Source organism: Neobacillus sp. FW104-15D2 (genome assembly GCF_058790155.1).
Map to the genome: position 1 here is coordinate 1 of NZ_JBYTCJ010000020.1, position 55,723 is coordinate 55,723.

Annotated in this window: 65 protein-coding genes and 1 riboswitch (1 of these 66 cut by a window edge); of the genes, 49 read left to right on the forward strand and 16 right to left on the reverse strand. The window is 40.3% G+C overall.

Translation table 11 applies throughout. From position 1 onward, the window contains the following. Window positions 1-479: 479 nt before the first annotated feature. The gene (proC, locus tag AC3WR0_RS15820; protein WP_492553219.1) at window positions 480-1,325 is read right to left on the reverse strand and encodes a pyrroline-5-carboxylate reductase; all 846 of its coding nucleotides are present in this window, start codon (window positions 1,323-1,325) and stop codon (window positions 480-482) included. A gap of 491 nt (window positions 1,326-1,816) precedes the next feature. On the opposite strand from proC, the gene AC3WR0_RS15825 reads away from it, so the two are divergent. Further along, a complete protein-coding gene (locus tag AC3WR0_RS15825; protein ID WP_492553220.1) occupies window positions 1,817-2,776 on the forward strand; it encodes an MBL fold metallo-hydrolase in 960 nt (319 codons plus the stop codon). 10 nt (window positions 2,777-2,786) lie between these two features. After that, complete coding sequence (locus AC3WR0_RS15830) at window positions 2,787-3,581, forward strand: SDR family NAD(P)-dependent oxidoreductase (RefSeq protein WP_492553221.1); 795 nt, start codon at window positions 2,787-2,789, stop codon at window positions 3,579-3,581. A 27-nt stretch (window positions 3,582-3,608) separates the two neighbouring features. Here the strand turns inward: AC3WR0_RS15830 and AC3WR0_RS15835 are convergent, their stop codons facing one another. Beyond that, complete coding sequence (locus AC3WR0_RS15835; protein WP_492553222.1) at window positions 3,609-4,046, reverse strand: NUDIX hydrolase; 438 nt, start codon at window positions 4,044-4,046, stop codon at window positions 3,609-3,611. Window positions 4,047-4,154: 108 nt separating this feature from the next. Between AC3WR0_RS15835 and AC3WR0_RS15840 the strand changes: the two genes are divergently transcribed. Then, complete coding sequence (locus AC3WR0_RS15840) at window positions 4,155-5,375, forward strand: MFS transporter (RefSeq protein WP_492553223.1); 1,221 nt, start codon at window positions 4,155-4,157, stop codon at window positions 5,373-5,375. A gap of 247 nt (window positions 5,376-5,622) precedes the next feature. Here the strand turns inward: AC3WR0_RS15840 and AC3WR0_RS15845 are convergent, their stop codons facing one another. Continuing rightward, on the reverse strand, window positions 5,623-5,817 hold the full coding sequence (locus AC3WR0_RS15845; protein ID WP_492553224.1) for a YqzH family protein: 195 nt from the start codon (window positions 5,815-5,817) through the stop codon (window positions 5,623-5,625). A gap of 357 nt (window positions 5,818-6,174) precedes the next feature. On the opposite strand from AC3WR0_RS15845, the gene AC3WR0_RS15850 reads away from it, so the two are divergent. Continuing rightward, window positions 6,175-7,434, forward strand: a complete 1,260-nt coding sequence (locus tag AC3WR0_RS15850; protein ID WP_027323728.1) for a Y-family DNA polymerase — start codon at window positions 6,175-6,177, stop codon at window positions 7,432-7,434. A 21-nt stretch (window positions 7,435-7,455) separates the two neighbouring features. After that, window positions 7,456-7,788 carry a YolD-like family protein gene (locus tag AC3WR0_RS15855; protein WP_492553225.1) on the forward strand — a complete coding sequence of 111 codons (333 nt, stop codon included), beginning with the start codon at window positions 7,456-7,458 and terminating at the stop codon, window positions 7,786-7,788. A gap of 79 nt (window positions 7,789-7,867) precedes the next feature. Here AC3WR0_RS15855 and AC3WR0_RS15860 read toward each other — a convergent pair whose 3' ends face one another. Next, window positions 7,868-8,077 (reverse strand): CDGSH iron-sulfur domain-containing protein, encoded by a 210-nt coding sequence (locus AC3WR0_RS15860; RefSeq protein WP_027323730.1) that lies wholly within the window; start codon window positions 8,075-8,077, stop codon window positions 7,868-7,870. Window positions 8,078-8,202: 125 nt separating this feature from the next. Here AC3WR0_RS15860 and AC3WR0_RS15865 point away from each other — a divergent pair, with 125 nt between their 5' ends. Next, complete coding sequence (locus AC3WR0_RS15865; RefSeq protein WP_492553226.1) at window positions 8,203-8,529, forward strand: iron-sulfur cluster biosynthesis family protein; 327 nt, start codon at window positions 8,203-8,205, stop codon at window positions 8,527-8,529. Window positions 8,530-8,651: 122 nt separating this feature from the next. Here AC3WR0_RS15865 and AC3WR0_RS15870 read toward each other — a convergent pair whose 3' ends face one another. The 3 genes from AC3WR0_RS15870 to AC3WR0_RS15880 form a co-directional block, all read right to left on the reverse strand. Next, window positions 8,652-9,584, reverse strand: coding sequence for an alpha/beta hydrolase (locus AC3WR0_RS15870; protein ID WP_492553227.1), 933 nt, complete (start codon window positions 9,582-9,584; stop codon window positions 8,652-8,654). 187 nt (window positions 9,585-9,771) lie between these two features. Continuing rightward, entirely contained in the window at window positions 9,772-9,900 is a 129-nt protein-coding gene (locus tag AC3WR0_RS15875) for a hypothetical protein (protein ID WP_275940671.1), read from the reverse strand. A gap of 68 nt (window positions 9,901-9,968) precedes the next feature. Beyond that, window positions 9,969-10,874: a hydroxymethylglutaryl-CoA lyase gene (locus AC3WR0_RS15880; protein WP_492553228.1), complete on the reverse strand. Its 906-nt coding sequence runs from the start codon at window positions 10,872-10,874 to the stop codon at window positions 9,969-9,971. A gap of 144 nt (window positions 10,875-11,018) precedes the next feature. On the opposite strand from AC3WR0_RS15880, the gene AC3WR0_RS15885 reads away from it, so the two are divergent. Genes AC3WR0_RS15885 through AC3WR0_RS15895 form a run of 3 tightly spaced genes read left to right on the forward strand, consistent with a single transcriptional unit; the run spans window position 11,019 to window position 13,607 of the window. Further along, a complete protein-coding gene (locus AC3WR0_RS15885; protein WP_492553229.1) occupies window positions 11,019-12,206 on the forward strand; it encodes an acetyl-CoA C-acetyltransferase in 1,188 nt (395 codons plus the stop codon). Between the two features lie 23 nt (window positions 12,207-12,229). Continuing rightward, window positions 12,230-12,919 (forward strand): CoA transferase subunit A, encoded by a 690-nt coding sequence (locus AC3WR0_RS15890; protein WP_492553230.1) that lies wholly within the window; start codon window positions 12,230-12,232, stop codon window positions 12,917-12,919. A 31-nt stretch (window positions 12,920-12,950) separates the two neighbouring features. Beyond that, window positions 12,951-13,607, forward strand: coding sequence for a CoA transferase subunit B (locus AC3WR0_RS15895; RefSeq protein ID WP_027323736.1), 657 nt, complete (start codon window positions 12,951-12,953; stop codon window positions 13,605-13,607). A 374-nt stretch (window positions 13,608-13,981) separates the two neighbouring features. On the opposite strand, the gene AC3WR0_RS15900 is transcribed toward AC3WR0_RS15895, so the two are convergent. Beyond that, window positions 13,982-14,086 (reverse strand): YjcZ family sporulation protein, encoded by a 105-nt coding sequence (locus AC3WR0_RS15900; protein ID WP_035444020.1) that lies wholly within the window; start codon window positions 14,084-14,086, stop codon window positions 13,982-13,984. 239 nt (window positions 14,087-14,325) lie between these two features. Between AC3WR0_RS15900 and AC3WR0_RS15905 the strand changes: the two genes are divergently transcribed. Both AC3WR0_RS15905 and AC3WR0_RS15910 read left to right on the forward strand, forming a co-directional pair. Then, window positions 14,326-14,574 (forward strand): YqkE family protein, encoded by a 249-nt coding sequence (locus AC3WR0_RS15905; protein WP_492553231.1) that lies wholly within the window; start codon window positions 14,326-14,328, stop codon window positions 14,572-14,574. Then, window positions 14,575-15,099, forward strand: a complete 525-nt coding sequence (locus tag AC3WR0_RS15910) for a GrpB family protein (protein WP_492553232.1) — start codon at window positions 14,575-14,577, stop codon at window positions 15,097-15,099. 37 nt (window positions 15,100-15,136) lie between these two features. Here the strand turns inward: AC3WR0_RS15910 and AC3WR0_RS15915 are convergent, their stop codons facing one another. Next, a complete protein-coding gene (locus AC3WR0_RS15915) occupies window positions 15,137-16,045 on the reverse strand; it encodes an aldo/keto reductase (protein WP_492553233.1) in 909 nt (302 codons plus the stop codon). Between the two features lie 68 nt (window positions 16,046-16,113). Further along, entirely contained in the window at window positions 16,114-16,242 is a 129-nt protein-coding gene (mciZ, locus tag AC3WR0_RS15920) for a Z-ring formation inhibitor MciZ (protein ID WP_492553234.1), read from the reverse strand. A gap of 72 nt (window positions 16,243-16,314) precedes the next feature. On the opposite strand from mciZ, the gene AC3WR0_RS15925 reads away from it, so the two are divergent. Together AC3WR0_RS15925 and AC3WR0_RS15930 are read left to right on the forward strand one after the other, a co-directional pair. Continuing rightward, entirely contained in the window at window positions 16,315-16,869 is a 555-nt protein-coding gene (locus AC3WR0_RS15925; protein WP_492553235.1) for an NUDIX hydrolase, read from the forward strand. Then, window positions 16,866-18,035 carry an endonuclease Q family protein gene (locus AC3WR0_RS15930; protein ID WP_492553236.1) on the forward strand — a complete coding sequence of 390 codons (1,170 nt, stop codon included), beginning with the start codon at window positions 16,866-16,868 and terminating at the stop codon, window positions 18,033-18,035. Before AC3WR0_RS15925 ends, AC3WR0_RS15930 begins: the two co-directional genes overlap by 4 nt. A 321-nt stretch (window positions 18,036-18,356) precedes the next feature. Here the strand turns inward: AC3WR0_RS15930 and AC3WR0_RS15935 are convergent, their stop codons facing one another. After that, a complete protein-coding gene (locus AC3WR0_RS15935; RefSeq protein ID WP_492553313.1) occupies window positions 18,357-18,800 on the reverse strand; it encodes a GNAT family N-acetyltransferase in 444 nt (147 codons plus the stop codon). 219 nt (window positions 18,801-19,019) lie between these two features. Between AC3WR0_RS15935 and spoIIM the strand changes: the two genes are divergently transcribed. The 16 genes from spoIIM (at window position 19,020) to lysA (ending at window position 33,650) form a co-directional block, all read left to right on the forward strand. Beyond that, a complete protein-coding gene (gene spoIIM / locus AC3WR0_RS15940; protein ID WP_492553237.1) occupies window positions 19,020-19,664 on the forward strand; it encodes a stage II sporulation protein M in 645 nt (214 codons plus the stop codon). Between the two features lie 108 nt (window positions 19,665-19,772). Further along, a complete protein-coding gene (gene fur, locus AC3WR0_RS15945) occupies window positions 19,773-20,273 on the forward strand; it encodes a ferric iron uptake transcriptional regulator (protein ID WP_492553238.1) in 501 nt (166 codons plus the stop codon). 490 nt (window positions 20,274-20,763) lie between these two features. After that, window positions 20,764-20,991 (forward strand): YqzK family protein, encoded by a 228-nt coding sequence (locus AC3WR0_RS15950; protein WP_027323745.1) that lies wholly within the window; start codon window positions 20,764-20,766, stop codon window positions 20,989-20,991. A 7-nt stretch (window positions 20,992-20,998) separates the two neighbouring features. Next, window positions 20,999-21,892, forward strand: coding sequence for a site-specific tyrosine recombinase XerD (gene xerD, locus AC3WR0_RS15955; RefSeq protein ID WP_492553239.1), 894 nt, complete (start codon window positions 20,999-21,001; stop codon window positions 21,890-21,892). 246 nt (window positions 21,893-22,138) lie between these two features. Next, window positions 22,139-23,320: a phosphopentomutase gene (gene deoB, locus AC3WR0_RS15960; protein WP_492553240.1), complete on the forward strand. Its 1,182-nt coding sequence runs from the start codon at window positions 22,139-22,141 to the stop codon at window positions 23,318-23,320. 137 nt (window positions 23,321-23,457) lie between these two features. Continuing rightward, on the forward strand, window positions 23,458-24,279 hold the full coding sequence (locus AC3WR0_RS15965; protein WP_492553241.1) for a purine-nucleoside phosphorylase: 822 nt from the start codon (window positions 23,458-23,460) through the stop codon (window positions 24,277-24,279). Window positions 24,280-24,308: 29 nt separating this feature from the next. After that, entirely contained in the window at window positions 24,309-25,613 is a 1,305-nt protein-coding gene (locus AC3WR0_RS15970) for a pyrimidine-nucleoside phosphorylase (protein ID WP_492553242.1), read from the forward strand. A 121-nt stretch (window positions 25,614-25,734) separates the two neighbouring features. Beyond that, window positions 25,735-26,901: a D-alanyl-D-alanine carboxypeptidase family protein gene (locus AC3WR0_RS15975; protein WP_492553243.1), complete on the forward strand. Its 1,167-nt coding sequence runs from the start codon at window positions 25,735-25,737 to the stop codon at window positions 26,899-26,901. Between the two features lie 259 nt (window positions 26,902-27,160). Beyond that, window positions 27,161-27,511 carry an anti-sigma F factor antagonist gene (spoIIAA, locus tag AC3WR0_RS15980; RefSeq protein ID WP_492553244.1) on the forward strand — a complete coding sequence of 117 codons (351 nt, stop codon included), beginning with the start codon at window positions 27,161-27,163 and terminating at the stop codon, window positions 27,509-27,511. 2 nt (window positions 27,512-27,513) lie between these two features. After that, the gene (gene spoIIAB, locus AC3WR0_RS15985) at window positions 27,514-27,954 is read left to right on the forward strand and encodes an anti-sigma F factor (protein ID WP_166022500.1); all 441 of its coding nucleotides are present in this window, start codon (window positions 27,514-27,516) and stop codon (window positions 27,952-27,954) included. 12 nt (window positions 27,955-27,966) lie between these two features. After that, a complete protein-coding gene (gene sigF / locus AC3WR0_RS15990; protein WP_027323753.1) occupies window positions 27,967-28,725 on the forward strand; it encodes an RNA polymerase sporulation sigma factor SigF in 759 nt (252 codons plus the stop codon). A 407-nt stretch (window positions 28,726-29,132) separates the two neighbouring features. Continuing rightward, window positions 29,133-29,756, forward strand: coding sequence for a stage V sporulation protein AA (locus tag AC3WR0_RS15995; protein ID WP_492553314.1), 624 nt, complete (start codon window positions 29,133-29,135; stop codon window positions 29,754-29,756). Further along, window positions 29,746-30,168, forward strand: a complete 423-nt coding sequence (locus AC3WR0_RS16000; RefSeq protein ID WP_492553315.1) for a stage V sporulation protein AB — start codon at window positions 29,746-29,748, stop codon at window positions 30,166-30,168. Before AC3WR0_RS15995 ends, AC3WR0_RS16000 begins: the two co-directional genes overlap by 11 nt. Window positions 30,169-30,192: 24 nt before the next feature. Then, window positions 30,193-30,762, forward strand: coding sequence for a stage V sporulation protein SpoVABEA (gene spoVAEA / locus AC3WR0_RS16005; RefSeq protein ID WP_492553245.1), 570 nt, complete (start codon window positions 30,193-30,195; stop codon window positions 30,760-30,762). After that, window positions 30,756-32,231 carry a spore germination protein gene (locus AC3WR0_RS16010; RefSeq protein WP_492553246.1) on the forward strand — a complete coding sequence of 492 codons (1,476 nt, stop codon included), beginning with the start codon at window positions 30,756-30,758 and terminating at the stop codon, window positions 32,229-32,231. The genes spoVAEA and AC3WR0_RS16010 overlap by 7 nt, the downstream gene beginning before the upstream one ends. A 126-nt stretch (window positions 32,232-32,357) precedes the next feature. Then, the gene (gene lysA, locus AC3WR0_RS16015) at window positions 32,358-33,650 is read left to right on the forward strand and encodes a diaminopimelate decarboxylase (RefSeq protein WP_492553247.1); all 1,293 of its coding nucleotides are present in this window, start codon (window positions 32,358-32,360) and stop codon (window positions 33,648-33,650) included. Window positions 33,651-33,791: 141 nt separating this feature from the next. Here lysA and AC3WR0_RS16020 read toward each other — a convergent pair whose 3' ends face one another. Beyond that, complete coding sequence (locus tag AC3WR0_RS16020; RefSeq protein WP_492553248.1) at window positions 33,792-34,655, reverse strand: DUF1002 domain-containing protein; 864 nt, start codon at window positions 34,653-34,655, stop codon at window positions 33,792-33,794. A gap of 485 nt (window positions 34,656-35,140) precedes the next feature. On the opposite strand from AC3WR0_RS16020, the gene AC3WR0_RS16025 reads away from it, so the two are divergent. Then, a complete protein-coding gene (locus tag AC3WR0_RS16025; RefSeq protein WP_492553249.1) occupies window positions 35,141-35,518 on the forward strand; it encodes a GNAT family N-acetyltransferase in 378 nt (125 codons plus the stop codon). Window positions 35,519-35,547: 29 nt separating this feature from the next. Here AC3WR0_RS16025 and AC3WR0_RS16030 read toward each other — a convergent pair whose 3' ends face one another. Continuing rightward, window positions 35,548-36,060: a DUF309 domain-containing protein gene (locus AC3WR0_RS16030; protein ID WP_492553250.1), complete on the reverse strand. Its 513-nt coding sequence runs from the start codon at window positions 36,058-36,060 to the stop codon at window positions 35,548-35,550. A gap of 277 nt (window positions 36,061-36,337) precedes the next feature. Then, window positions 36,338-36,433 (reverse strand): YjcZ family sporulation protein, encoded by a 96-nt coding sequence (locus AC3WR0_RS16035; protein ID WP_081680198.1) that lies wholly within the window; start codon window positions 36,431-36,433, stop codon window positions 36,338-36,340. Between the two features lie 186 nt (window positions 36,434-36,619). On the opposite strand from AC3WR0_RS16035, the gene AC3WR0_RS16040 reads away from it, so the two are divergent. From AC3WR0_RS16040 to AC3WR0_RS16075, 8 genes are all read left to right on the forward strand, one after another. After that, entirely contained in the window at window positions 36,620-37,411 is a 792-nt protein-coding gene (locus tag AC3WR0_RS16040; protein ID WP_492553251.1) for a segregation/condensation protein A, read from the forward strand. Continuing rightward, entirely contained in the window at window positions 37,398-37,982 is a 585-nt protein-coding gene (scpB, locus tag AC3WR0_RS16045; RefSeq protein ID WP_492553252.1) for an SMC-Scp complex subunit ScpB, read from the forward strand. The genes AC3WR0_RS16040 and scpB overlap by 14 nt, the downstream gene beginning before the upstream one ends. A gap of 98 nt (window positions 37,983-38,080) precedes the next feature. Next, the gene (locus AC3WR0_RS16050) at window positions 38,081-38,506 is read left to right on the forward strand and encodes a hypothetical protein (RefSeq protein ID WP_027323765.1); all 426 of its coding nucleotides are present in this window, start codon (window positions 38,081-38,083) and stop codon (window positions 38,504-38,506) included. Between the two features lie 18 nt (window positions 38,507-38,524). Further along, entirely contained in the window at window positions 38,525-39,013 is a 489-nt protein-coding gene (locus AC3WR0_RS16055; RefSeq protein ID WP_492553253.1) for a YpuI family protein, read from the forward strand. 184 nt (window positions 39,014-39,197) lie between these two features. Beyond that, window positions 39,198-40,088, forward strand: coding sequence for a superoxide dismutase (locus AC3WR0_RS16060; protein ID WP_492553254.1), 891 nt, complete (start codon window positions 39,198-39,200; stop codon window positions 40,086-40,088). 149 nt (window positions 40,089-40,237) lie between these two features. Continuing rightward, a complete protein-coding gene (locus AC3WR0_RS16065) occupies window positions 40,238-41,377 on the forward strand; it encodes a D-alanyl-D-alanine carboxypeptidase family protein (RefSeq protein ID WP_492553255.1) in 1,140 nt (379 codons plus the stop codon). Beyond that, on the forward strand, window positions 41,370-41,957 hold the full coding sequence (locus tag AC3WR0_RS16070) for a nucleoside recognition domain-containing protein (RefSeq protein ID WP_027323769.1): 588 nt from the start codon (window positions 41,370-41,372) through the stop codon (window positions 41,955-41,957). Before AC3WR0_RS16065 ends, AC3WR0_RS16070 begins: the two co-directional genes overlap by 8 nt. 5 nt (window positions 41,958-41,962) lie before the next feature. Beyond that, window positions 41,963-42,493, forward strand: a complete 531-nt coding sequence (locus AC3WR0_RS16075) for a spore maturation protein (protein ID WP_492553256.1) — start codon at window positions 41,963-41,965, stop codon at window positions 42,491-42,493. A 332-nt stretch (window positions 42,494-42,825) separates the two neighbouring features. On the opposite strand, the gene AC3WR0_RS16080 is transcribed toward AC3WR0_RS16075, so the two are convergent. Continuing rightward, window positions 42,826-43,041, reverse strand: a complete 216-nt coding sequence (locus tag AC3WR0_RS16080) for a hypothetical protein (protein ID WP_492553257.1) — start codon at window positions 43,039-43,041, stop codon at window positions 42,826-42,828. Window positions 43,042-43,262: 221 nt separating this feature from the next. Between AC3WR0_RS16080 and AC3WR0_RS16085 the strand changes: the two genes are divergently transcribed. The 10 genes from AC3WR0_RS16085 to AC3WR0_RS16130 all read left to right on the forward strand — a co-directional run bounded on the left by AC3WR0_RS16085 (window position 43,263) and on the right by AC3WR0_RS16130 (window position 54,861). Further along, the gene (locus AC3WR0_RS16085) at window positions 43,263-44,000 is read left to right on the forward strand and encodes a pseudouridine synthase (RefSeq protein WP_492553258.1); all 738 of its coding nucleotides are present in this window, start codon (window positions 43,263-43,265) and stop codon (window positions 43,998-44,000) included. A gap of 83 nt (window positions 44,001-44,083) precedes the next feature. After that, window positions 44,084-44,608 (forward strand): thiol-disulfide oxidoreductase ResA, encoded by a 525-nt coding sequence (gene resA, locus AC3WR0_RS16090; RefSeq protein ID WP_492553259.1) that lies wholly within the window; start codon window positions 44,084-44,086, stop codon window positions 44,606-44,608. Window positions 44,609-44,626: 18 nt separating this feature from the next. Then, on the forward strand, window positions 44,627-46,270 hold the full coding sequence (gene resB, locus AC3WR0_RS16095) for a cytochrome c biogenesis protein ResB (RefSeq protein ID WP_492553260.1): 1,644 nt from the start codon (window positions 44,627-44,629) through the stop codon (window positions 46,268-46,270). Beyond that, window positions 46,271-47,458 (forward strand): c-type cytochrome biogenesis protein CcsB, encoded by a 1,188-nt coding sequence (ccsB, locus tag AC3WR0_RS16100; RefSeq protein ID WP_492553261.1) that lies wholly within the window; start codon window positions 46,271-46,273, stop codon window positions 47,456-47,458. A 188-nt stretch (window positions 47,459-47,646) separates the two neighbouring features. Beyond that, window positions 47,647-48,363, forward strand: coding sequence for a response regulator transcription factor (locus tag AC3WR0_RS16105; protein WP_027323776.1), 717 nt, complete (start codon window positions 47,647-47,649; stop codon window positions 48,361-48,363). Continuing rightward, window positions 48,360-50,123, forward strand: a complete 1,764-nt coding sequence (locus tag AC3WR0_RS16110; RefSeq protein ID WP_492553262.1) for an ATP-binding protein — start codon at window positions 48,360-48,362, stop codon at window positions 50,121-50,123. Before AC3WR0_RS16105 ends, AC3WR0_RS16110 begins: the two co-directional genes overlap by 4 nt. A gap of 772 nt (window positions 50,124-50,895) precedes the next feature. Continuing rightward, the gene (gene sigX, locus AC3WR0_RS16115) at window positions 50,896-51,447 is read left to right on the forward strand and encodes an RNA polymerase sigma factor SigX (RefSeq protein WP_492553263.1); all 552 of its coding nucleotides are present in this window, start codon (window positions 50,896-50,898) and stop codon (window positions 51,445-51,447) included. Next, the gene (locus AC3WR0_RS16120; RefSeq protein ID WP_492553264.1) at window positions 51,422-52,678 is read left to right on the forward strand and encodes an RsiX family anti-sigma factor; all 1,257 of its coding nucleotides are present in this window, start codon (window positions 51,422-51,424) and stop codon (window positions 52,676-52,678) included. Before sigX ends, AC3WR0_RS16120 begins: the two co-directional genes overlap by 26 nt. A gap of 175 nt (window positions 52,679-52,853) precedes the next feature. Beyond that, window positions 52,854-53,777: a peptidoglycan DD-metalloendopeptidase family protein gene (locus AC3WR0_RS16125; RefSeq protein ID WP_492553265.1), complete on the forward strand. Its 924-nt coding sequence runs from the start codon at window positions 52,854-52,856 to the stop codon at window positions 53,775-53,777. Window positions 53,778-53,994: 217 nt separating this feature from the next. Further along, window positions 53,995-54,126, forward strand: a riboswitch (FMN riboswitch). A gap of 165 nt (window positions 54,127-54,291) precedes the next feature. Beyond that, window positions 54,292-54,861: an ECF transporter S component gene (locus AC3WR0_RS16130; RefSeq protein WP_492553266.1), complete on the forward strand. Its 570-nt coding sequence runs from the start codon at window positions 54,292-54,294 to the stop codon at window positions 54,859-54,861. Window positions 54,862-55,053: 192 nt separating this feature from the next. On the opposite strand, the gene AC3WR0_RS16135 is transcribed toward AC3WR0_RS16130, so the two are convergent. Beyond that, window positions 55,054-55,302 (reverse strand): ferredoxin, encoded by a 249-nt coding sequence (locus tag AC3WR0_RS16135; RefSeq protein WP_027323783.1) that lies wholly within the window; start codon window positions 55,300-55,302, stop codon window positions 55,054-55,056. 288 nt (window positions 55,303-55,590) lie between these two features. Between AC3WR0_RS16135 and AC3WR0_RS16140 the strand changes: the two genes are divergently transcribed. After that, window positions 55,591-55,723 carry the 5' portion of a YpbB family protein gene (locus tag AC3WR0_RS16140; protein ID WP_492553267.1) on the forward strand. 923 nt of this gene lie beyond the right edge of the window, so only the first 133 of its 1,056 coding nucleotides appear in the window; its start codon is at window positions 55,591-55,593; its stop codon lies off the right edge, out of view.

The following is a 55,723-nucleotide window of genomic DNA, read 5'->3' on the forward strand; positions in this document are numbered from 1 at the left end:
TTTCCAGGTTTTTGGAAGTTGGCGATAAGTACCCGTTTTTTTTAAAAGCTAAACATTTAAGAACCTAAGCAGTTACATGATACCATAAATTGGTTATAATTAGGAAAAAGTATAGGGGGATTATGGTAATTAGAGGGCCGGGTATCCCAAAGTTGAAATCGTGCATTAATCAGTTGGAATCGTGCATTTAACAGTTAAAATCGTGCATTTACCAGCTGGATTTGTGCATTTAATATTTTTGTAGGGGGTATTTTTCAATTAGGCGCACCGTACAAGCTAGCTATTGATAGATTCAACGGAAAAAATACTTATTTTAAGTAAAATGATAAGAAAAAAAGCTTATTTCTATAAAGAATAGTTGAATTGTTTATTAATTTTTAAGAATATACATAGTGGGGTATCAAAAGACCAAACCAAACTATCACTTTTTTAAGGATAAGGATTTCCCAGACCGCATCCTGAGAAATCCTTTTAATGAATCAGGATGTCTGCCGTTTTGGCTCGACTGCTGAACTTATCGCTTTTCCCATTTTTCTAGACTGGGCAGTTGCTTCTTTGATGCAATTAACTAGCGCTTTATGGACGTCATGGTTTTCAAGAACCTTTATTCCGGCTTCGGTTGTTCCTCCTGGACTAGTAACTTCATGGCGCAGCTGCCGTGAAGGTTTCTCCGACTTTGTCAGCATTTCAGCAGCCCCAAGCAGTGTCTGGACAATCAATTCCTTTGCCAGCTGTCCTTCAAGACCAATCTCCCGTGCACTTTCTTCCATTGCTTCTACCAGATAGTATATATACGCAGGACCGCTTCCGGATAGGCCAGTCACTGCATCAAGCTGAGTTTCCTCAACAAAAGCTGCAAGTCCCACTGTTTCAAATAACTTTCTCGCCATCTCTGCCTGTTTTAAACCAACACGTTCATTACACGCCAGGCCTGTTGCTGATTTTCCGATGGCCGCAGATGTGTTTGGCATGGCTCTTACAACAGAAAGTTTTTTACCAGCCACAGTTTCAATCGTTTGAATCGAGAGGCCAGCCAGGACCGAAATCAGCAATGTTTGCTCTGATAGATAGCTGCTGATGCCTTGAATTCCAGCTTCCGCGTCCTTTGGTTTCATGGCAAGGATAACCGCATCTGCATCCTTAAAAAGATCCGTTAAATCGTAGGTAACCGTGACGCTATATTCTTGGCGGAGGCGTTCGAGCCTTGCTTCGTCACTTCTGTTGGTTACCCAAATGTTTTGCTTTTCCACCAGACCACTGGCAGTAATTCCTGAAATTAGAGCTTCTGCCATTGAGCCAGCACCGAACATCACTAATTTTCGCATCGAATCTTCCTCCTTTTTTACTGCTTTTTTGAAAAAATAAAAAGGCCCATCATCCGCAAAGGACGAAAGGCCTAACTTCCGTGGTACCACCTTCATTCACCAATCCGGGATTAACCCAAAAAGGCTCACTCTGTTCCGTTAACGCCGGATCCGCGTTTAGGTTTTCCTAACTGCTCTTAAGGTAGGTTCAATGGTTAATTGGACGGTGAAGCCTTTCAGCCGCTGAGCTTCACTCTCTTTCGCCGTTTTCCATTTACTGGCCTTAGTCATTGCCATTTTACTGTTTTTATTTAAAGTCTTAAATATTCCAAAGTTTTAATTGTGATTATGCAAGAAATCTAGCATGTCTGTCAAGGGCATTTGAAAAAATAAATATTTTAAATATTTAATAAATTATGTGAAAATAATGACAATTGCTACTAAAATGGGTACACTTAATTCTATAATCGATTTAATTTTATTGGAGAATAGTATTAAGGAGCATGGAAAAAATGACAGAATGGAAAAATGGAATCGCAAAATTAAACATCCCAACACCCTTTGCAGTTGGTGATGTAAATGTTTATGTCGTAAAGGGAGAGCGTCTGACCTTAATTGACGCGGGACCAAAGACAGATGAGGCATGGGAGGCGCTAAATCATCAGTTGAATGAATTGGGACTTAGCACGAATGATATCGAACAAATTGTTCTTACCCATCATCATCCTGATCATGCCGGCTTGCTTGATTATTTCCCGGATAGTCTGCCGGTATATGGTCATTGGCTCAATGAACGCTGGATAATGAGGACCGACGCTTTTTATGCCGAGCACGAGGCTTTTCATCGCAAGCTTTTCAAAGATTTTGGCTTGCCTGAGGAGTTCAGTCCGTTCATCACTCATATAAGGCATACATTAAAGTACACGTGTAACAGATCCCTAACAGGTTTATTGGCGGAAGGGGAATCCATTCCAGGACTTTCTGAATGGACCGTTCTTGAAACGCCCGGCCATGCGCAAAGCCATATTGTACTGTTAAGGGAAAGTGATGGAACGCTGATTGGCGGAGATCTTATCCTGGCCCATATCTCTCCAAATCCCCTTATGGAGCCGCCTATCCCAGGTGAAACAGAAAGGCCGAAACCTCAGCTTCAGCTGAATGCCTCTTTAAAAAAACTTCGGGAGTATTCGATAGAGCTCGTTTATACGGGCCATGGTGAGGAAGTAACAGATCTCCCTGACCTGGTTGAAAAAAGGCTGGAACGCCAGCATGACAGAGCAATGAAGGTGAAGAGCTGGCTTGAGGAAGAAGAAATGACCGTGTTCGAAATTTGCCGCCGTTTATTTCCGTCCGTTTATCGCCGTGAACTTGGGCTGACCCTCTCCGAAACTGTTGCTCAGCTTGACTATTTGGAGTCTATAGGAGAAATTGTTATAGGGGACAGCAGACCTGTTCTCTTTAAAGCTAGATGAGGTGAAAGCTGTGGCAGAACGGTTAAAGGAAAAAAATATCGTGATCACTGGCGCCTCCGGTGGGATAGGTGCCGAAATTGCCAGGCTCTGCGCAGAGCGTGGGGCAAATCTCGCCCTCATGGCCAGAAGCCTTGATAAATTGCAGCTGCTAAAAAAGGAGCTGGAGGCTCGCCATGGGATCAGGGTTTACGTCCATCAGCTCGATGTTGCCCAGACTGATATGATTGAAAATGTTTTTTTAGCTGTGAAAAAAGAGATGGGTACAATTGATATCTTAGTAAATAATGCTGGATTTGGGATTTTTCGTGAAGCGCATGAAGCTGTGGTGGAAGAAATTAAAAATATGTTTAATGTAAATGTAGTTGGATTGATGGCCTGTACGAAAATGGTGCTTCCGGAAATGCGTGAACGCCACAGTGGGCATATTATTAATATAGCTTCGCAGGCGGGCAAAATAGCTACACCAAAATCGAGTGTTTACTCCGCTACCAAGCATGCGGTTCTTGGTTATACAAACAGCCTTAGAATGGAAGTTTCAGACTTTAATGTGTTTGTAACAGCGGTCAATCCAGGTCCCATAGCAACAAACTTTTTTGAGATTGCCGATGAGAAGGGTACATATGTAAAAAATGTTCAGAGGTATATGCTTCAGCCGGAATATGTTGCCCGGAAGGTTGTCGATGCGATGCTTACCCCTACCAGGGAGATTAATCTTCCGCGCTGGATGAACATGGGCAGCATTGTATTTGCTCTTTTTCCGCGCATGTTTGAGCGGATTGGAAAGAGGGCATTCGATAAAAAATAAGAGCCGGGGCAACCCTGCTCTTATTTTTTAGAATTTAAAATTCACTTCGAATGCTTTTTCCACTGCCCAGGCCTGATGTTCGAGGAAAAACAAATCCTTAGCCTCGTTTCGCCTAATCCAGACGAGTTCATGGTCCTCTTCCGTTGGCTTCTGTTGTTCCCCGATTAATTCTGCAAAATAAAAATAGCCGTCACTTACCATATATTCGAACCTTGTCGTTGAATAAAAGTACTTCTTAGCTCTGCCGACAAAGTCCAAAACATTGATTTTAAACCCTATTTCCTCAAGGCATTCTCTTTTTAAGCATTCCTCATAATTTTCATTTTCTTCAATTCCTCCGCCAGGAAGAAAATAACCCGTTGATGTTTTGACTGCTGCCGTTTTACCATTCTCCAAAATGATGGCATAGGCGCCGGGTCTTAGATTGTATGTAACACCCTCGAGCTTTTCACCAAAAATATTCATTATGGACCTCTCTTTTTAATTAAGATGTTGAATCGTTATTTGAAAATATTAAAGGGTTTCTACTGTTAACTATAGAATAATACACGAAAGGGGAGAGGAGGAGAACTTTTGAACGACAGAAAACACCACTTTCTTTTGGTAACAGGGATTGGGGTCTCAAATTTAGGAAGCTGGATTTATTTAGTGGCGATTAATCTATTGGTTGTCAAAATGACTGGTTCTGCTGCTGCAGTGGCGGGTTTGTTTATCATTAGGCCAATTGCAATGCTGTTTACCAATAGCTGGTCCGGAGGTATTATTGACCGTGCTGATAAGCGGAAGCTCATGATAATAATGGACTGTATAAGAGGGGTGCTTGTAGCAGTCATTCCTTTTTTAACATCCGTTTGGGCTGTTTATGCGGTTTTGTTTGCTATTAACCTCGGTACCGCCTTTTTTGGTCCGGCCTCTGCTGCTTACATAACTAAATTGGTGCCTGCTGAAAAAAGGCAAAAGTTCAACTCCTTATTCAGTTTTGCCAATTCAGGCGCTATTTTAATTGGTCCCGGCCTTTCTGGAGTTTTAATCCTTTCTACAAGCATTGATATGGCTATTTATTTAAATGCCTTATCCTTTTTTCTATGTGCATTAGCCATTTACTTCTTGCCTGGCCTTGATTCTGCTCAAAGCCAAAAACAAAAAATGAATTTTTCTCTTCTTGCGGGTGACTGGGTGGAAATTAGCCGATTTGCCAAAGGTGCAGGTTATTTTATGCTCATTTATATCCTATTTCAGGCAGCCGTTCTGTTTGGATTTGCTCTCGATTCACAGGAGGTAACCTTTATTAAAAAAGTAATCAATCTATCAGACAGAAGTTACGGAATACTTTGCAGCATGGCCGGAGTGGGCTACCTTGCAGGCTCGGTTGCATGCACTGCGCTGGCTTCCCGTCTGTCATTAAAATCATATATTGGAATCGGATTATTCTTTAATATGATTGGTTATTTGCTGTTCTATAGTTCTTCCCATTTTGTCTTTGCAGGGGCAGCGTTTATTATTTTAGGATTTTTTGCATCCTTTGCCAATGCCGGGATTGCAACTTTCCTGCAAAATCAGGTACCTGGCAGTCTTATGGGGCGGTTTATGAGTGTCACAAATCTTTTGCAGGGCATTATTCAAATTATCTTCACACTTATTCTTGGTTTCCTGGCAGATATCTTTACTCTCCAGCCAGTCTCCATTATTTTTTCACTTATCGCAGTAATTCTCTCTGTTACTCTTTCCATTTGTATGAATCTCCCCAATAAGAAAAAGCATTTTAGTATTTCTTCTACTGATGTTACTGGATGAAAAAGAACGGCTGCCTCAACCTTAGGCAGCCGTTCTTTTTTGGTGTCGAGCTCCGGTGCCTAGTGTACATCCCACACCTCCCGTCGGTAAGTCAGTATGGAACCTTTCAAAGTGCTCCTGCGTCATAGCTTATTCACAGAAGCTAATGTTCAGCTCGTCGCAAAGCTGCAAGTTGTTTATTCTGAGAAGGATTTTCAGAAAGTTTACTCAGGCAGTTGCTTCACTAACCGGCCCCCCGCTTTTCTTTTCATCCTGTTATAAATTCATACACCGAATCATTTACGATTTCATATAGCTCTGCATCTGGATGCTCGTCTATCACTATTAGAGTTCGTTTGTAAAGTTCTTCATAATCCTCTTGGTTAAGAGGCAATGTTTCTGCCTCGGCATAATATTGTTTAAAGCAATTTTTAATCATTTTTAAAATGAATTTTTTCTCCATTAGGCGCACCTCAATCCTGATTATACCTCTTTTTTCGCCAATATCCACCATGGTAAAGAAGCCTATTTAAGGGAAATAAAGTTTAATTTTTATCTTATTTTATTGTCTAGCTCCAGCGCCCAGCGCCTAGTGTCCATCCCACTTCTCCCTACGATAAGTCAACATCGAATCGCTTTGCACTTCGTGTTTCCTTCATCTCAGTTAAAGTGGGCCCCTGTCCTTACGTCGCTAAACGGGCGCTTCTGCTTTTCTCGGAAAAATTTCCATTGAAACAGAACGCATATTCGCTTAAGATAATGGGTAGAATGATACAGAACGGATGTTCGTTACTTATTTAGCAGGCTGGAGGAAAGGAAAATGGTTGATTACAGCAAATTTCCAAAAAAAAAGATTTTATGTGTGGACATGAAGAGCTTTTACGCAAGCTGTTCCGCTGTTATGGAGGGACTTGATCCTTTAACCTGTTATCTCGCTGTTGTTGGAAACCATGAAAGGCAGGGAAGTGTCGTTTTGGCTGCTTCTCCCCGGATGAAAAAGGAATTTGGAATTAAAACGGGCTCGCGGCTCTTTGAAATCCCAAACGATCCCCGAATTAAAATTGTTGAACCAAAGATGGGAACCTATTTGCGGATTTCAACCGAAATATCCCGCGTTTTTAACCGGTATGTTCCTAAGGAAGCTATTCACACATACAGTGTCGATGAAAGTTTTATCAAGGTGGATGGAGTTCTCCATCTTTGGGGTGATGTGTGGGCTATTGCGAGGAAAATAAAGGATGACATTGAACGTGAATTTCAATTGCCGTGCGCAGTAGGAATAGGGCCAAATATGCTGATGGCTAAGCTGTGCCTTGATCTTGAAGCAAAGAAACATGGCATTGCGGAATGGACATATGAAGATGTTCCGGAAAAGCTGTGGAGTGTTTCCCCGCTTAGGGAAATGTGGGGAATTGGGAGACGTGTTGAAAAAACACTGAACGGAATGGGGATTTTCACTGTCGGCCAGCTGGCACGTTACGATTTGGAAAAATTGGAGAAAAAGTTCGGGATCATGGGCAATCAGCTTTATTACCATGCGTGGGGAATCGACCTTTCCGATATGGGCGCTCCGATTATTGAGGGGCAGATCAGCTTCGGAAAAAGCCAGATTTTATTAAGGGATTACAAAGAAGCCCAGGAGATTCAAAACGTTATCCTCGAAATGTGCGAGGAGGTGGCCCGAAGAACCCGTTCCCATCGTAAAGCCGGGCGCACCGTGAGTTTAGGTATTGGCTATAGCCAGGATGAATTTGGCGGAGGTTTCCTCCGTTCGCGGACGGTAGCTCAGCCAACAAACGTCACCATGGATTTATATCGCATTTGTCTTGAATTATTTCATGAAAATTATTCGGGAAAAACCGTTAGGCAGATTTCCATTTCACTCGGCAATATTATCGATGACAGTGAAATCCAGCTTAGTTTGTTTGATCCGCGCGGGGACCAAAGAAGGGAACTGGGTTACGTGGTGGATAGAATCCGCAACAGATTTGGATCGGGAGCTCTCTTGCGGGCGGTTTCCTATACCTCTGCCGGAACGGCAAAACAGCGGGCACAGCTTGTTGGCGGGCATAAAAGGTAATGCAGAAATGGGGGATACTGGATGATCCGGGACCGAGGAAGAATTAAATGGACATCGATGATGCTTCCTGAGCATGTAAAGATGCTAAGGGAATGGGTAAAAGAAGACTCATATGAACAGCCAAAAGAATTGGATGAACAGCAGCTTGAATTAATGAGCGAAGTACTTGGTGAAGCCATCGAATTTAACCAAACAGTTGCTATTACTCATTATAGAGGCCAAAATTATGAACTTGTGCTCGGAAAAATTCACTATTGGGATGAACTATCGCAGAACCTTCATATAGTCGATAATTTTGGAGAGGTCCATCGGATTCCTATAAAAAATATAGCTGATGCCCGGCTGCATGATTAAGGATATGAGGGACCCGGTCTGGAGATAAATGGAGAAAAGGAAAAGGCAGTTCCCAAGGGAACTGCCTAAACATTTTTAGTTATTCGTCCTCTTTTTGTGCGCGTACTTCTGATTGGAAAACACCTTTGTGGGAACCATCGCAAAATGGCTTGTTTTTAGAAAGGCCGCAGCGGCATAGAGAGAAAGCTGGTTTTGTTTGTATTACATTGCCTTCACCGTCAAGAAGTTCTACTTCTCCAGAAACACGAAGTGAACCATTGTCATTAACCTTAATTTGGACTTTTGACATCTTAGCACCCCTTAATTCTTCATTATCTCTTTTAAATGTTAAAGGGAAGAGGTGGAAAAAGCAAATGAAAATAAAATTTCCCTGCACCGTGTTAAAATACTTATGCAAGGAAAGGGGAAAAACAAATGGAAATAAATATAACTGAGGCGGCATCCCGAAAAATAGAAGAAAAAACAAAAAATCGCGGTTATTTAAAGCTGCTGTATGATATTGAAGGATGTGGCTGTGCTGTGAATGGGGTAGCTGTTCTTTCCCTGGAGAGGGATTTGGATAATGATGAAGTAGAGATTCAAACGAACGGAATTCCTGTTTATATTCAGGAATCAAGAAGTGTCTTTTTTGATGAAAAAATGATCCTGGACTTTTCCGGTGTCTCTAACTGCTTTCAGCTAAAAAGCCCTGGAGAAATCCTGAACGGGCGAATGAGCCTTATTGATCGGACAAAAATTTAAAATAAATTAAAATGAAAAGCAGCTCCCTTTGCTGCTTTTAATTGTTAAGAAAGGAGGTATAGAGCTTTCTAAAAAATGAAAACCCTCCAAGTCGGATCCAGACAAGAAGGGTTCTGTGCTTATTACCTTGTAACAACTGATTGCTTTGATAAAAGCACGTAATTTTCTAAAAACTCATCAATAGCTTTTTCGTAGTCTTCCCGGTTTTCCCTTAAGGATTGAGCATGGGCCCCATTTTCCGGCATGAAAAGCATCTTCGGCCCTTGCTTATGTTCAAAAAGTTCTTCTGTCATGGAAGGCAATATAAAATCGTCCTTTTTGCTGTGGATGAAAAGGACAGGATGTTTAACTTTTTCAATGACAGAGATAGGTGAAACCTCAGATAGCGAGTATTTATCCCTAAATTTAAGGAAGAGGTCGGCAAGCGGAAGGAAAATATCCCCCCGAACCTTGATTTCTTTTTTTAACCTGTATGCCAACTGTTCCTTAAAATCTGAAAATGGACAGTCCGCAATATAAAAATCGGCCCCATCCTCAAGCATTCCGGCATATAAAAGCAGGGTGGCAGCCCCCATAGATTCGCCGTGAATACCAAGGAAAATATCCTGCCCTTTTTCACTTTTCAGCCAGTCCACTACAGCTTTTAAATCAAACTTCTCATAATGGCCGTAGCTTGTTGTTTTTCCACCTGATTCACCATGTCGGCGATGATCATAAATAAGGGCGTTAAAGCCTCTGTTTAAAAAAATATTCATATACTTAATTGAATTAATTTTATTCTCTGTTACTCCATGGGAGATTATAATATACCGGTTGGTGTCATGAGGCTCGATTAATTGTGCCTTAATGGAATATTCGAAGGGGGAGGAAATTAATACATCCCGCTTTGGCAGGGCTTCAAATTGCTCCGGATTAAACCATCCAGTTTCTTTTTCGCGTTCAAGAATGATTTGATCTTTTTTTCGCCGCATGTACATAATCCTGTTTGTAAAATAAATGCCAAAAGAAAACATTACAAACAGTGTGGAAAATATAATACGTAAAGCCCTTCTCAAAAGAATCCCTCCAGAAGAAAACGATAAATTTATGCTTTAAGGCAGCCCAAAAAAGAAAGCGGTATTCTCTAATTTTACCATTTAAATGAATTTAAAACACTCTAAAGCGGAAATGGTTGACAGGACTTGCGCTGCATGAAAAGAGCCGCAGATATCTGCGGCTCAGCCAAATAGAACAGTAGTTTATTTACTCTGCGTTTTCTCCCTTTGTTGGATGAATGGCTTTTTGAAGCTCCTCCGCGGCAATTGTTTTCTTTACAGTATCCGCGTTGGGCTTTCCTTTTTGGCTGTATCCTTTATCTCGTTTTTGGCTCATAACGTATCTCCCTTCAAATGTGGTCATTTAATAAGATGGTTGATTGGGAGCAGGGTTATTCGTCTAATCTAAACAGTTTGGGCATTTAGCTGGTAATAAGCGCTGTCAATGGTTCTGGTAAGATGAGGTCTCACAATATCAATGGCAGAAACAAGCTTTGTTAAATCAACGCCTGTATGGATTCCCATTCTTTCTAATAAATAAACAACATCTTCGGTGGCTGCATTTCCGGCAGCGCCTGGAGCGAAAGGACACCCGCCAAGTCCGCCGGCAGAAGTATCAAAACGGTCTACTCCAGCCTGAAGCGAAGCAAGAATGTTGGCAAGCGCAAGTTTTCTGGTATCATGGAAGTGTGCAGTCATTAGAACTTCAGGGAAAGTATCCTTCAGCATGGAAAAAAGGGAATAAGCTTCAGTGGGCGCTGCCATGCCAATCGTGTCGGCCACACTCAATTCGTCGACACCCGCTTTAACAAACTGGCGGCACAGATTGATTGTATCTGCAGGTTCAATTTTTCCTTCATAAGGGCAGTAAAATGCAGTTGAAATACATGCACGTACAAAATAGCCCTTTTCTTTCAGTTCCATGATAATTGGCGTTAGTTCCGTCATACTCTCATCCGTTGATTTATTAATGTTTTTCCTATTAAAGGTATTGCTTACGCCTACAAAAACAGCCACGGATTGACAGTCAGTCATGTATACCCGATCAATCCCTTTTCGGTTAGGAGCCAGTACAATGCTCCGCATTGAAGGATCAAGGCAATCAGACACAATTTCTGCCGCGTCGCTCATTTGCGGCACCCATTTTGGCGAAACGAAGGACGTCAGTTCCATTTCTTTTAATCCCGCAGACTGAAGCCCTGAAATAAATTGCTTTTTTATTTCTGTTGGAATGAAAACCTTTTCATTTTGAAGGCCATCCCGAGGACCAACCTCGATGATTGTTACTTTGTCAGGTAATTGAAGATGCATGTTCTCCCTCCTCTATTCATATTTTCATTGTAGAGGCACTTTTTAGGAGAAATCAAGAATAATAGAAATTTTGACAAAATAAAAGGATTTTCACGTTTTCACTAGAAATAATAAAATGTAGCACAAAGCAAAGGGAGGATGTAAATGACACAGACAGAAGTCGTAATTGTTGGTGCCATCCGCACAGCAATAGGCACTTTTAACGGAAGCCTGAAAAATGTTTCCGCGGTTGAATTGGGGGCTGCTGCAATTAAAGGCGCACTCGAACAATCGGGAGTAAAGCCTGAATGGATTGATGAAGTGATCATGGGGAACGTTCTCCAGGCAGGATTGGGCCAAAATCCGGCAAGGCAGGCATCATTAAAAGCGGGCATTTCTGAAAGCGTTTCCGCCTTAACTATTAATAAAGTTTGCGGGTCAGGGCTAAAGGCTGTGCACCTTGGCACTCAGGCAATCCTTGCGGGTGACGCAGATGTTATTGTTGCCGGCGGTATGGAAAATATGAGCCAGGCGCCATATATAATAAAAAATGCCAGAGAAGGCTTTAAAATGGGTGACCAGAAATTGATTGACACCCTTACTTCAGACGGTTTAACCTGCGTTTTTAATAATTACCATATGGGTGTTACAGCAGAAAATATCTGTGATCGCTATGGGCTTACAAGGGAAGAACAGGACCAATTTGCCGCACAGAGCCAGGAGAGAGCGGTAAGAGCAATTGAAGAAGGAAAATTCAAGGATGAAATCATTCCTGTAGAAATCCCGCAGCGTAATGGTGACCCTGTTATTTTTGACACGGATGAATTTCCGAGGAAGGGAACAACTGCTGAAAAACTAGCAGGGCTGCGTCCGGCTTTTAAGAAAGAGGGCAGCGTAACGGCTGGTAATTCATCCGGCATTAATGACGGAGCAGCAGTTGTAATTTTAATGAGCAGAAAGAAAGCCGATGAACTTGGCGTTCGCCCGCTTGTTACCATTAAAGGGAATGCAAATGCCGGGGTTGATCCAAGCGTAATGGGAATTGGTCCGGTAGAAGCCGTTAGAAAGGTATTTGAGAAGACAGGCTTAAGCATTGGAGATATCGATCTAATTGAAGCAAACGAAGCATTTGCTGCACAGGCTCTAGCAGTAGGCAGAGATCTAGAATTTAATCAGGAAATTCTCAATGTTAATGGCGGGGCAATTGCACTTGGCCATCCTATCGGTGCGAGCGGTGCTCGTATTCTTGTAACTTTGATTCATGAAATGAAACGCAGACAGGCACAAAAGGGATTGGCCACTCTTTGTATTGGCGGCGGCCAGGGTGTAGCAACTATCGTAGAGCTTGCCTGAGAAATTTGAGGGGAGAGAACAGAATGAAAAAGATTTGTACTTCCTTTAAGGAAGCAGTAGCAGATATCCAGGACGGAGCAACCCTTATGGTTGGCGGATTTGGATTATGCGGTATTCCAGAAAACCTTATTCTCGCATTGGTCGAGAAAGGAGTAAAAGATTTAACCGTTATTTCAAATAACTGCGGTGTTGACGAGTGGGGACTTGGTCTGCTGATGCAAAACAAGCAGATAAAAAAAATGGTCGGCTCCTATGTTGGTGAAAATAAAGAATTTGAGCGCCAGGTGCTTTCAGGAGAGCTAGAGGTTGAACTCCTGCCGCAAGGAACCCTTGCCGAGAAGATCAGGGCGGGGGGAGCGGGAATTCCAGCCTTCTATACACCTGCAGGAGTTGGCACGCCAATTGCTGATGGAAAAGAGACAAGGATATTCAACGGCAAAGAATATCTTCTTGAGGAAGCTTTAACGGCTGATTTCAGTCTTGTACGTGCCTGGAAGGGCGACAAGATGGGGAATCTTGTGTATAACAAAACTGCCAGGAACTTCAGCCCGATGATAGCGGCAGCGGGCAAGGTGACCATTGCAGAAGTCGAAAACCTTTGTGAAATTGGCGAGCTGGATCCTAATTACATCCACACTCCAAGCATATATGTTCAGGCTATTATTGAAGGACAGCAGGAAAAAAGAATTGAAAGACTAACGGTAAAAAAATAGGTTTTGATAGTGCGGGAAAGGAGAGATAAAGATGGTCAATGTTCGCGAAAAAATTGCCATTAGAGCAGAAAAAGAAATAGAAGATGGATTTTATGTAAATCTGGGTATTGGAATGCCAACTCTTGTTGCCAATTACATAACTGAGAATAAGCAAGTAGTGCTTCAGTCGGAAAATGGTCTCCTTGGAATTGGACCATACCCTGAAGAGAGTGCAGTAGATCCAGATCTAATAAATGCGGGGAAAGAAACAGTTACTGCTATTCCAGGTGCTTCATATTTTGATAGTGCTGAATCATTTGCCATGATCCGAGGCGGACATATCGATATTGCCATCCTTGGAGGAATGGAGATATCGGAAAAAGGTGATCTCGCCAACTGGATGATTCCAGGTAAAATGATTAAAGGTATGGGCGGCGCTATGGATCTTGTGCACGGAGCCCGAAAAATCATCGTTATCATGGAGCATGTGAATAAAAAGGGTGAATCAAAAATCCTAAAGGAATGTACTCTTCCTTTGACTGGTAAGGGAGTTGTAAACAGAATTATCACTGATCGTGCCGTTTTGGATGTTACCGAAAACGGACTCCGGCTGGTAGAAGTGGCTGAAGGTTTTTCAGTAGAGGACATTATTCAATCCACAGAAGCAGAGCTTCAGGTTGACGACAATGTTAAATTGAATGCATTTTAACATTGCAATAAAAAAAGAAAGGCGAAACTTTTACTAGTTTCGTCTTTCTTTTTTTATGGGATTTTTAAAGGATTTAGCTATGTTAAAGCTCATTCTTTATTTGGTCCAATATTGATTGGAGCCAACCTCGAGGGGCTAGGCGCTGAAGTTTGCAGGATCTCGAACCCGCCAGCGGAAAGAGTGCGCTGGAAGTGGAAACCAACAGGGAAACTTAACAGACGTCAATCCTAAAAATTGGCACACAAATGAATGAAATACAGTTATACACAGTTAATTCAGGATAGAGCCAAGGATTTAAAAAGAAGCGTGTTCACACACGCTTCCAAGTGAGGTGATTTATATTTCAGAGGCCCATTCTACCTGCTATTTCTATATTAGTAGCCGCCCATGAAAGTTGCCCCAATAATAACTAACAGAATGAAAAGAACAACAATCAAAGCAAAACTGCTGCCCATTCCACCACCGCCTTGGTAGCCCATAGTAACACCACCCTTTTTATAAAGTTAATAAATGATATGTATGGCTTGTATATATTGAAAGGGACAATAGTGGACATACATAAATATTTTTTTAAAATAGCTGTCTTAAAGTTCGTTATTGATTTTATACTCAGCTGATGGGCGAAAATAGGAAATAGATAACCTTCAGCGATAAGGCAAAAAGGATAGTTTCATCTTTAAATGTTATAATTACTGCAAATAAATAAGGGGGAAGTTAGATGAAAAAAAAGAAAAACATCCAGCAAAAAACAAAAAAGGATGACGCGCCGGTTACGCTTGGAGATATGATCAATCAGGATTTATTAAGGCAATTAAAAGATAAGCAGCAGGAGCTAAAAGCAGCAGAAACCAAAAAAGCAGAAGAGGAAGAAGCACGAAAAAGGGAAGAAAGAAGGATTCGTGAAAAGAATAAAAGCTTTGAAGAGTTGTTGAACGAGAATCAAATGAATTGGAAAAATTTTAAATAGATGGCAAAGCGAAAGGTTGAAGTGGTTCCTTATAATAAGGAATGGATAGAGAAATTTCAGGCAGAAAAAGAGCTGATCAGCAGGGAATTTTCTCCCTATAAAATAAATCTCTATCATATTGGAAGCACTTCAGTTCCGGAATTGTGTGCCAAGCCAATTATTGATATTCTCGCCGAGATTGAGAATTTAAATTATTTCGATTTAAAGACACACCTATTCGAAAAGTCAGGTTATATAGCTAAAGAAGAATACGGAATAGCGGGAAGACGTTATTTTTTTAAGTGTGATGAAAAGGGGAATAGGCTTATCCATCTGCATGGTTTTGAAAAAGGGGACCCTGAAATTAAGCGGCACTTAGTATTTCGGAATTATTTGAGACAGTTCCCGGATGAAGCAAGGCGATATGCTGAGGTAAAGGAAGAGGCTGCTGCCAAGTTTCCGTGGGATATTGATTCTTATATTGAGTTTAAAAACGGGATTGTAAAAGAGTTGGAGAAAAAAGCAATGCTTTGGGCAAAAAATTAAGAGGAGAGCCAAAACACGGGCTCTCCTCTTATATATTTTATCGATGGTCCTGATAAGTATCTGCTCGGGAAAGAGAATGAATTAAAGTTAATTCCTCAGTAGTCAGCGGTGAGGTTTTTACTGCTCTTGCGTTTTCCCTTATTTGCTCAGTGGAGCTTGCACCTGCAACAACCGATGCAACGGCCGGATTAGCAAGATTATACTGCAAAGCAATTTCTGTCATGGAACGGGCACCAGCCACTTTTTCTCTTATAACAGGCAGGACTTCCTTCAAGTCTTCAAACCCGTACTCAAGATATCCTTTGGAAGTTGCCTTTTCAAGCATCTTATCGCTTAACAGTCCTTTGGCCAGCGGTCCGCGTGTAACTACACTAATGCCATGGTCGTGGATGAATGGTAAAATCTCCTCAGGTCGGCGGTCCAAAATGCTGTATTGCATCATGATTGATACAATGCTGGACTTTTGAATGTACTCCTTAATAACGTTTGGCCGTATGGATGATATTCCATAATAGCGGATGAAACCCTCCGACTTTAATTCTTCAAAGGCTTCAATTGTTTCCTCAATCGGATCGTCCATAGTTCCTCCGTGAAGCTGGTATAAGTCAATATATTCTATACCTAGCCGCTTTAGGCTGTCTTTTACCGCTTCTTTAATATGTGCTTTGGATGGATCCCAGAACCACCCTTCACGACTCTCGTTCCAGCGGTTGCCTGCTTTTGTGGCAATAATAACTTTATCTCGGACATTTTTTAATGCGTCTCCGACAAGCTTTTCATTTTCGCCAAAATCGTATAAGTCAGCTGTATCAAAATAGTTAATTCCTTCTTCTAAAGCTGCTTCAATAATCGACTTTGCTTTTTTCTCCTCTGTTCCAATCGACATGCAGCCGAGACCAAGTTCGCTAACCATTAAATCTGATTTTCCAAGTTTACGTTTTTTCATCTGCCAGCCCCATTTCCTTTTTGCACTATTTTACGGTACAAGGAGGCTTACTTCAAATGATGTGTCTTTTAACCCTTAATGGATTGAATCCATTCAGAAACGGAAGAATAATGTTTATTGTATTCCTTTAATTTTTGTACAATCTCCCAGCCTTTGCCGACCATAATAAAGCCTTTTGAATGAAGATAAACCTTCATGACAGCCCCTCCATACTAAGTATGGTAAAATGTATGAGCAAAACATAACGGATTAGAACAGGAGTGACAGGAATGAGCCGCCTTGAGGAAAAAACCATTCATACCGAAAAGATCTTTTCAGGAAAAATAGTTACCTTGGAGGTTCAGGAAGTTGAGCTTCCAAATGGAAAAACCTCCAAGCGTGAGATTATAAAGCATCCAGGTGCCGTAGCGGTGCTGGCAGTCACAAATGAAAATAAACTTGTAATGGTTGAACAGTATCGTAAACCGCTCGAAAGGGCGATCGTTGAAATACCTGCTGGAAAACTTGAAAAAGGCGAAGAACCGGCTGTTTGTGCTCGCCGTGAGTTAGAGGAAGAAACAGGGTATGAGTGTGAATCACTTGAACTGCTGGTATCTTTTTATACATCTCCCGGATTCGCAGATGAGATTGTCCATGTTTATCAGGCAAAGGGATTATCTAAGAAGGAAAATGCTGCTTCACTTGATGAAGATGAGTTTGTGAATCTAGAAGAAATCACTCTCGAGGAAGCATTGCAATATATAAAAGAACAAAAAATTTATGATGCCAAAACAATTTACGCCGTTCAGTACTTTCAGCTTCAAGAGGCGTTATCTGGAAAATGAAAAAATACTACGCCGATTTGCACATACACATCGGGCGAACCGCATCAGGCAAGCCAGTAAAAATTACTGGAGCAAAAACGCTTACTTTTTCGAATATCATTAAACATGCCCGGAATGAAAAGGGTCTTAATATGATTGGAATTATCGATAGCCATTCCCCTGAGGTCATTTTGGAAATGCAACAGCTAATTGAAGCGGGGGAGATTGTTGAAAATGAAGGCGGAGGGCTCGCCTACGGTGATTTAACCATCATTCCTGGTTCAGAACTCGAAATTTATGATGAAAATTGCAAGGGACCCATTCATGTGCTTTGCTTTTTTCCAAGGCTGGAAGAAATGCGTTCCTTTTCTCAATGGCTGAGCGGTCATTTGAAAAATATTCAGCTAAGTTCCCAGCGGATTTATGTGACAGGAAGGGAATTACAAAAGGTGGTTAAAAGCCTTGGCGGATTGTTTATTCCCGCTCATATTTTTACTCCTTTTAAAAGCCTTTTTGGAAAAGGAGTTCAGCGTTCATTGACAGAAGTATTTGATCCGGCACTCATAGATGGAGTTGAACTTGGACTTAGTGCCGACACTTCAATGGCTGATACTCTTGGCGAGCTGCATCCTTATGCTTTTCTTACTAACTCAGATGCTCATTCGCTCGCGAAAATTGCCCGTGAATATCAGGTGATTGAAATGGAAGAACCTACTTTTATGGAGCTTGAGAAAGCTTTGAAAAGGGAAGGCGGGCGTAAAATAGCCGCTAATTATGGTCTCGATCCACTTTTGGGGAAATATCACAAAACAGTCTGTGCGGAGTGCATGCATGTGATGGATCCAAATGAAGGAATATGCCAGCATTGCGGAAAGAAAAAGATAGTTAAAGGTGTTTCTGACCGGATCAGAGAACTGAAAACGAAAGAAGAGGGACCACGTTGGAGACCACCTTATGTACATCAGGTTCCTTTGGAATTTATTCCGGGATTAGGTCCTAAAATGCTGGATACTCTGCTTCAGCACTTTGGTACAGAAATGGCAGTCCTGCATGAAGTGCCATATGAAGCCATAAAACAGGTTGTACCTGTTAAAATAGCTGATCTCATCATGGGGGCGAGAGAAGGTACCCTTTCACTGAATGCAGGTGGAGGGGGAAAATACGGAACAGTTGCCTCAAAAAGCTGATAAGCGGCTGTCAGATCGAACATATGAATAAGCGTATGCCTAAAATTGGGCATTTATGGTTTGATAAGGGGGAAGCCACGAGAGTGGTTTCCCTACTTTATTATGAGCTCCTTAACTGCCAGAGGTTTGACTCTGAGACAGCCATTTGAGAAAAAATCATAAGTTGTTTAGTAGTTATTATAAGTAAAAACTGGGCAGTTAGTAGAAATAAACCTTATTACCAGAAGGGAAATAGCATGTTCTAAGAAAGAGAAATCTATAAGTGAAGAGAAAGCGGAATTCAATTAAAATTAGAAAGAGAAGGGCACTGCCTCCATCATTCTAAATTAATTTGTAATAAAAGACAGAAGCATCCAGAACCCCATTGAAGGACTTTGCATATTGAGGGATGCGGCGGCCAGCCTCTATGTAGCCGAGTGAACGATAAAGCAGGTTAGAGGGATCTCCCTCTCTTGTGTCCAGTACCAGCAGGGTTCGGTTTTCCTCCCGGGCACGTTCCTCTGCCTTTTCCATTAACAAGCGGGCAAGCCCTTTGCGCCGAAAATCAGGATGGGTCATTAATTTAGCAATTTCAGCACGGTGGCTTCCATTTTGTTTAGAGTTTAAATGCAACTGAACGGATCCGGCAATTGTTCCATCTATCTTTGCTGTAAATAATAAAATCCCATCCCCGTTTACGGTTTCCCAATAAGCTTTTGCATCCCTCAGATTTAGAGGTGGTAAGAAACCAATAGATGCTCCGTCTTCCACCACCTTAATCAACATTTCCGAAAGTTCAGTTATATTTTCTCCGACTGATTTTAATTCAACAATCTCTCTCAAGTTAACATCCCCTATAAAACTATTTAATTCTTAAAACTTCCAAAGAAAATACTATATTTTTCCTAAACAGTATAGCACCCACAATAAAGTGACTCTATCTTTTTGTCATACAACAAAAGGACAGGCATAGAATGTAGTAATTTAGCAGTAGGAGGAGCCGAAATGAAGAAACGAATGTACCATAACGTCGCCGCAAGTTATTTTCGCGAGCATTCCTCAATTTTTCTATTTGTGATCATTCTATTTTTAATGGGAGTAATCTTTGGAGCCGTTGTCGTCAACAGCATGAGTTTGTCGCAAAAAGAAGATTTATTCTATTATCTCTCCCAGTTTTTCGGAGAGATTTCAAGCGGAAAGGTAGAGGCAAATCAGGATTTATTCCTTCAAAGCTTTCTCCATAACAGCAAATTTATCGGATTGATGTGGATTCTCGGTATTTCCATTATTGGGCTTCCGATTATTCTAATTCTTCTTTTTATAAAAGGAATGGTTGTAGGGTTTACAGTTGGCTTTTTGGTTAACCAGATGGGATGGAATGGCTTTTTGCTTGCCTTCGTTTCCATCCTTCCTCAAAACCTTATTATTATCCCAATCTTTATAATAATGGCAGTGGCATCTGTATCTTTTTCACTAAAAATGATCAGCAGGCAATTTATGAAAAAAGTTGGTCAGCCATTTACTCCTTTAATTAAAAGATATTTTGCAGCTCTTATTGCAGCTGCGGTTTTCATTTCTGCCGCATCGGGAATAGAAGCATATCTGTCACCGGGACTTATGAAAACAGTTGTTCAGGTTATTAAAAAATAATTATTATATAATAATAATTATATAAACTTGTTTATAATAATTTTAGTTTGAATCCTGTTTTCCTTCTGTTATAATGAAAACTAACAGTAGCGAGGGAGGGACTTCGGGATGGAGACAAGAATTGAGAGAATAAAGAAACTATTGCATTCATCGAGCTACAAGCTGACACCCCAACGTGAAGCTACCGTTCGAGTTTTATTGGAAAATGAAGAGGATCATTTGAGTGCTGAAGATGTATACCTCCTTGTTAAAGAAAAATCGCCCGAAATAGGGCTTGCAACTGTTTATAGGACGCTGGAATTGCTTACAGAATTAAAAATTGTTGATAAAATTAATTTTGGCGACGGAGTTTCCCGTTATGATCTTCGCCAGGAAGGTGCCGCTCATTTTCACCACCACCTTGTCTGTATAGAATGCGGTGCGGTGGATGAAATTCAGGAGGACCTGCTTGAAGATGTGGAAGCTATTGTTGAAAACCGTTGGAATTTTAGAATTAAAGATCATAGGCTGACATTCCATGGTATTTGCCATCGCTGCCAGGAAAAAGAAACAGAGACAGAAACAGAAACAGACCAGTTGAATACTGAAACCGGAACCTTCTCTTCATGATGAGGTTCTTTATTTTTGGCTCCTTTCTAAGAGATTGTTGTAATTTTAAGAGAATGTGAGCAAAAATAGGCGAGGTCACGAAAAAGCATTCGCATTTTCTTCGTGCGGTGTCAATTCATTCATGCAGCCTCAACGTCCTGCGGGAAAAGCAAGCCAGGCGGGGAGCCTGCCAGGTCGTAAGGCACCGAGGAGGCATGCTCTGCGCTACAGAATATTGAAGCAGCCAGCCTTCAGCCCGTCGCAAAGCTGCAAATAGCTGTACACAGATGCGTATTACGAGTATTTATAGGGAGTAGCATGATTGCCCGCGGAAAGCGAGCCTATTTTTACTTTTATAAATAACAAAAGCCTTATTTTTTTAAAGATAAACCAGACTCTAGAGGTATAAATCTTGTCCAAATTGGCATACCTTTTATTAGCCGGAATCTTCAGGCAAGTATCAGCTTGTTTTCCCTGGCTCATATTTATGACAATTCGGAGGAACGCCATTATGTTGTCTTTTTTTAAAATGGTTTATCAAACATTAAAAGTTTTTATTTTATTTACTGGATGCACGATACTTTTTTATTATGCTATTATGTGGATAAATGAAGAATATCAGAATTACCACCGCTATGAAAAGCCGGAAGGGGCAGCGGTAAAAGTGTCCGCTGCGGCAGAGGATGAAAACTCTTCCTGGTACGATAGACTATTATTGTTTTACTTAAACGGGGAGTAATGTAACCATGGAAGACCATTTGAAGGACTTTATGCATTTTTTAATAGTAGAAAAAGGACTTGCAAAAAACACTATCGTGTCTTATGAACGTGATTTAAAGAGTTATATAAGTTATTTAAAGAATGTGGAGACCATCGCTACTCTTAACGTTGTCCAGCGTGTGCATATTGTCCATTTCCTTGGACATCTCAAGGAACAGGGGAAGTCTGCTAAAACTCAGGCAAGGCATGTAGCTTCCATTCGTGCCTTTCACCAATTTCTTCTAAGGGATAAGGCGACAGACCATGACCCATCTGTGCACATTGAATCGCCGCAAATGGAACGGTCTTTGCCAAAGGTATTAAGCCTGGAAGAAGTTGAGGTGCTGCTTGAATACCCAAAGCTAAATGATCCTTTTGGAATAAGGGACAAGGCTATGCTCGAGCTTCTATACGCAACAGGTATCCGTGTCAGCGAACTGATTGGCTTGAATATGGGAGACATCCATTTAACAATGGGATTTGTCCGCTGTATTGGGAAAGGGAATAAGGAAAGAATTATTCCTCTTGGTAAAGCGGCGGCGAATGCAGTGCAGAATTATCTAGAGAACGCGAGAGGAAGGCTTGTTTCCAAGAAACACAAGGATGATGCACTTTTTCTGAACCTGCGCGGACAGCGGCTGACTAGGCAGGGCTTTTGGAAAATCCTCAAAAAGCTTGCACAAGAAGCTGGAATACAGAAAGAGCTAACCCCGCATACACTAAGGCATTCCTTTGCAACACATTTGCTTGAAAATGGGGCTGATTTAAGGGCTGTACAGGAAATGCTCGGACATGCGGATATATCAACCACACAAATCTATACACATGTAACCAAAACAAGGTTAAAGGATGTTTACCGCCAATTTCATCCGAGAGCTTAATATTTTGCTAGAATTGTCGAAAAGCTGCCATAAATAATAGGTGGCTTTTTCTTGTAATTTCTTAATCTTTTAGTAAAATAAAGATGTCAGACTTCTGACGAATTTATTCACAAATTTTGGTTAATCAATACCAAAAAGGGTAATATACACTTATGTATTCCAGAAAAAAATAAGTTTCAGCTTTTATGCTGAAGCTGTTTAATTCTGTATTTAAGTAACCGTTTTCATCTCAAGGAGGGTAACTCGATGACAGCTGCATATAAACGCGTTTTTCTTATAGTAATGGATTCAGTGGGAATTGGAGAAGCACCTGATGCGGAAGTATTTGGTGATAAAGGTTCTGACACTTTTGGTCATATTGCTGAGAGGATGAATGGCCTTAACATGCCAAATATGGCTAAGCTCGGTTTGAGCAACATTCGTGAAATAGGCGGAGTGGAAAAAGCAGAAAAGCCGCTTGCCTCTTATACAAAAATGCAGGAAGCTTCAAATGGAAAAGATACTATGACAGGACACTGGGAAATCATGGGGTTAAATATTAAAACCCCATTCCGTGTTTTTCCAGATGGTTTTCCGCCCGAACTAATTTCAGAACTTGAAAACCGTACTGGGAGAAAAATAATTGGCAATAAGCCAGCGAGCGGAACAGAAATTCTTGATGAACTTGGAGAGGAACATATGAAGACGGGTGCGCTGATTGTTTATACATCTGCAGACTCAGTCCTTCAGATAGCTGCACATGAAGAGATTGTACCTCTTGATGAATTATATAAGATTTGTAAAATCGCACGTGAACTGACACTTGATGAAAAGTACATGGTTGGCCGTGTGATAGCAAGGCCATTCCTTGGAGAACCAGGGAACTTTAAGCGAACCGCTAATCGCCATGACTATGCTCTAAAGCCCTTCGGCCGGACTGTAATGAATGAGTTAAAGGATGCAGGACTAGATGTAATAGCAATAGGGAAAATCTCTGATATTTACGATGGAGAGGGGGTAACCCAATCACTCCGCACAGTTTCCAATATGGATGGAATGGATAAACTCGTTCAAACCCTGGACATGGAGTTTAAAGGTCTTAGCTTTTTGAACTTAGTGGACTTTGATGCTCTTTATGGACATCGCCGTGATCCAATCGGATATGGCAAAGCTCTTGAAGAATATGATGCAAGGCTTACAGAGGTATTCTCTAAGCTGAAGGAAGAAGACCTTTTAATCATCACCGCTGACCACGGAAATGATCCTGTACATCCAGGAACAGACCATACCCGTGAATATGTACCTCTTTTAGTTTATTCAAAGGGATTGAAGGAAGGAAAAGAGCTGCCTCTTCGCGAAACCTTTGCTGATATCGGTGCAACTGTGGCTGAGAACTTCAACGTTACAATGCCAGAGTATGGTAAAAGCTTCCTAAGTGAATTGAAATAAGAAAAGCAGATAGTGCTCTAACCACAAACTTAAGTGCCAGCGAACTATCGCCCGTTAAAGCTCACAGGTCAGGTACCTAACCTGGATTGCCTAAAGCGGGTGATAAATTTTACATAACGTTAAAATGAGGGATAAAGATGAAATTAGAACAAATTCAAGGAGCAGCAGACTTTTTAAAAGAGAAATATTCAAACAAGCCTAGAATCGGTCTTATTCTGGGATCGGGCCTCGGTGTTCTGGCTGATGAAATCGAAGATCCGGTAAAGATTCCTTATCACGAAATTCCGGACTTTCCTGTTTCAACTGTTGAAGGTCATGCAGGTCAGCTTGTTTTTGGCACACTTAGTGGAGTAGAAGTGGTTGCTATGCAAGGAAGATTCCATTTTTATGAAGGCTATTCCTTTGATAAAGTAACCTTTCCAGTTCGTGTAATGAAGGAGCTAGGTATTGAAGTCCTGATCGTGACTAATGCTGCCGGAGGCGTTAACCAAAGCTTTGAGGCAGGGGACTTAATGCTTATATCCGATCATATTAATAACATGGGTTCCAACCCGCTGATCGGACCGAATGATGCCCGCTTGGGTGCGCGTTTTCCTGATATGTCAGAGGCTTACTCCAAAGAACTTCGCGTCCTTGCAAAGACCGTTGCAAGCAGAATTAATCTTAAAGTAAAAGAAGGCGTTTATGTAGGCAATACGGGTCCTGTTTACGAAACACCGGCAGAAGTGCGGATGATTCGTGTTCTAGGCGGAGATGCAGTTGGAATGTCAACTGTGCCAGAGGTAATTGTAGCCCGCCACTCTGGGATTAAAGTGCTTGGCATCTCTTGCATTTCAAATATGGCTTCCGGAATTCTTGATCAGCCATTAACACATGATGAAGTTATCGAAACAACTGAGAGAGTAAAGTCAGACTTCCTGCTATACGTAAAAGAGCTTGTTCTGAGCATAGCTGAATAATTTATTTTTAAAGCGGAGTGATGATGGCAATGAGAATGGTTGATTTGATTGAAAAAAAGCGTGACGGATTGGAGTTATCCTCAGAAGAAATTAATTTTATAATAAAAGGATATACAGATGGTAGTATACCTGACTACCAGGTCAGCGCTCTAACCATGGCTATTTTTTTCAAAGGAATGACGGAGAAAGAGCGCGCAGATTTAACGATGGCAATGGTTGAATCAGGTGATCAAATTGATCTATCACAGATTAAGGGTATCAAGGTTGATAAACATTCAACCGGAGGTGTTGGTGATACTACGACACTAGTACTTGGGCCACTCGTTGCATCAGTAGGAGTGCCTGTGGCAAAAATGTCCGGACGCGGATTGGGCCATACTGGCGGAACAATTGACAAGCTTGAAGCGGTGAAAGGATTCCATGTTGAAATTGAAAACAGTGAATTTATCAACCTCGTCAATAAAAATAAGATTGCTGTTATAGGCCAAAGCGGAAACCTTACCCCTGCTGACAAAAAACTTTACGCTTTAAGAGATGTAACGGCAACTGTGGATAGCATTCCGCTGATAGCGAGTTCGATTATGAGTAAAAAAATAGCCGCAGGAGCCGATGCTATAGTCCTGGATGTAAAAACAGGCGCGGGAGCTTTTATGAAGACTCTTGAAGATTCAAAGGAATTGGCCCGTGCAATGGTCAGAATCGGAAATAATGTTGGCAGAAAGACAATGGCCGTGATTTCGGATATGAGTCAGCCGCTTGGTTTTGCAATTGGAAATGCCTTGGAGGTCAAGGAAGCCATTGACACGCTCAAAGGTGAAGGACCGGAGGATTTAACAGAGCTTTGTCTCACACTAGGCAGTCATATGGTGTATCTAGCTGAGAAAGCTTCTTCACTGACTGAAGCTCGTGCATTGCTTGAGGCTGCTATCAAGGATGGCTCCGCCCTTGATAAGCTTAAGGTCTTCTTAAGTTCCCAAGGTGGTGACGCAAGCATCGTTGATGATCCATCGAAATTGCCCCAAGCTAAATATACATTTGAACTAGAAGCTAAAGAAGATGGCTTTGTATCTGAAATCGTCGCTGACGAGGTAGGAACAGCAGCTATGCTCCTTGGAGCTGGCCGAGCAACAAAAGAATCAGTCATTGATCTGGCAGTGGGCCTTGTTTTACGCAAAAAGATAGGCGACCAAGTAAAGAAGGGCGAATCAATCGTTACTATATACAGTAATTTTGAAGATGTAAATGAAGTGAAAGAGATGCTTTATAACAATATAATTCTTACCGCTGCAAAGGTAGAAGCTCCGGTTCTCATACACGGAGAAATCACTGAATAAATTTATTTCGAAAGTTCGGGAAATGTTCCCGGGCTTTTTTATTTTTGAAGTAAGGAAAATACTGTATAAAAATGTTTGTTTTGGAAAAAATGACCCTATAAAGAATAGGAGGGTTATGCGAATGAAACGAATCGTCTCAATTATAGTTATGTTCTTACTGATTTCATCCCTTGGCATGCCTGCTTTTGCCAAAGAAAACAGTGATGATAGTCTTGTCAAAAATGTTAAGTCTGCCATTCTAATTGAAAGGGATACAGGAAAGATTCTTTATGAGAAAAACAGCAATCAAAAGCTTCCCCCTGCCAGCATGACGAAAATCATGACCATGCTGTTAATTATGGAACAAATTGATAAAGGAAAATTATCCTGGAATGAAAAGATTCGAGCAAGCGAATATGCTGCTTCAATGGGCGGATCTCAAATTTTCCTAGAGCCTGGCGAGGAAATGACGGTAAAAGAAATGCTCCGTGGAATTGCTATTGGTTCAGGAAATGATGCTTCTGTGGCTATGGCCGAAAGAATAGGTGGATCCGAGCCTGCATTTGTAAAAATGATGAATAAAAAAGCCAAACAGCTTGGCCTTAAAAACACAGTATTCAAAAATACTACTGGACTTCCGGTTGAAGGCCACTACAGCACTGCACATGATATGGCTATTATGGGAAAGGAATTATTAAAGTATCAGGATATAACTAAGTTTACCGGGTTGTATGAGGCTTACCTGCGTGAAGATACAGATAAGAAATTCTGGCTTGTAAATACGAACAAACTGGTCCGCTTCTACCCTGGGGTTGATGGCCTTAAAACCGGCTTTACATCAGAAGCAAAATACTGTCTTACAGCTACTGCGCAAAAAAATGGCATGCGAGTCATTGCAGTGGTATTTGGTGCTCCGACTTCAAAAGAACGTAATGCAGAGGTAACAAAGATGCTTGATTATGCATTTAGCCAATATGAAACTCATCCTATATTTAAACGCAATGTGAGTGTAGGAATGGCGAAAATTAGCAAAGGGAAAATAAGCAAAGTAAATGCTGTAACCAGTGAACCTATTTCTCTTCTAACAAAGAAGGGAGAAAAAACGTCAAAAATTCAGAAAAAGGTAGTTATAATGAAAGACCTTCAGGCTCCAATTGAAAGAGGAGATCAGGTTGGAACAATTCAGCTTGTAAAGAGTGGTAAAGTTCTAATGGAAAGCCCTCTGGTCGCTGAAAAGGATGTTAAGGAAGCAAGCTGGTGGAACCTCTATAAGAGAGCATTCGGCATGTTTACAAAGTCCGGTGAATAAGAGTTAAAATTATAAATCTAAATTGGTGACTGAAATCTTATAGGAAAAAACAAAGTGGATCGTAGTAATCTCAACATTTCTTGGGAGTTAAAAACGGGTGATAAAAGCAGGCCATGATCAATCGCACACTTCCGGGTGTCGAAAAGATAAGGAAGGGCACTTCTTTTAGCGAAAGCCGACTAGTTTTGTCTTAGGGGAAGGATATTGCCAAATTAAAAGCGAATTGACTCACTATACCAGATTAAGGAGGCCAGGGATAGTGAGTCTTAACATTGATATGGAAATAAAAAATAATGTTTTGTGCCTGCGTTTGAGCGGTGAATTAGATCATCATACAGCAGAAGAACTTCGCAAGAAAGCAGCTGGGACAATTGAAAGGAATCAAATTCGCCATATTGTCTTAAATCTGGAACAACTTTCGTTTATGGATAGCTCCGGTTTGGGCGTTATTTTGGGAAGATATAAGCAAATCAAGCAGGTACACGGTGAAATGGTCGTATGCGCTATTTCTCCAGCTGTTCAAAGATTATTCGATATGTCGGGCATGTTTAAAATTATTGGCATGGAACCGTCTGAAGAATTTGCTTTGCAAAGATTGGGGGTAGCGTAACCGTGAAAAATGAAATGAAACTGCAGTTTAGCGCTCTTAGCCAAAATGAATCTTTTGCCCGTGTTACTGTTGCTTCCTTTATTGCCCAGCTTGACCCAACGATGGATGAGCTGACCGAAATTAAAACAGTTGTTTCAGAAGCTGTTACCAATTCAATTATCCACGGCTACGATAATGACCCGGAAGGGATTGTTTTTATTAATGTAACCATTGAAAATGGATTGATTGAAATGTCCATTAAAGATATTGGACATGGAATTGCAGATGTGGAAGAAGCTCGTCAGCCATTGTTTACAACAAAGCCGGATTTGGAGCGTTCCGGTATGGGATTTACTATCATGGAGAATTTTATGGATGAGGTAGAGATTCATTCACAGCCTGGCAAAGGAACCGAAGTCAGACTACGTAAGCATTTGTCATCGAGCAAAATGCTTTGCAATTAAGGAGACTTGCCAATGGATGTGGAGGTCAAGAACGATCAGAACAAAACGTATTTAAAGGATCATGAGGTTAAGGAGCTTATTAAAAAAAGCCAGGATGGCTGCCAGGAATCAAGAGACCTCATTGTTGAGAAGAATATGCGCCTTGTTTGGTCTGTTGTCCAGCGCTTTTTAAACAGAGGTTATGATCCGGATGATCTATTCCAAATTGGCTGCATTGGGCTGTTGAAATCAGTAGATAAATTTGACCTATCTTATGATGTCAAATTTTCTACCTACGCTGTTCCCATGATAATCGGAGAAATCCAGCGATTTATTCGGGATGATGGGACAGTAAAAGTCAGCCGTTCCCTCAAAGAGATGAGTAATCGGATTCGGAAGGCAAAGGATGAATTATCAAAAGTTCTCGGCAGAATTCCAACTGTCAGTGAGCTTTCTGAAAATCTGGAATTGTCGCCCGAGGAGATTATCATGGCCCAGGAGGCAAGCAGGACTCCAACATCTATTCATGAAACTGTTTATGAGAATGATGGAGATCCTATTACTCTGCTGGACCAGATTGATGATGGAAACAATGGCAAATGGTTTGATAAAATTGCTTTAAAAGAAGCCATTAGGGAACTCGATGAACGTGAAAGACTGATTGTGTATTTGCGTTATTACAAGGATCAAACTCAATCAGAGGTAGCTGCAAGGCTGGGTATTTCGCAGGTTCAAGTTTCAAGGCTGGAAAAAAAGATATTACAGGAAATGAAGAGCCGCATGGATATATAAATCCTTGCGGCTCTTTTTTTCGTTGTTAAGGAAACTATAGATTTTAATCCTGTAGATAAATACAAATAAAGTTATTGGAATCTAGCTCCTACGCCCAGCCAGTTTTCCTCGGGAATTTACTTCATTGAATATCTTTTGAGGATCATGACCGATAGGTGATGATTCGAACAGCTCGGGGACATAAGCAAAACCACTCCAAAAATCAGGACAAGGAAAGCTTCGGAAGCATCAGCATCGCACGAAGGAAAAGCGCTGTTTTTTCGAGGTAGTAGCCACTTTAGCCTTTCATCATCTGATCAGGAAGTTTGCGCCCTTTGTTTCTTTTGTTAATTTTTGGATATCATGAAAATATCGATTTAATCCATACTAATCTATACGAGGAAATCATTGTGTGGGAAGTGAGAGTTTTGGAAAAAACGATCTATCTTCGCCTGCGGCAGCGTGTTCAGGTTTGGCCTGATGATAAAGTGATCTTAGAAGATATGGCGCAAATAATTGCGCCCGAATACATGCTTGCCGCCTTGCAGAAAATGGTGATATACAAGGTTTCACAGCAGGATCTCAATATTGTCGTTATCGATGTAATGAAGGTGATAGAAAAGATTTCACACCAATTTAAAGAAGCAGAAATCCAAACTATTGGACCCGCACAAACAATTATAGAAGTGGTTTATAAGAAAAAAAGAGTATCGGCTCCCATTTTTCTTTTAATATGGTTTTTGCTGTTCTTTGGTTCTGCTCTCGCCATAATGAACTTCCATGATGATGTCAGCATGAGGTCTGTACAGGAAAAGCTGGCCACAATAATCACCGGCAAACATGATCCGAAGCCTTTTCTTTTTCAAATACCATACTCTATTGGGCTGGGATTGGGAATGATTCTGTTCTTTAATCATATATTCCGAAAGCGGCTCAACGAAGAACCGAGCCCTTTAGAAGTAGAGATGTTTAATTATCAGATGGACCTCGATAATTATGTCATTATCAGTCAAAACAAGGAAAGTATTAAAAGAATAGATGATGACGATTAAAATTTTATTTGTTATCTTTATCGGCCTTGCCGGAGGGCTGGCAGTAGGAGCTGGATTTGTCGCTTTTTTAACAGTACTTGGTATCATTCCAAGGTTAACTCAGCTTAGTAAAACCATGAAAATGATTCAATGGTATGAAATCGCAGTTGTCTTAGGAACGATGGTTGGCATTGTGGCAAGTCTGCGGGACCCTGTGCTTGGAATCCATCCGTGGTTTTTAATACCCTTGGGCTTAGCCGGAGGGGTTTATGTGGGTATGCTTGCTGCAGCCTTAACGGAAGTGCTAAATGTAATCCCTATTCTAGCCAAGAGAATTGGAATGGACGGAGAGATAGTTACATTATTGATGGCTCTTGTGCTAGGAAAAATCTTTGGATCTATTTTTCAATGGGTTTATTTTATTCATCATTAACTTTCGGGCGAAAGGAATAACAGGATGAGCGAGAAGAGAAAAGTTATTCTCATAACAGATGGAGATGATTACGCCAGACGGGCAGTAGAGCATGTTGCTTTAGAAATAGGAGGCCGCTGTATATCCATGTCGCATGGGAATCCTTCTGCCCATAATGGTCCGGAACTGGTAGAGATGATTAAAAAAGCCCATCACGATCCTGTCCTGGTCATGTTTGATGATGGAGGTCTGCTGGGAGAAGGTTTGGGGGAAATGGCATTAAAGTATGTAGCACTCCATGAAGATATTGAGGTACTTGGAATCATTGCTGTTGCTTCTAGAACAAGGCAGGAAGAATGGACAAGAGTCGATGTCTGTATCGACAGAGACGGGGAACTAACACCATATGGGGTTGATAAATATGGAATTCCGGAAATGGAGATGGGCCGCATTAATGGGGATACTGTCTATTGTCTAGACCAACTGGATGTTCCCATTATTGTAGGCATAGGTGATATTGGGAAAATGTCTCGACGCGATCACTACGAACGCGGTGCACCTATTACAAGAAAAGCGGTCGAACTTATTTTGGAAAGGAGCGGTTATGAATGGTAGATATAGAAAAGGTGAAATGGCCCGTCCCTGATACTGTCGATGAAATTGAGCAGTACATGAAAGAAAGAGTCGGATTGGGAAAAAGTTTTGACCTGGGAGTCAGGAAACTTAAAATCCTTCGCAAGGATGTACATATCTACTTTGTAAACGGTCTGTGTGATACTGTGTATATTACACAGATAATTAAAGTTCTAGTTAGTATCAATGACCATGAAAAATTATCTACCGATTTGTTCAAAATAGTGGAAAACAGGCTGGTAAACCAGTCTGTAGAGCAAATTAAAACTCTTGATGACTGTATTACCAAGGTTCTTTCCGGACTTATTGCTGTTTTTGTCGATGGAGTAGGGATAGGGCTTATTGTTGATGTAAGAAGCTATCCAGGCAGGTCACCGCAGGAACCGGATACAGAAAAGGTTGTTAGAGGTTCGCGCGATGGATTTGTGGAAAATATTATTCTTAACACAGCGTTGACTCGGAGAAGAATCCGCGATGAACGGCTTCGCTTTGAAATGCTGCACGTAGGTGTCCGTGGAAAAACAGACGTAGCATTAGGATATCTTCAGGATGTTGCTGATCAGGATTTAATTGAAATTGTACGGAAAGAAATTAAAAATATTGTTATAGATGGAATACCAATGGCTGATAAAACAATTGAAGAATACTTGCTGAAGCAGGGATTCAACCCCTACCCTCTTGTCCGTTATACAGAGAGGGCAGATGTTGCAGCCGCTCATATATTAGAGGGTCACGTCATTATTTATGTAGATACATCTCCAAGTGTAATTATTACGCCGACTACTTATTTCCATCACGTACAGCATGCGGAAGAATACAGGCAGTCACCGGCGGTTGGTACCTTTGTCCGCTGGACCCGATTCCTGGGTGTACTATCTTCTATTTTTCTGCTGCCGCTCTGGCTGCTTTTTGTAGTAGAGCCATCAATGCTGCCAGAAAAGATAGCATTTATTGGGCCAAATGAACAAACTAATATACCGGTTATCATTCAGCTTTTTCTTGCTGATATGGGAATTGAATTTTTAAGAATGGCTGCGATCCATACGCCCACACCGCTATCAACTGCAATGGGTCTGATTGCGGCAGTTTTGATTGGCCAAATTGCTATTGATGTGGGATTATTTGTTCCGGAGGTTATTCTTTATGTAGCCGTGGCTGGTATTGGAACCTTTACGACACCAAGCTATGAATTAAGTGTGGCCAATAAAATTACACGAATCATTTTAATGATACTGACAGCACTGTTTCACGCACCGGGCTTTATTATTGGCACAACCCTATTCTTCCTCTTCATAGTAAATATAAGAGTACTTAATACTCCCTATTTCTGGCCGTTTCTTCCGTTTGAGCCAAAAGCCTTCTTGCATATTATTATCCGCCGGGCGGTACCTGGTTCGATTCTTAGACCAAGTATTGTCCATCCAAGAAACAAGTATCGGCAGCCCCATTAAAAGCCATTGCACTGAAGGCCTAAATTATGATAAAGTAATTTTAATTAAATAAAGGACTAAAGTAGACAGTATCTTTCGTGGATTCTGTCTATTTTTCAAAAGGGTCGGGAGAAGGGGCTGCACAAAATGACAGTAAAAGTCAATGAAATTGGACATCTTGAAATTGGCGGGGTGGATGCTGTAAGGCTTGCCGAACAATACGGAACCCCGTTGTATGTATATGACGTAGCACTGATCCGTGATCGGGCCAGAGGCTTTAAAGATACCTTTAAAAAACAAAATGTAAATGCACAGGTCGCTTATGCTAGTAAGGCCTTTTCAACAGTTGCCATGGTACAGCTTGCGGATGAAGAGGGCCTGTCCCTAGATGTTGTTTCAGGAGGAGAACTTTATACTGCTCTAGCAGGAAATTTCCCCCAGGAACGCATTCATTTTCATGGGAATAACAAAAGCCGTGATGAGCTTGAAATGGCCATTGATAATGGTATTGGCTGCATCGTCGTTGATAATTTTTATGAGATGGATTTATTGGATAGTATTTGCTCTGAAAAAAACACTTCGGTTCCAATTTTGCTGCGGGTAACCCCTGGAATTGAAGCGCATACCCATGATTATATTTTGACGGGTCAGGAAGATTCCAAGTTTGGTTTCGATTTGCAAAATGGCCAAGCCCAGAAAGCTTTGGAGAAAGCTATTCATTCAAGCAGGTTTCAGGTCTTGGGAATTCATTGCCATATCGGTTCCCAAATATTTGAAACGGTGGGCTTTCTTTTGGCTGCCCAAAAGATTTATGAAAAACTTGATTTATGGAAAAGAGAACTTGGTTTTGAGGCTTCAGTTTTAAACCTTGGCGGTGGATTTGGAATTCGCTATACAAAGGAAGATGAGCCTCTTGCCCCTTCGCAATATGTGGAGGAAATTATTGGAGAGGTGAAAAAGCTTTCTTCTTCATATTCTCTAAAAATGCCAGAAATTTGGATTGAACCGGGTCGTTCTCTAGTTGGCGACGCGGGAGTAACACTTTATACGATCGGTTCCTCAAAAGACGTTCCTGGAATCAGAAAGTTTCTTGCTGTTGACGGAGGAATGAGCGATAATATCAGACCTGCGCTTTACCAGGCAAAGTACGAGGCTGTACTTGCAAACAAACCGTTGGCCCCGTCTAAAGAGATTGTTTCGATTGCCGGGAAAGCCTGTGAATCCGGGGATATGCTTATTTGGGATCTTCCTATTCCGGAAACCGGAGCAAGTGATATCCTGGCAGTATTTTCTACAGGTGCATACGGCTATTCAATGTCGAATAATTATAACCGCCTGCCGCGGCCTGCAGTAGTTTTTGCTGAAAATGGAGAATCAGTGCTTGTAGTCAGAAGAGAAACATACGAGGACTTGCTGCGCTGCGATCTTCCTCTCAAATAGAATGATGAAAAAAGCCCCGCTTTCATGAAAGCGGGGCTAATTTTAGCTAATCAGAATTTATATCCATAAATTCTGAACGCATAAGCAAAACTAAGGCATCCGCCAAAAAGGATTTGGCGAATACCAAGTTTTTCTAATTCTTTAGCTAAATAAAGATTTAATAGCATCTATTAAACTAATGAAAAATTGTTTAAGTTTATCAAGGAAGCTTTGGCCCTCGTCAGAATGAAGAAATTTTGAAATTCTGTCTTTTGCTTTGTTAAGCTGGTCGCCAACCTGGTTCCAGTCAATATTTAAGTCTTTCAGTTTGTTAAACAGGTCCATGAGGGACTGGATTTGCTGTTCAGTTAGTTTGACGTTAAGTTCCTTTGCAGCCTGTTCGATGATTTGCCGCAGTTCAGCATCATTCTTCGGCTTATTTTTGGCGATTTCTTCTTTTATTTTAGCAATTAAGGCTGCTGCGTTTTCTTTTCCGATGGAATCACCAAGCTTTGCTGTTTTTACCATTTCCTCATTGGCAGCTTGTTTTACATCTTCAGGAATGGTTTTATCAGCAGATATTTCATAGGCTTTTATAATTCCGGTCAGAGCAGCTGTTCCTGAAACCGGACTTGGGGCAGTAATATAGACTTTCGCATCCTTAACACCTGCCGTAATAAGGGCATTAACATACATTTCGTCTGTTACCCAAGTAATGTTTTTAGTTTTAACAGAAACTCCGTCTCCTTTAGCAGCCATTGTAATCGCCGAGGAGGATAGAGCTCTCGTCCCAATTAGGGCGCTTGAGATATATTTTCCAAGATATTTATGTTCTTCGGCATTAGAAACGGTGATAACCTGAACACTGCTTGGAGCATTCATTTCTTCCAGAAGATCAGCTTTTTGCTGTTGGGTTAAATTTTCACCAAGAGTAACAATCATATCTCCTTCTGCCATGTCTGCAAAACTGTGTACCGGCAATAAGAAAAGAAACAATAGGATAAAATACAAGGTCATTTTTTTCATGGGATGATCTCCTTTAATTGTGAGTATTTCATTTTACTTTCCCCAATATATAAAACGTAAAATCTCGTTTTAAAGTTTCATATGGGGTAAATAATATTGTACCATTTGGTTTTACCGAAGGTGGGTTTTTGGAACGAAAATGGATTAATTCTCTGCTTTGGTGTAGAATGGACTAAATCAACATACAGAACTTATCATTTAAAGGAAAGTGAACTTAATGAAAAAAAGCAATTGGACCTTATTTGGCATTCTTCTAGGGATTGCAATATTATGGGGATTAATTTATTGGATATTCATTGCCCCCAAGTAAGGCCGTAATATTGTTTGCTCAATTGCCCGTTATTTTGTATGATGTTGAGTAATGAAACATAATTCCTTCAGCACATATAATAAATTACACCTGTTAGAGCATTTAATGCAATCTTCAGGAGGAAGAATAGGATACCAAAAGTTTCTGTTTTTATTTGAAATAATGAGGGGTTAATATGTTAATTAGATATAAAAAAGCTTTCGAGAAAATAGCTATGGGTTTGTTATCCTTCATGCCAAATGAAAAGGATTTGAAAAAACTTCAGCAAACCATGAAGCAATATGAAAATGAAGAAGATTGGCAGCTGTTTCTCTGGAAAGAGGAAGATGATATAATAGGCCTTCTTGGAGTACTTTTTCTGGAAAAGGATGTCTGGGAAGTTCAGCATATTTCCGTTAATCCATCACATCGCTATCAGGGCGTAGGGAAAAAAATGGTGCGTGCGCTTCTGGATATGTTTCCTCAAAAACAGATCAAGGCTAATGAATTTATTACACCTTTTATGGAAAAGTGTATAAAAGATGATGATTGCGCGGAAAAAGGCAGCGAATAAAAATTCGCTGCCTTGGTTTTTGTTTTGGTTTAAGCTTTTCTAACTTGGATAGCCTGCTCTCTTTCACGGATCACGTCACTTCTATCCCTCGTTAGGTGCCTGTGGACAATGTCCTCTGGGGGTTGTTCAAGACTTTTCCATTCAAAACCTTTTACTTTGCACATTACAGTGCATTCCATTATTAATTCCTGGTCATTCAGGGGGATATCAAGAACTTGAAAGGAATCTTTTTTTTCCATTCTGCTTTGGCGCTCCTTAAGGAGACAAAAGAAACTTGAAGGATCTATTCCAAGACCGCTAATGGTTTCCCTGCTAGCGGAAAATAGAGTCAATGCCTTCCTGAGGGTTCTGAGAGCACCCTTGAAATTTCCCCGGCGATGATGATAACAGGAAACTGCCAGCAGGATAAGCGCCACCCAGATAGAGTTCTTATTGCCTGGATCTGCTTCTTTCCAGTATTCCTCCAGGATTTCATGGCATTCAAAATAATCACGATCACCATGGAAATGGGCTAAATACTCAATATAAGCTTTTGAATACATTCTTTAATTCCTCCATATGCAAGTATATACAGTGTAGCATAACTGAAGAACTTGAATCGAGAAGGAGGGAAAAGAGATACGTGGCTGCTGTATCTCCAAATGTTCAAGTTCTATTGCCCTGCTATAAAATGAAAAAGCCCGCTATTATCAGCGGGCTTTTGGCAGGATTTATCTGCTTTCTGGGCTTTTTAGTGAACGCAGGATCTTTACCTTGCAATAACTCCAACAAGGTTATAATCCAGCTTTAGCGCCAAGGGCGCTAAAGCCTTTTGTTCAATTAGTAAACCCAGGAAGCACCTACGATAATTAACAAAATGAACAGAACAACGATTAAAGCGAAACCAGAGCCGAAGCCGAATCCACCACCGGACATTTATAAAACCTCCTATTATTTTGATTGTTTTCCCTGACATCATATGTAAGAGGTAACGAATATGTTATAGGCAGATGTCCCGAAAAACGGCGTAAGGGTTAATTTTCTATTGGATAAGCCTATGGAATCCTCTATACTATTAATAGTCATAAAACAAAGGACAAATATCAAATATGTGAAGAAATAATGGTGAGAGACATGCAAGACGAGCATTATAATGTAAAGATTGATGCTTTTGAAGGGCCGCTTGATTTGCTTCTTCATTTGATCAATCGCCTTGAAATTGATATTTACGATATTCCGGTTGCTGAAATTACCGGACAATACTTAATGTATATACATACCATGAAGGATTTGAAGCTGGATGTTGCCAGTGAATATCTTGTCATGGCAGCTACACTGCTTGCGATCAAAAGCAAAATGCTGCTCCCTAAGCATGAGGAGACTTTAGAAGTTGATGAAAACGAAATTCAGTATGAGGAAGATCCCCGTGACGAGCTTGTCGAAAGGCTAATTGAATATCGGAAATATAAAGAAGCGGCAAATGATCTTAAATCGCTTGAAGAGGAACGCAGCCTAATGTATACCAAGCCGCCAAGTGATCTGTCCGATTTTGCAAAAGACATTAAGCCGGAAAAAATAGATATGAATGTGTCACTCTATGATATGCTGAGTGCCTTTCAAAAGCTGATGCGCCGAAAAAAATTGCAAAGGCCAATGGCTACCAAAATAGCAAGGCAGGAAATATCCATTGAAAAGAGAATGGATGAAATTTTGTCTGAGCTTAAGTCCTTAAAAGGGAGAAAAAGCTTTAATGAACTGTTTCCCTATCCTGACAAAGAGCATGTAGTGATAACTTTTCTGGCCATCCTTGAGTTAATCAAGAGAAAAGAAATAGATGTGGAACAGCAAGGGAATTTTGAGGAGATTTTTGTTGAAGCAATTGGGGAAGGAGTAAGGAAGATTGGAAATTATTAATTGGAAGAGCATCCTCGAGAGCCTATTATTCGCTGCAGGTGATGAAGGTCTTTCCCTCAAGCAGATTGCGGAGGTCTTAGAGATAGAGCCTGAAAACGCAAGGGATATTATCGAGGATGTTAAAACAGAACTGGAACAAAACAAAGATCGGGGCATCATCATTGTCCAGTTGGCAGGTGTGTTTCAGCTTGCAACGAAAAAAGAAAATGCACCATTTTTGAAAAAGCTGGTTGATTCACCAGGAAACCATACATTATCACAAGCAGCACTTGAAACTTTGGCTATTATAGCCTACAGACAGCCGATAACAAGAGCGGAAATAGAAGAAATACGAGGCGTAAAAACCGAAAGGCCTCTTCAGACTCTTATGGCTAAAGCTTTAATAAAGGAAGTAGGCAGGAATGAAGGTACTGGCCGTGCTTATCTATATGGAACTACTAAAGAATTCCTCGATTATTTTGGGTTAAAAAATATTGATGAGCTCCCACCTCTCCCTGACAGAGTGGAGGAAGAATTTGTACAGGAAGAGGCAGATTTATTCTTTGAAAAGTTCCAGGAAACAATGAAGTAATTGATGGCGCGGAAAAGCTCTTAATTTTCAAACATTTTGATGATATTTGTGTTAAAATAAGGTTGACTCTTATAGGATAGTACAAGGGGGAGAAATCTTTGCTAATCAAAGAATGCAAGGGATACGAGCTCGAAAAAGAAAAACCGAATACCTCGGAAGATTTCTTTAACAGAAGTGAAATAACCTTTATTGAAGAGGGTACAGAAAAGACTTTGCATGTTCTGTACGTCCGTTATTTCGATCAATTATTCCCTGAATTTACTCCATACACTCAGGAACCAATGTTTACTGCTGGTTCACGGGAGGTAACATTTAAAGATACAGTAGCCCTCGTGTGCCTATTGAAAAATCCAGGCCTTCGTCATAGAAAAAGGGTTTATATTAATTCAAAGCAGGAGCTTGTTTCTTATTTCCAAGGTATAAACTTCGAAAAACTGCCGGAAGTTTTCGACTCTTTGGGACTTCAAAATGGATATGAATTACGGTCTCCGCTCGAGTTTATTGCACAGCTAAAAGTAAATTAATCATCCGGGGGTAAAATAGTGGCTAATACATTAGTAAAAACACAATTGTACGATGTTAAAAATTTCTTGGGAGCAACCCAATTCAAGCTAGAGGACTTTTTGAATGATACGACACTTGATCAGCTTTCTTCCGGCAATGAGGAAGATAAGAATTACTATAAATTAATTCTCTCAAGTCTCAGAAAACTGCTTGTAAACTGTGAGGATACACATGACGCATGTGCAGTGATATTAGGCAGCGAGCCTTTTCAAAAAGCTGCTGCTGAAAAAACCTTATATCGGATTTTCCATCAGTGCATTGAAGAATTCTTCTCTCCGAAAAATGATGCCTGGTATGAAGATAGCCGTTCTGCTTATACAGGAAAAAATTCAATTAAGTTTTACAAAACGGTGCCCGAAGCTGTCCAGCAGCTGGTAATGAGTCTTGAAGCGGAATTTCAGCGTGTGCGCGAAGAATTGGAATTCTATGAAACGGATTACCGGACTAAAATGATTCAATCTAAATAATTTTTTAAATGGACTGTATTGCTCTATAGCAAATACAGTCCATTTTTTATTTATCCCGGTGTTCTCCTGATAATTATTGACCTTTTTTCTTAATAAGAACCCCTTCGCCCATTTTTCATATTATAAAAATATCTCTATTAATGGGCTCAGTCTTTAAAACAGCCCTAACTGAAAGGAGATATTTATGGACGGCTTCCGTCAGTATGTTAATGAATTATTCGAATGGAATGAGCAGATGAAAAATTTTCTGGAATCAGAGAATGATGGTGCAAGTACTGAGCTATGGGAAAGGCTGGAGTGGTTTACAGAGATCATGGAGGGAGTCTCAGATCCTTTAACCAATAAAGATCTTCTGGATTTACAGGAAAAGGCTGAGATGATACATGAGGATTTTGAGAACTATTTTAAAAGAAAGCAGGAGATTGGCAATATATATGTCCATGAAACTGTACTGCCTCCTGGCGGTCATCATCTTCCCCAGCTTCCCTATGACTATAGTGCATTGGAGCCGGTAATTTCAGAGGAAATTATGAAACTTCACCATGACAGACATCATAAAAGCTATGTAGATGGCCTGAACAAAGCAGAAGTGAATTTGAAAAAGGCTAGAGAAACGAATGATTTTTCATTAGTTAAGCACTGGTCAAGGGAACTCGCTTTTCACGGTTCTGGCCATAATCTCCACACCATTTTCTGGACCAATATGAGTCCAACGGGCGGCGGGCAGCCAAAAGGACTGCTGCTTTCAAGCATAGAAAGCTATTTTGGCAGTTTTGAAGCATTTAAAAAACATTTTACTGAGGCAGCTAAACAGGTCGAGGGGAATGGGTGGACTCTGCTTGTATGGTCTCCAAGATCAAGGCATTTGGAAGTCTTACAAACAGAAAAACATATGGACTTTGCACAATGGGACGTTATCCCTTTGCTTGTTTTGGATGTCTGGGAGCATGCTTATTACCCGCAATATAAAAATAACCGTACAGAGTATATTGAAAATTGGTGGAAGATCGTTAATTGGGAAAATGTAAAAAGCAGATTTGAAAAAGCAAGAGAACTAAAATGGCCTGTATTTTAATTGGAAGTATTTCCTGTTTGTTTATCATGTTATCCAATAAATATAAGTATTTTTTCTGACCGTCCAGGAAGTCCCGGACGGTTTTTTGTCATATCAGCCCCTGTCCAGCATAAACTTGTACAAACATATAAGGAGACGAGGTTATCAAAATGGTAAGGATCAGGAAACCAGGCATACTTGCCCTCATTGTCTCGCTTTTCATTGCTTTCCTTCCCCATAATGCGGATGCATCGGAACCGATGAGCGCAAAAAGTGCCATCTTAATGGAACAAAAAACCGGAAGGGTGCTATATGAGAAAGACGCACATAAAATAAGCAGGATTGCGAGCATTACAAAAATCATGACAGCAATCCTGGCCATTGAATCAGGAAAGATGGATCGGTATGTAAAGGTAAGTGAATCAGCAGCAGGAACGGAGGGTTCATCCATATATTTAAAACCAGGCGAAAAGATAAAGCTGAGGGATCTTGTATATGGCCTTATGCTAAGATCAGGAAATGATGCGGCAGCCGCCATCGCTGAATATGTTGGGGGCAGCCTTGATGGCTTTGCATTCTTAATGAATCAAAAAGCAAGAGAGATAGGCATGGAGAATACTCATTTCTCTAACCCGCATGGTCTCGATGACCATGAGAACCATTACTCAACTGCCTACGATATGGCTCTTTTGACCAGGTATGCTATGCAAAACCCTGAGTATCAAAAAATATCATCTGCCAAGTCACATCGGGCACCAAACCCTGGTGAGCAATGGGATCGTGTCTGGAAAAATAAAAATCGTCTCCTTTCCAAATATGAATACTGTACAGGGGGAAAGACTGGATATACAAAAAGGGCAAAAAGAACTTTAGTAACAACTGCAAAAAAAGGTGATATGCAGCTGATTGCCGTAACACTAAATGCACCAGATGATTGGAACGATCATATATCCATGTTTGAAACAGGGTTCGGAAATTACGATATGGCCGAGGTATTATCTAAAGGTACAATCGAACCTGAGGGGAATCCCTATAAAAAGGAACGTTTATTTTTAAAAAAGTCAGTAGTTTATCCAGCTAAAGAAAACGAGATGAATTTATTTGAGGTAAAATACAAAATCGAAAAAATCAAGCTTGGAAAAAGCAAACAGCCTAAAGTGGCTGGAAAAGCAATTGTATTTTTTGATGGAAAAGAGGTAAAACAGGTCCCTATTTATCTAGGAAAAAAACAAAAGGAAAAAAAGACTAGTTTTCTAAGTTCCTTAAAAGAAATGCTTTTTTCCTTCACGGGTGTGAATGCCAATGGTTAACTACATATGGGTTGGCATGACTATTATAGGAATCATATTTGGCATTGCCAATGGAACAATGGAAGAAGTAAACAAAGCAATCTTTAAAGGTGCGGCTGATGCCGTAACACTTTGTATCGGGCTGATCAGCATATTGGTTTTTTGGCTGGGGATGATGAAAATAGCCGAGGAGTCAGGCTTGCTCGAGAAGCTTTCAAGTTTATTCAGACCAGTTGTTAAATGGCTATTTCCAGAAGTACCGGTTAGGCATCCGGCAATGGGATATATACTTTCTAATATTATTGCTAATATGTTTGGACTTGGAAATGCAGCAACACCTTTAGGTATCAAAGCAATGGAGCAGCTTAAAGAGCTTAATGGAGGAAAAGATTATGCGAGCCGGTCAATGGTTACCTTTCTTGCAATAAACACCTCAAGTATCACCCTAATTCCGACAACCGTCATCGCTATAAGGATGAATTACCATTCGGCTTCTCCTACAGAAATTGTTGTACCAACTCTTATTGCCACCATCATTTCCGCTATATGCGGAATATTAATCGACCGTTATTTTTATTACCGCAGAAGCCGTAAAGGGTGAATCGCATGGGTATACTTTCGCTTATTTCTCTATGGTTTATTCCCATTTTAATTGGGTTTATTCTATTATATGGAACCTTTAAAGGCGTTCCGACCTATGAAAGCTTCGTAGAAGGAGGCAAGGAAGGAATTAAGATTGCTATATCTATTATTCCCTTTCTTGTTGGTATGCTTGTTGCCATTTCTGTATTCCGAGCTTCCGGAGCGTTGGATTATTTAATGGAGTTTATTCGGCCTGCTTTAAAAAGCATTGGTGTGCCAGCGGAAATTGTACCACTTGCTATTATTCGTCCAATATCTGGTACTGCAGCACTTGGCATGACAGCAGATCTGATAGAAGCTCATGGTCCCGATTCCTTTATCGGCAGATTGGCTTCTGTTTTGCAGGGAAGCACTGATACCACATTTTACGTACTAACTGTTTATTTTGGAGCAGTAGGGATACGGAAAATGGGAGATGCATTAAAAGTAGGTCTGCTGGCAGATGTTGCTGGAATTGCTGCAGCTATTTTAGTTGTCGTGTATATTTGGTATTAAAATAATTTCAAAAATAAAGAAACCGGATTATGTGCACTTAAGGCCGCACCATCCGGTTTTTTAAATTTTGGCAGTGTGAAGATTCGTATCTGCTTTTGAACTTATTGATCGATGCGACCTAAGGGGCTAGACGCTGAAGTTTGACAGGCTCCTTTTTGTTCCTGCGCCTTAGTATTCGAAAAAGCCAATCTTCAGCTCTTCGCAAAGCCGCATATAGCTGGTCACAGATGCAGCTCACGAAGTTACCTTCAGGCAGTAACTTGCCCGGCCACGGAAAACGAGCGCCGGGAGCTGAGATCAGCAGCCGGGTTTAATTCGTAGAGGCACTATAATCAATAACTAAAAAATTTATTATTCTGTTCAACTACATATTCAATTGCATTCTCTATCGCTGTACGCTGCAATGCATGAAACGCAAACCCTTTTGCGCTTTGCTTAATATCTGCCTGTACTGCATGAACATAGTACTTTCCTTCTTTTCTCCACACATCCAGTACAAATGCACCGGATTCATTATGGAAGGCGAATCTTTCAACATTATAAACCACTCTGTTCCCCCCTGATCTATTATTCTCAAAAATCCTATTGCGAAAATTTTAAGGAAATTTTAATTTATTTGCAAATGATAGCCTGCCGGCGGTAACACAAGCATTAATATTTTTCTGGATAAAATAACCGTTACTTTGAAAATAGACAAACTTATGTCATAATTCTATAGGATAGAAATGATAAGTTATCTTTTGCAGTATAATGTTTGGAGTGAATATAAATGGAGAGATTGCAGAAAGTAATCGCCAGGGCTGGAATAGCCTCAAGAAGAAAAGCTGAAGAACTGATTTTGGATGGCCGGGTAAAGGTTAATGGCAAGGTAGTAAAAGAACTGGGCACAAAGGTTGTGCCATCAGATAAAGTTGAAGTAAACGAAATTCCAATTGAAAAAGAGGAACCTGTTTATTTCCTAATGTACAAGCCGCGAGGCGTAATTTCCAGTGTTAAGGACGAAAAAGGCCGTAAAGTAGTTACAGACTTTTTTCAGGAAATAAAAGAACGAATCTATCCGGTCGGAAGGCTGGATTACGATACTTCTGGATTATTGCTTCTAACAAATGACGGGGATTTTGCTAACCTTCTTATGCACCCGAGGAATCAAATTGATAAGGTATATGTGGCGAAAATAGAAGGTATGCCCTCAAAGGAAAATTTGAGAAAGCTTGAAAAAGGCGTTCAGCTTGAGGATGGAAAAACGGCTCCGGCTAAGGTTAAGCTTTTGTCTATGGACAATAAGAAGCAAACAGCGATTATTGAAATCACTATTCATGAAGGCCGAAATCGGCAGGTAAGAAGGATGTTCGAAGCAATTGGTCATAGAGTTTTGAAACTAAAGAGGGAACGTTATGCTTTTTTAACTCTTAGTGGTCTTAAAACAGGAGAGGCACGTGAATTAACTCACCATGAGGTAAAACAATTACGTGCAGCGGCGCAGGTTTCAGTTAATAAAAATTCATAAAATCTTCACAATTAACATTTACACTATAGTTATAATGAAAAATGGTATAATTCAACTGAATATTGGGAGCTGGGGGTTTTTTTGTGAAAAAACGGCGGTTATTTGTCAGAAGCATCATTTTGTTCGTTTTGCTGGCGGCCGTGGCCTATACGCTTTATGCGAACTTTACAAAGGACAATGAAATGAAAGTGGCCGTTGGGGAAAAGGCACCGGATTTTGTATTGACGGATATGAATGGTCAAAAGCACCGCTTGTCCGAATATAAAGGCCAGGGTGTATTCCTGAACTTTTGGGGAACCTGGTGCAAGCCATGCGAAACTGAAATGCCTTATATCAATAATCAATATCATCAATACAAGGATAAAGGTATCGAAGTTCTCGCTGTTGATATTAAGGAATCCAATGTGGCTGTTACTAAGTTTGCCGAGAGGCATTCTCTTGATTTTCCTATCATGATTGATAGAGATGAACAGGTAATGACCGAATACGGGATCGACCCTTTGCCTGCAACATTTTTAATAGATAAAAATGGGATTGTGGTGAAATATCATACTGGCCAGCTTACAGAAAAAGAGGCTAAAGATTTTATGGAGCAAATCAAACCGTAATAATGAGGAGTTTTAATCATGAAAGATGTAAAATGCGAATGCGGCCATGTTAATCCTCATGGTACCGTATTATGCGAAGCATGCGGGAAAGTGCTGGATGAGCAGGAAAGAGATAAAAGCCTCCTGGATATGCGGTACGAAGGAAGTGCACGTCGGTCAATAACCTACAATAAAACAATCATTGATAAAATATGGAACTTCTTTTCATCTGTTAAAGTAGGAGTCTGGCTGATTATTGTTACCCTAATTGCATCAGCCGTAGGGACCATTCTTCCTCAGGAAATGTATATTCCTCCCGTTATGCCGGCAGAGCAGTACTATCAGGAACAATATGGATGGTTTGGAAAGCTTTATTATCAACTGGGCTTTCATAATTTATTTAATTCTTGGTGGTATCTTGTCCTTATTGCATCCATTGGAGTATCACTTGTTATTTGCAGTCTTGACAGGGTAATACCACTATACAAAGCTCTTAAAGCTCAAAGAGTAACCAGACATGAAGGGTTCCTTAAAAGGCAGAGGGTTTTCGGAGTTACTCAAAATGCTCAAATGGCTGCGGCTTTGCCTCTTTTAAAACAAAAGCTTAAAGGAAAACGATATCATGTCAGAGAAGAAAATGGAGACCTCCTCGCAGAAAAGAACCGTTTTTCCCGTTGGGGCCCATATATAAATCATATTGGACTTATTATCTTTTTAATTGGTGCAATGCTGCGTTTTATACCAGGCATGTATGTGGACAAAGTTCTTTGGATACGTGAAGGAGAAACAAAAGTTGTTCCTGAAACAAATGGGAAGTATTATATAACCAACAATAAATTTATTCTTCAAATCTATAATAAAAATAAAGATGATCAGGTTTTCGGTGAAGCCATTGAGCGGGCGGGTAACATTCCGAAAAATTATCAATCAAATGTTACTCTGTATAAAACACAGGGAAATACAGTTGCAGGAGAAAAGCCAAAGCTGAAAAAACTAAAGGATTTTGGCATCCGTGTAAATGAACCGTTAACCTTTGAAGGGTTTTCTCTGTATCAGGTGGACTATAAATTAAACGAGTTAAACAAAATGTCCTTTGCTTTAACTGATAAGGCAACAGGAAAATCATTCGGGGACCTAACAGTAAATCTTAATAATCCGGATACAAAATATGACCTAGGGAAGGGATATTCAGTTGAACTTCTCAGCTACTTCCCTGACTTTGAGTTTGGAAAAAGTGGGGAGCCGACAACTAAATCTCGAATACCTAACAATCCAGCTTTTGTCTTTAAAATGAGAACGCCTGACAAACCGAAAGGTGAAACAAGCTTTGTTGCAATCAAACAGACAATTGAACCTTTTGGAAACAACAAATACAAGTTGAAATTCAGAGGTATCGCAACAAATAATGTTTCCGGACTTACTGTCCGAAAAGATAATACCCTTTGGGCAATTATACTTGGCGGAATTATCTTTATGATTGGTGTTATCCAAGGGATGTACTGGAACCACCGAAGAATTTGGATACAGAACAAAAGTGGGGAAGTATGGGTAGCAGCCCATACGAATAAAAACTGGTATGGAATAAAACGTGAGATAGAGGCTGTTTTGGCGGATACTGGTTTGCAGATGCCTGAAGATCAGCTTCAAAGAGATCAAAATCAAATGGAGAAGGAGGGAGCCTGATTGGTATCACTCAGCAGTAATTTATTGTTAATTGCCTTTATTCTTTATTTATGTGCAACGCTATTTTTTGGGGGAGCCATTAAATCAAAAAAAGGTCAGTTAGAAAAAACGGGTATTAACAAATGGGGCAGAATCGCTGTTATTCTTACAGTTGCCGGTTTTATTTCACAAATAGGATTCTTTATCCTTAGATGGATTGCATCCGGCCATGCGCCTGTCAGTAATATGTTTGAATTTACAACCTTCTTTGGAATGGCACTAGTCGGTGCGTTTCTCATTATTTTTGCGATATACCGAACAACGCTTCTTGGGTTGTTTACTATGCCGGTTGCAGTTCTTGTAATTGCGTATGCAAGTATGTTCCCTAGGGATATTACACCCTTGATACCTGCATTAAAGAGCTACTGGCTTTATATCCATGTTACTACTGCTGCAATTGGAGAGGGTATTCTTGCCGTCAGCTTTGCCGCAGGCTTAATTTACCTTGTTAAGATGATTGACCAGAATCGTGCAAGCAAGAGAACCTTTTGGCTGGAAGTTGTTATGTTTGGTTTAATAACAACTCTGGGATTTGTATTGGTTTCAAGTGCCTTTTCACTTGCCGACTACCACGAAAAGTTCAATTGGGTGGATAAAAACAATAATCCGGCAGAAGTCGAATACACTATGCCTGCTCTTACTGGTCCTCATAAGGGAGAGCTTTTAACCAAAGGAGCTTTTGAGCCTATTCTTGAGGTTCCTGCCCTTATTAACGCAAAAAAACTAAATACTGTTATCTGGTCATTTGGCGGGGGTATAGTACTTTATGGCCTTCTCCGATTGATTTTAAGGAAGAGAGTAGCCGCTTCATTAAAACCTTTTGTTAAAAATATTAATACTGATCTCGTAGATGAAATTAGTTACCGTTCGGTCCTTATTGGATTCCCAGTATTTACTTTGGGAGCATTAATATTTGCAATGATTTGGGCACAGGTTGCATGGACAAGATTTTGGGGATGGGATCCAAAAGAGGTTTGGGCCCTTATCACTTGGCTATTTTATGCTGCATTCCTTCATCTTCGTCTTTCAAAAGGATGGCACGGTGAGAAGTCAGCATGGCTTGCGGTTATAGGTTTTGTTATCATTATGTTTAATCTCGTAGCTGTTAACCTAGTAATTGCAGGACTTCATTCGTACGCTGGTTCCTAATCCATTTATTTGTTATTTATAGCCTTCACTTTTCATTAGTGGAGGCTTTTTTTAAAAGTCAATACCCTACTCGTGAATAAAATGTATCAAAATTGTGAATCTTACTATAATTAGTAAGGTTTATCACATGAAAAGCATGGTAAATTGAAAGGGCTTTTTGTAAAATATCTGCATGGGGGGATTTATTAATGGAAAAAGACGCTAAGATTTTAGTAGTTGACGATGAGGAAAGAATTCGCCGCTTATTGAAGATGTATCTTGAACGCGAAGAATTTTTAATAGATGAAGCAGAAGATGGAAACGAGGCATTGGCAAAAGCATTGGCTAATGACTATGATGTTATTCTTCTGGATTTGATGATGCCTGGTAAAGATGGAATCGAGGTTTGCCGTGAGTTAAGGGAGAAAAAAGCAACTCCAGTTATTATGCTTACAGCAAAAGGCGAAGAAGTGAACCGGGTTCAGGGCTTTGAAGTAGGTACCGATGATTATATTGTTAAGCCATTTAGTCCTCGGGAGGTTGTACTGCGTGTAAAAGCGCTGCTGCGCAGAAGCTCTCAAACAAGCTACTTGCAAACTGATACAACTACAAAAGATGTAATTGTCTTCCCACACCTTACAATTGACAATGATGCCCACAGAGTAACAGCTGATGGGAAAGAGGTCAGCCTGACACCTAAAGAATATGAACTCCTTTATTTCCTTGCAAAGGCACCGGATAAAGTATTCGATCGTGAACAGCTCCTTAAAGAAGTCTGGCACTATGAATTCTTTGGTGATTTGCGTACCGTAGACACCCATGTTAAGCGCCTTAGGGAAAAGCTGAACAAGGTTTCCGAGGAAGCTGCCAGAATGATCGTGACTGTCTGGGGTGTCGGTTATAAATTTGAGGTTGTTAATGAATGATTTTTTGGCGTAGCGTTGTAGGTAAACTTTGGTTTACCATTCTTCTGCTCGTTTCGTTTGTCCTTTTTATTCTTACTGTTATGCTGCTTGAGTATTTTCAAAATCATAATGTTGATGAAACGAAAAAGGACCTGGCCAGAACTGCAGTGAAAATAGCCAACGTTCTGGAGCAGCATCAAAATGATCCGATAGGTCTGGAGATTTCATGGGAAATTATCGATGATTCCACAAAAGTGGTTATTATAAAAAATCCTAATGAAATCTATTATTCTCCGAACACAGAAAAATCGAAAAAACTAACTCTTGCAGATATTAAAAAGGACCAGGAACTTGCGAAGGTTTTTAATGGCAGAAAGTCGGTTGAAAAAGTAACAACACTTTCTTCCGGCAGCACTGCCAGTTATTCAATCATAGGTGTACCGCTTCATTTGGAAAGCGGGAAAACAGGTGCAGTCTTTATTTATCAATCTCTTGATGTCATAAAGGAAACAACGAATTCCACAACCAAATTTATCCTTTTGGTGGCTGGCGTGGCGATTATTTTAACGACGATCTTTGCTTTTTTTCTTTCAACAAGAATTACAGCACCATTAAGAAAGATGAGGGAAGCAGCTTTTGAGGTGGCCAGAGGGAAATTTGATACGAAGGTTCCTATTTTGAGCCATGACGAAATTGGAGAACTGGCAACTGCTTTTAATCAAATGGGCCGGCAATTAAAATTTAATATGAATGCGCTAAGCCAGGAAAAAGAACAGCTGGCAAGTATTTTAAGCAGCATGGCTGATGGGGTTATAACGTTTAATCGTGATGGAACCATCTTAATTACAAATCCGCCTGCTGATCGTTTTCTTCAGCACTGGTATTATGAAAAAGGAAACAACAGCTTAAATAATGAAGAGGTTCCCTCTAGGGTAATGGAGTTGTTTCAGCAGGCTGTAGATACTGAAAAAGAGCAGCTTGGAGAAATCTCCATTCAGGGACGCTATTGGGTAGTTATTGTCAGCCCTCTATACAGCAATAAATTCATCCGCGGTGCGGTTGCTGTTATTAGAGATATGACTGAAGAGCGTCAGCTTGATAAATTACGAAAAGATTTTATTGCCAATGTTTCACATGAACTCCGTACACCCATCTCGATGCTTCAGGGTTATAGTGAAGCTATTATAGATGATATTGCCGAAACTGGGGAAGAGAAGAAGGAAATGGCCAGAGTCATCTATGACGAATCCCTGAGAATGGGCCGTCTGGTTAATGAACTTCTAGATCTCGCCCGAATGGAAGCAGGACGTATACAGCTGACATATGACGAAATAAATGTTTCTTCCTATATCAGCCGGATTATCCGGAAGTTTCAGGGATTAGCTAAAGAAAATGAAGTTAATCTTGGAGCTGTTTTTATTCCTGAAGATCTCCAGTTTTCTTTTGACCCTGACCGTATTGAGCAGGTACTGACCAACCTTATTGACAACGCAATGAGGCATACTCCAAAAGATGGCGAAGTAAAAGTACTGGTTCATACAGAAGAAAAAGGCATTAACTTTGAAGTAAAAGATTCGGGCTCTGGAATTCCTTTTGAGGATTTACCGTTTGTTTTTGAAAGGTTTTACAAAGCGGACAAAGCAAGGACTCGGGGAAGGGCAGGAACTGGTCTGGGCCTTGCCATTGCAAAAAATATCATTGAGGCTCATCGTGGCCATATTTCAGTCCAAAGTAAAGAGGGGCAGGGAACGACATTTTCCTTCTTTCTTCCCCGAAAATAGGAAAAAAAACACTGTTCTTGCCGACTGATCTTGATTCACGGGAAACATTTATAAGGAAAAGACAGCAGCCTTAAGGAAGAAAAAGGTGCACTTCGCACCAATTAAAGAGTTAATCAAAAAACCCGCATCCTATAAGCGGGTTTTTTGATTTATTAACTAAGTAACAAAAAGGCTTTGAAAGACTGACCCTATAAAAATATATTTAATCTCAACTGACAACCCTTTGTGAGTATTCACGGTCCAGCTTACCAATGCCCCCCAATATTACACTTTTAGAATGAAACGTAACCATTTTACTTCTTTTCCTATGAAAGAACGTTTAATTCAACTAAACCTCTTTGTCTCCGAATTGACATAGCTTACTTTTGCTGGTTTCAATCCCAATAACCTCTTCCATTTCTTAAGTGTAAGTGAATCTCAGCCAATTTCCCGTACATCTTTTGGTGTTTGCTTACTCTTCGTAATGCCTATTTTTCGCTTTTCAGCAGTTTGGCATCTGCCTATTAAGAATGTGGAAATAGCACTTAAAAGCAATGGCTCTCCTGTCATACTCCTTATACCACTTTCTACATCTTGGTTAGTTTCCCTCTTCTATGAGAAAGTCCTTTTTATGGAGATTTCCAGATAGTAATGATTTGATGAAATATTTTATAGGATCTTTGGCTTGTTTGGCAAAATATACCTTTAAATTATATGTGAAACAGATTATATTTAAAGATGTAACTTTTTAGATAGAAAAGACGACTATTAAATTGAACGGGGAGGAAAACCAATGGACTCCGTTTTTGAAAAGCTATATGAGAAATATCATCAGGACGTTTTCCAATTTCTTTTTTACCTTGTAAAAAATAGAGAACAAGCAGAAGACCTAGTTCAAGAGGTTTATATAAGGGTATTAAAGTCATATGGGAAGTTTGAGGGGAAAAGCAGTGCAAAGACATGGCTGTTTTCAATAGCAAGAAATGTGGCGATTGATTCTTTTCGAAAGCAAAAAGGATGGAAACAAAAATTACTTGAGAAATTTGACTGGGATACCCAGCAGGTTAAAGATGAGTATCCAATTCCAGAGCAAATTGCAATCCAAAAGGATGAAATCCGCTGGATGTATGAGGCAATGGATGCTTGTACAGTAGATCAGCGTACAGTAGTTATCCTGAGGTATTTGCAAGAGCTTTCTATTGTGGAAACAGCTGAAGCTCTGGGCTGGACCGAAAGTAAGGTAAAGACCACCCAGCACAGAGCACTAAATGTTTTAAAGAAACAAATGGAACTATTGCTGGAAAGGGAGGGGGATAAAAGTGAGAAAGTCAGAGTGGAGCGATAAACAGCTAGAAGACCTCCTCAGGCAAATGCCTAAAATAAAAGATAATCGCCAACCCCACGAGATTTATCAAAGCCTTTCCGTAAAAAAAGAAAAACATAATAGAAGAACTAGAACATGGATCATGCCGGGATTTGCAGCAGCGGCGGCAGCCATTTTAATAGTAATTCTTTCACCAGGGTTATTTCAGTTTGGAGGCAGTTCCGATAAAAAGGAAATGGCAGATATGTCTTCAGCAGGAAGCATGAAGACCGCTAATAGCGGCAGCAGGGCGGCCACGCCTCCGAAAACAGAGCCTAAAAAGGATTTTAATAATGAAGTTGCTTCAAAAGATGCAGCAGGTTCAGAAGGTCGCCTTGAAAAGAAGGATACAGGGAAAAAAGTATCAGCATTAAATGCACCGTCTGAGGTTACTGCGCTATATGATGATAAAGCTGGTGAAGGTAAGGTGTTAACCTATTGGATTCCTGATAAACAGGCAATGAGTCTTGTTCCTGTCACAACTGTTGTACCTCCAGGTACAGGCAAAAATTGGGTCGATCTGATAAACGAAAATATGCCTGCTCTTGATGAAGATGAGTGGGGATTAACTGATTATTATCCTTTAAAAGCAAAATTGTCATTTAATGAAAAGGAAAATACCTTAAATGTGGATGTTCCTGCAAATCATCCGTATGCGGAAGGATCAGAAAATGAAACCTCCTTTGTAAATGTCCTTTTGCGCCTAGCAGAGTCAAATAGTAACGTGAAGAAAATTAAATATACAACGGATGGTCAGCCGAATTCAGGCATTACGCTTGGGAACTACGGAGACAAGCAAGAGGATGAAATAGTACAAGGAAAAAACAGGGCGTTCATGAAACATGAATCTGAAGGAAAAGGGACTATTTTCCTTGTTCCTACTGTAGCTTCCTATAAGTCAATAAGGGAAGCAATCCTGGCAATGGAAAAGGATTTACCAACTTCCAACTTGAAAGCATCCTTGCCTGCCAAATTAATTTCTGAAAAGGTTTCAATTCAGGATAAAACTCTATTGGTAAAATTGGTTCCAGGAGCGACAATGTCAGATGAGCCCTCTGTTATACAGTCATATGAAGCACTTTTATTAACTGCCAAAGACTTTGGACTCGAAAAGGTTAAAATACTCAATCCTTCTATCGATAAATTGGGACCTTTTGATTTAAATGTTGAAAATAAAGTTCCAGTTGGCCCGAATTATAGGCCGCTTCACTAAAGGATCGGATCAGTCTTCGTGACCGATCTTTTTTTTTATATTTTTAGAATAAATTTAATAAAAACCTCCAAAATATAACAGTGTCCTTTTTAAGCACCCGCATGACTTCTGGTTCTATTCATAAAAACGATGACATATGGTGAGTACAGAGGATTGCAATATAAGGAGGAAAAGAATGAGGGAATACATAGTACGGTTTTTGATTGCGGGAATTATGATGCTCCTTGTCAGTCTGTTGTTTCTAGGAGGCAGGCACCCTCAGGCAAGCATGCTTGATGATACTAATACCAGCCTCGAATGGAAATGGCCCGCTGACGGGGTCATTACTGATAAATTTGGGACAAGGCATGGCGAACATAAAGGGATTGATATAGCCGGAAACATTGGTACTAAAATATATTCAGTAGACGATGGAGTCGTGGAGAAGTCATATTTATCGGATACATATGGAAATGTTATTTTTGTAAAGCATCCCAGCAATTTTGTGACTGTATATGCTCATCTGAGCAAACGTCTCGTAATGGAAGGACAACAGTTAAAGCGGGGAGCCCTGATTGGGCTTATGGGGACTACAGGTGAATCCACAGGTGTCCATTTGCACTTTGAAGTACATGAAACCGAATGGACATTTGATAAAAAACATGCTTTAAATCCTGAAATGGTTCTTGGGTTAGCTCAAGTAGGCGAAACAGTTCATGCAGGCAGCATTAAGAATTCCGAAGGTGCTATGGAGGCACTATCCAGATATGAAGAAAAAGAAGTGGAACAAAAGGCAAACGGGGATCAGAAAGGTATTCAGGTAATCTCATATACCGTTTTACATGGTGATACACTTTGGACAATTGCCGAAAATAACCATTCTGATGCTGAATTGATCAAAAAAATAAATAACATGACTGGAGACAAAATTCTTCCGGGGCAGGTGCTGAAGATTCAGCAAGAATCAGGCAAGCAATATATTGTGAGAAAGGGTGACACCCTTATTTCCATTTCCAAAGAAACACACCTGGGGATTGAAAAACTAAAGGAACTGAATAGGCTCTCCTCAGATGTTATTTTTCCTAATCAGGTTCTCGATTTAGGTTCATTCCAAAAATAATTTGGTTAAAAAATTGTATTTTTTGCCAACGGATGCAGGCTGGAGAAAAATCCAGCCTCTTTTCGCTAATCAGAATTTATATCCATAAATTCTGAACGCATAAGTAAAACTAGGGCATCCGCTAAAAGGACTTGGCGGATGCCAAGTTTTTCTAAAATGTTTTTTCTTCACACAATTTCTTACATTTAGTATAATGAGTTCGTATAACATAATATAGGTCTATCTTCGGGGCTGGGTGAAATTCCCGACCGGCGGTGATGAGATAATATTCTCTAAGCCCGCGAGCCTTTTGGCAGGATTTGGTGAGATTCCAAAGCCGACAGTAAAGTCTGGATGGGAGAAGATGGAGGTTCCGCAAACGTTCAAAAAAGCAGGTTTTGAACGTTTATTAAGCGTGAGTGCCTTTTATTCTCCCTCAAGTCATAAACTTGGGGGATTTTATTTTTAAAAGGCAACATTGCTTATTGCTGAACCTTTCTTCTGAAGTGGATGGATCACAAAGGAGAGAGGAAAAATGAAAAAACTAAGTGTTAAAGCAACTGTATCAATTGGAATGTTAAGCGGTTTAGCGTATATCCTAATGCTTTTAAATTTTCCGCTGCCGCCATTTCCTAATTTTTTAATGATTGATTTTAGCGACATTCCTGCATTGATCGCAGCTTTAATTTTTGGCCCGCTTGCGGGTGTTTTGGTGGAGTTATTCAAAAACATTCTAAATTACTTCGCGACAGGAAGTGCAACTGGTGTACCAGTTGGGCATATTGCTAACTTTGTAGCAGGAGTACTGTTTGTATTGCCAGTATACTTTTTGTATATAAAACTGAAATCTAAAAAAGGAATGACTATTTCATTGGTAATTGGTACCATTATCATGGCAATAATGATGAGTGTTCTTAATTACTTTGTTATATTGCCTGCATACACGTTTTTCCTTCATTCACCAGCGATGTCAACCGATGCAACTTATAAAATGGTGACAACAGCCATATTGCCTTTTAATTTGGCAAAAGGAATTATCATGTCATTCATCTTTTTGCTGCTTTTCTTTAAAATGCAGCCTTGGATTGCTAAACAGAGTGCTTAATTATATAAAGTGGCAGTTAACTTTTATTGTTGAGTGTCACGCATTCCATTAAAGAGCAACATTTTTGCAAGGTCGAATAATAGATAATGAATCTAAGCGGCAGGAGATTCCTGCCGCTTTGTGTATTTGTGAACAATAAGAGCCCTCCAACTGGATTGGAGGGCAGCTTTAAGTATATTTTAAAAATTGGAATTATTCGAACTTAGTAGGGTTGCCGTCAAATGGCTGTTCAGCAACTTTAATAGAGTCTGTTGGGCAGCCTTCGAAAGCATCCATCATGTCGTCCTCTAATACATCCGGAATTTCAACGATACCTTCGTTGTCATCAAGAGTTACATATGCAATGCCTTCATCATCATAATCATAGATGTCTGGAGCCGCTGCTCCACAGGCACCACATGCGATGCAAGTTTCTTTGTCAACAATTGTATACTTTGCCATGTAAAAAACCTCCCAGTAAATTAAGCAGATATTCAAACCCTATTTCCATGGTTTCATGGAAACGTATTCCTCACTTTCTATTGTAAAACTGAATGTCTAACTTTTCAATAGTAAATGTAATGAGAATGCTTATCACGCAAGGGTTTCACCTTCATATTTCTTCATTTTTCAACAATAAACAACAGCAGTTCATTATGTTTCATGTTAAAATAGAGGGAAAGAAAAAGCACGTAAAAACACTTTCACAGGCATGTGATTAATCTTCAGAAGATTAAGGGGGGTGGAAATATGGCTTATTTTGATTTGATCATTCTATACTGTTTAAAGCAGTTAAACGGGGAACGGACAATCTATTCAGTCTATCACCTTTTAAAAGGAAAAAAGTCAGCTCAAACCATACAGGATGCCCACCTTTTCTCCC

What these genes read in the sequence shown, in the direction of transcription:
- AC3WR0_RS16110 (WP_492553262.1), top strand. Translation starts at nt 48,360, where the DNA reads ATGATTTTTTGGCGTAGCGTTGTAGGTAAACTTTGGTTTACCATTCTT.
- AC3WR0_RS15900 (WP_035444020.1), bottom strand. Translation starts at nt 14,086, where the DNA reads ATGGGCTACCAAGGCGGTGGTGGAATGGGCAGCAGTTTTGCTTTGATT.
- AC3WR0_RS15890 (WP_492553230.1), top strand. Translation starts at nt 12,230, where the DNA reads ATGAAAAAGATTTGTACTTCCTTTAAGGAAGCAGTAGCAGATATCCAG.
- AC3WR0_RS16020 (WP_492553248.1), bottom strand. Translation starts at nt 34,655, where the DNA reads ATGAAAAAAATGACCTTGTATTTTATCCTATTGTTTCTTTTCTTATTG.
- AC3WR0_RS15875 (WP_275940671.1), bottom strand. Translation starts at nt 9,900, where the DNA reads ATGAGCCAAAAACGAGATAAAGGATACAGCCAAAAAGGAAAGCCCAAC.
- AC3WR0_RS16040 (WP_492553251.1), top strand. Translation starts at nt 36,620, where the DNA reads ATGGTGAGAGACATGCAAGACGAGCATTATAATGTAAAGATTGATGCT.
- mciZ (WP_492553234.1), bottom strand. Translation starts at nt 16,242, where the DNA reads ATGAAGGTTTATCTTCATTCAAAAGGCTTTATTATGGTCGGCAAAGGC.
- AC3WR0_RS15975 (WP_492553243.1), top strand. Translation starts at nt 25,735, where the DNA reads ATGAAACGAATCGTCTCAATTATAGTTATGTTCTTACTGATTTCATCC.
- AC3WR0_RS15845 (WP_492553224.1), bottom strand. Translation starts at nt 5,817, where the DNA reads ATGGAGAAAAAATTCATTTTAAAAATGATTAAAAATTGCTTTAAACAA.
- lysA (WP_492553247.1), top strand. Translation starts at nt 32,358, where the DNA reads ATGACAGTAAAAGTCAATGAAATTGGACATCTTGAAATTGGCGGGGTG.
- AC3WR0_RS16125 (WP_492553265.1), top strand. Translation starts at nt 52,854, where the DNA reads ATGAGGGAATACATAGTACGGTTTTTGATTGCGGGAATTATGATGCTC.
- AC3WR0_RS16060 (WP_492553254.1), top strand. Translation starts at nt 39,198, where the DNA reads ATGGACGGCTTCCGTCAGTATGTTAATGAATTATTCGAATGGAATGAG.
- fur (WP_492553238.1), top strand. Translation starts at nt 19,773, where the DNA reads ATGGAGACAAGAATTGAGAGAATAAAGAAACTATTGCATTCATCGAGC.
- AC3WR0_RS16030 (WP_492553250.1), bottom strand. Translation starts at nt 36,060, where the DNA reads ATGTATTCAAAAGCTTATATTGAGTATTTAGCCCATTTCCATGGTGAT.
- AC3WR0_RS16065 (WP_492553255.1), top strand. Translation starts at nt 40,238, where the DNA reads ATGGTAAGGATCAGGAAACCAGGCATACTTGCCCTCATTGTCTCGCTT.
- AC3WR0_RS16075 (WP_492553256.1), top strand. Translation starts at nt 41,963, where the DNA reads ATGGGTATACTTTCGCTTATTTCTCTATGGTTTATTCCCATTTTAATT.
- AC3WR0_RS16085 (WP_492553258.1), top strand. Translation starts at nt 43,263, where the DNA reads ATGGAGAGATTGCAGAAAGTAATCGCCAGGGCTGGAATAGCCTCAAGA.
- spoIIM (WP_492553237.1), top strand. Translation starts at nt 19,020, where the DNA reads ATGAAGAAACGAATGTACCATAACGTCGCCGCAAGTTATTTTCGCGAG.
- resB (WP_492553260.1), top strand. Translation starts at nt 44,627, where the DNA reads ATGAAAGATGTAAAATGCGAATGCGGCCATGTTAATCCTCATGGTACC.
- spoVAEA (WP_492553245.1), top strand. Translation starts at nt 30,193, where the DNA reads ATGAGCGAGAAGAGAAAAGTTATTCTCATAACAGATGGAGATGATTAC.
- AC3WR0_RS15965 (WP_492553241.1), top strand. Translation starts at nt 23,458, where the DNA reads ATGAAATTAGAACAAATTCAAGGAGCAGCAGACTTTTTAAAAGAGAAA.
- AC3WR0_RS15970 (WP_492553242.1), top strand. Translation starts at nt 24,309, where the DNA reads ATGAGAATGGTTGATTTGATTGAAAAAAAGCGTGACGGATTGGAGTTA.
- AC3WR0_RS16135 (WP_027323783.1), bottom strand. Translation starts at nt 55,302, where the DNA reads ATGGCAAAGTATACAATTGTTGACAAAGAAACTTGCATCGCATGTGGT.
- AC3WR0_RS15855 (WP_492553225.1), top strand. Translation starts at nt 7,456, where the DNA reads ATGATCCGGGACCGAGGAAGAATTAAATGGACATCGATGATGCTTCCT.
- AC3WR0_RS15905 (WP_492553231.1), top strand. Translation starts at nt 14,326, where the DNA reads ATGAAAAAAAAGAAAAACATCCAGCAAAAAACAAAAAAGGATGACGCG.
- AC3WR0_RS15865 (WP_492553226.1), top strand. Translation starts at nt 8,203, where the DNA reads ATGGAAATAAATATAACTGAGGCGGCATCCCGAAAAATAGAAGAAAAA.
- AC3WR0_RS15895 (WP_027323736.1), top strand. Translation starts at nt 12,951, where the DNA reads ATGGTCAATGTTCGCGAAAAAATTGCCATTAGAGCAGAAAAAGAAATA.
- AC3WR0_RS15950 (WP_027323745.1), top strand. Translation starts at nt 20,764, where the DNA reads ATGTTGTCTTTTTTTAAAATGGTTTATCAAACATTAAAAGTTTTTATT.
- AC3WR0_RS15850 (WP_027323728.1), top strand. Translation starts at nt 6,175, where the DNA reads ATGGTTGATTACAGCAAATTTCCAAAAAAAAAGATTTTATGTGTGGAC.
- AC3WR0_RS15835 (WP_492553222.1), bottom strand. Translation starts at nt 4,046, where the DNA reads ATGAATATTTTTGGTGAAAAGCTCGAGGGTGTTACATACAATCTAAGA.
- AC3WR0_RS15915 (WP_492553233.1), bottom strand. Translation starts at nt 16,045, where the DNA reads ATGAAAAAACGTAAACTTGGAAAATCAGATTTAATGGTTAGCGAACTT.
- proC (WP_492553219.1), bottom strand. Translation starts at nt 1,325, where the DNA reads ATGCGAAAATTAGTGATGTTCGGTGCTGGCTCAATGGCAGAAGCTCTA.
- AC3WR0_RS16035 (WP_081680198.1), bottom strand. Translation starts at nt 36,433, where the DNA reads ATGTCCGGTGGTGGATTCGGCTTCGGCTCTGGTTTCGCTTTAATCGTT.
- AC3WR0_RS15930 (WP_492553236.1), top strand. Translation starts at nt 16,866, where the DNA reads ATGAAAAAATACTACGCCGATTTGCACATACACATCGGGCGAACCGCA.
- AC3WR0_RS16130 (WP_492553266.1), top strand. Translation starts at nt 54,292, where the DNA reads ATGAAAAAACTAAGTGTTAAAGCAACTGTATCAATTGGAATGTTAAGC.
- AC3WR0_RS15925 (WP_492553235.1), top strand. Translation starts at nt 16,315, where the DNA reads ATGAGCCGCCTTGAGGAAAAAACCATTCATACCGAAAAGATCTTTTCA.
- AC3WR0_RS16010 (WP_492553246.1), top strand. Translation starts at nt 30,756, where the DNA reads ATGGTAGATATAGAAAAGGTGAAATGGCCCGTCCCTGATACTGTCGAT.
- AC3WR0_RS16070 (WP_027323769.1), top strand. Translation starts at nt 41,370, where the DNA reads ATGGTTAACTACATATGGGTTGGCATGACTATTATAGGAATCATATTT.
- AC3WR0_RS15880 (WP_492553228.1), bottom strand. Translation starts at nt 10,874, where the DNA reads ATGCATCTTCAATTACCTGACAAAGTAACAATCATCGAGGTTGGTCCT.
- AC3WR0_RS15825 (WP_492553220.1), top strand. Translation starts at nt 1,817, where the DNA reads ATGACAGAATGGAAAAATGGAATCGCAAAATTAAACATCCCAACACCC.
- AC3WR0_RS15935 (WP_492553313.1), bottom strand. Translation starts at nt 18,800, where the DNA reads ATGTTGATTAAGGTGGTGGAAGACGGAGCATCTATTGGTTTCTTACCA.
- AC3WR0_RS16105 (WP_027323776.1), top strand. Translation starts at nt 47,647, where the DNA reads ATGGAAAAAGACGCTAAGATTTTAGTAGTTGACGATGAGGAAAGAATT.
- sigF (WP_027323753.1), top strand. Translation starts at nt 27,967, where the DNA reads ATGGATGTGGAGGTCAAGAACGATCAGAACAAAACGTATTTAAAGGAT.
- AC3WR0_RS15885 (WP_492553229.1), top strand. Translation starts at nt 11,019, where the DNA reads ATGACACAGACAGAAGTCGTAATTGTTGGTGCCATCCGCACAGCAATA.
- xerD (WP_492553239.1), top strand. Translation starts at nt 20,999, where the DNA reads ATGGAAGACCATTTGAAGGACTTTATGCATTTTTTAATAGTAGAAAAA.
- sigX (WP_492553263.1), top strand. Translation starts at nt 50,896, where the DNA reads ATGGACTCCGTTTTTGAAAAGCTATATGAGAAATATCATCAGGACGTT.
- AC3WR0_RS15860 (WP_027323730.1), bottom strand. Translation starts at nt 8,077, where the DNA reads ATGTCAAAAGTCCAAATTAAGGTTAATGACAATGGTTCACTTCGTGTT.
- AC3WR0_RS15910 (WP_492553232.1), top strand. Translation starts at nt 14,575, where the DNA reads ATGGCAAAGCGAAAGGTTGAAGTGGTTCCTTATAATAAGGAATGGATA.
- deoB (WP_492553240.1), top strand. Translation starts at nt 22,139, where the DNA reads ATGACAGCTGCATATAAACGCGTTTTTCTTATAGTAATGGATTCAGTG.
- AC3WR0_RS16025 (WP_492553249.1), top strand. Translation starts at nt 35,141, where the DNA reads ATGTTAATTAGATATAAAAAAGCTTTCGAGAAAATAGCTATGGGTTTG.
- AC3WR0_RS16000 (WP_492553315.1), top strand. Translation starts at nt 29,746, where the DNA reads ATGACGATTAAAATTTTATTTGTTATCTTTATCGGCCTTGCCGGAGGG.